We start from the raw sequence: 56,077 nt of genomic DNA, 5'->3' as shown, positions 1-56,077 counted from the left end.
TTGGCAGAATTCAAGTCGACCGAGGCAGCCCTTCTCTATAATAGCGGTTACGCTGCAAATACCGGGATACTCCAGGGCCTGTTCGGGCCGGACGATGTTCTATTTTCCGATGCCCTGAACCACGCATCGATTATTGATGGTTGTCGACTCTCGCGAGCGCGGACGGTTGTCTATCCGCATGCCGACAGCGCTTCACTTGAGTCCCTGATGAATGCTGAGGCGCCGAAACGCAAAGGGCGCTGGGTGATTGTCACCGACGGCGTCTTCAGTATGGATGGCGATATCGCCCCGCTGGCGGAGCTGGTTCGTTTGAAGCAAAAATATGATACTTTACTGATGATTGATGATGCTCACGGCAGCGGTGTGCTCGGTGCGACCGGCCGCGGGACAGCCGAGCTTTGTGGCTGCCTGAATCAGATTGATCTGCATATGGGCACTCTTGGCAAGGGGCTCGGAATTTTCGGTGCCTATCTCGCAGGGTCGCGGGTCATTATTGATACATTAATCAACACAAGCCGATCTTTTATCTTTTCTACCAGTTTGCCTCCCGCCATTCCGGCGGCGGCATTGGCCGCTCTTGATATTATAGAGAGCCCGGAAGGGGCTGGTCTAAGGCAGCAATTGGCCAGCAATTGCCAGCGGTTCAAGCAGCCATTGGTTGCCGCCGGCTGTGATCTTGCCGGCAGCGTGACCCATATTGTGCCAGTGGTAATCGGTGAGCCCGAGCCGACGATGCGTGCCGCCAAAGATCTGCTCGATCAAGACTTGTTTATTCAGGGAATCAGGCCGCCGACTGTGCCGACTGGCCAATGCCGCTTGCGCGGTACGGTGATGGCAACCCATGACCCGGATGAACTCGAATCTGCCGCAAAGACGATCATTGACGTCGTGGCAAAGGTTGCGTAATGGCTATTACTCATCTGCCGGGTGGAGGAAATATCTTTTACCGTGAGGCCGGCTCCGGGCCGGTCGTAGTTTTACTGCACGGTTGGTCGATGTCCTCGGCTGTTTTCCAGGAAGTCATGTCCGGATTGGCTGAAAATTTTCATGTCCTGGCACCTGATTTACCCGGGCATGGCGAATCGTCTCTGAACAAGACCGATTTCGATCATTCCGATCTCGCAGCTGATCTCGAATGCTGGCTCAGGGAACTCGGCATCAAGACAATCTCCCTGCTCGGCTGGTCGCTTGGCGGGCAGGTTGCGTTGACGATGTCGCTACGCCGGCAGGTTTGCATCACCAAGCTTGTCCTCGTCGCAACGACGCCCCTTTTCGTTCGAAACGGAGACTGGGCGCATGGTCTGCCGGCAACCCAGGTCCGGGCGATGGATCGGCAGATGCAGCGCCATTTTACGCAGAGCATGAGCGAATTTTTCCGATTGATGTTTGCAGACGAGGGGGTATCGCCGGAGCGTTATCGCGAGATCATCCGCTTTGCGGTCCGGGACGGATCGTTGCCACCAAGAGAAGTCGCGCGCCGCGGATTGAAAATACTCGGAGCATGTGACCTTCGACCTCAGCTGGGTGCACTCAATTTGCCGGTTCTCGTTCATTATGGTGGACTCGATCTGATCACCGATCCGGCAGCCGGTCATTATCTGGCCGAAGCGATACCGGAAGCATGCGAGTTTCACTGGGAGAAGGTCGGCCATGCTCCGTTTCTGAGTCACCCGGAAAATTCGGTCGAGCTCTGGAGCGGTTTTTTGTCATGATGCTTCCGGCGATTAATCAGCAACAGGTTCGGCAACATTTCTCCGGCCATGCATCAGAATATGATCTGTATGCACGGGTGCAAAAACGGGTGGCCAGGCGGTTGATCGAATTGATTGACGATGATTTTCTTACGGGGTCAGTGCTTGATGTCGGGACCGGGACCGGTGAGGCGGTTCGTCAATTCCGACAACAGGCGGCCGGTGGCTCGGTAGTTGTCAGTGATCTTGCCCATGACATGACCCTGACGGCCCATCGTTCCTTGCCGAATTCCCGAGCCGTTGATGCCGATGCCCGTGACTTGCCGTTTAAAAACGGGAGTTTCGATCTGCTTCTTTCTTCATCAGTCTTTCAGTGGATTGATCAGCTTCCAATGGTCTTCCGTGAATGCGCCCGGATTCTCAAGCCGGGAGGTTGTATTGCCTTTGCGATGTTTTGTGAAGGGACGCTGCAGGAACTTGGAAAGGTATTTTCCGAGGCACTGGATAATTGCAATTCAGACTGGCCGGATCATTTTCAACAATTTCCGTCGTTGGATGCAGTTGAGTCGGCCTTGTGGCAGTCGGGGTTGATTGTTGATAATTGTCATGTTGAAATCGAGACCGATTCTCATGCGTCATTCAGGAGTCTGATGCGTGGGCTGAAAAAAATCGGCGCCCAGAATGCTTCACAGAACCGGCCGGCCGGACTGTTCCCGCGAAAGGTCATGGCTGAAATGGAGCGACTTTATATCGAAAAATACAAAACAGAGCAAGGTCTGCCGGCCAGCTATGGAGTTCTTTACGGGCTCGCCAGAAAAAGATAAAAGCCCCGTCATTAGCGGGGCTTTGTAACCTGGTTCGCAGATATGTTCTAGCAGGTCTGGCCGAAGAGTGAGCCGACAATCGATTCGGCTTCCTTGTTGACGACCTTATAGAAAACCTCGACACCATCCCGCCGTCCTTCAATGACACCTTTGTTCTTGAGCAAGGCAAGGTGCTGCGAAACCGTAGCTTGCGGCAATTCGAGACATTCCCATATTTTTTTGACATTACAGCTTTCCGACAACAACCCGGCAACGATCTTCAGTCGAACCGGATGTCCGAGGACCTTGAGGATTTCCGCCTCCCTGTCAAAATTCATATTTTTATCAAAATCGGATTTTTCCATGGCCACAAGCCCTCCTGTATGGGAATCAATATGAATATATGGATTAAATATTAAGCGTCGCTTATGTCATTTGTCAAGAATAATGCTGCTTGGGCTCGACTTATCGCCATTGACGGTTTACAATCGAGCTATGTTTCTGGATTTGTTACTTTTTGTTGCCGGATTACTGTTGCTCTATTACGGTGCAGAATACCTTGTGTCTGGGAGTTCAAGGCTGGCTCTGTCATTCGGGATACGGCCTTTGATTATCGGCATGACGGTTGTGGCATTCGCAACCAGCATGCCGGAAATGATGGTTTCCCTGCTTGCCGCTTTCCGCGGGTCTGCCGATATTGCTGCCGGCAATATCGTCGGATCAAATATTGCCAATATCGGTTTGATTCTGGGTGTTGCCGCTCTGCTGACTCCGATAGCCGTCGCCAGACGAACACTCAGACGGGAATTCCCGTTCATGCTCGGGGCATCGGTCCTGCTTACCCTGCTTGCTCTGGACCTGCAACTCGGTTTTCTCGATGGGCTTCTACTGTTTGTTTTGCTCCTGGTCTTCCTGGGATACTGTGCCGTCACGGCACGTAGCCTGGATGCAGATTCTGTCATTGATGCGGCACAGATTGATTACGAAAGAAAACATCGGGTTCGTGACAGCTTTTTTATTGTTGTCGGAATCATCGGTCTTGGTGTCGGAGCTGAATTGATGGTTAACTCAGCTGTCTCGCTTGCCCGAACATTCGGCCTCTCCGAACTGGTCATCGGCATATCAATTGTTGCCCTTGGCACCAGCTTGCCTGAGTTGGCCGCTTCAATCATGAGCGCCTGGAAAGGGGAAATGGATATCAGTATCGGCAATGTTATCGGCAGTAACATTTTTAATATCTTTTTCGTTCTTGGTATCTGTCCGATGATCAAGCCGTTAACAATTGAACCCTCATTGATTCATGTTCAGCTCCCGATCATGCTGGTCTTCAGCTTTGGCCTTGTTTTTCTGGTTTATCGCAACAAAGGTCTGGGGCGGCCGCAAGGTTTATTGCTTCTGGGCGGGTATCTATTGTTTATTATCTCGCTTTTTTCCTGATGAGGTGCCGCATGCGTACAATTATTGTTCTGATCCTTTTCTGTGCATGGCCTCTTGTTCCGTTTGCGTCTGAACGAAGTCCGGAGCCTCTTTTGCACGAAAGAGTCGTTTCGCTGCTCGATAATGAACTGGTTTATGATCTCGGGTTTCTCTGGCTTGACCAGGTTGCTGTTGCGAACTTCAAATTGCAGAAAAGTTTGCAGCCCGGTATTTATATCGGTTCGCTGAGTGCGAAGACGGTTGGTATGGCTGCACCCCTGACCGGCTACCGCAAACAACAATATGTGTCGATGATGAAGCTGATGCCGGATGGTCGTTTTCGTTCGGTGCGCCATACTTCACAAAAAGAGAAGGGTGGTGTTCTGCGCGCCAAGGTTTATGAGTTTGATTATGAACGGGGCGAAGTCACCTATCTCTACTACAAGAACAATAAGCTGATCACCAGAACGATCCTGCCGCTTGATCGCGAACGCGAACCGAGCGATATTATTACTGCTTATTATAACCTGGTTTCCGGGGCTTACGGGCCTCAGGAAGTTGGTGCTCATTATGAAATTCCGGCCTATAATCGCCGCGGGCCCAGCGATATCGTTGTCGATTTCATACCTTCCGAGACAAGGCCGAAGGCAAGTTTTTTTCCGGAAGATTTATTGATCTGTCGGGTTGTTGTCGATCAGGATGTTTTTGATACGAAAGATGGCGTTATCTATATCGGTTACGACGCACAGCTGCTTCCGGCCCGCGGTATTGTTACCGATATGATCGGACTTGGCGATGTGCGTGGTATTTTGCGTTAGTTATTGTCGAGAAGTACTTTCAGCTCTTCCGGGGTCGTGACCGGTTCATGACAACCATTTTGACTGCATAACCAGGCCTTTGGCCTCTCCCCGGATGCCCGCTTGCCTGCGGTGATTGGCGCCAGATCAGTTATTTCCGGCTGACTTTCACGCTTCAGGACGATCTCGAGAAACGGCCTGTATTCGGACCGTATTGTTTTGAGCATGTCATTCGGGATACTCTCTTCTGTAGCCAGAACCAGATTGGCCGAAGGGCCCGAAAGAGCGGCGAGGGCCATGATGTAATAGGCGAATGCGCTCGGGTGTTGTTCGATCCATCCACGGTTTATTGTGATGTTCCTTGTCGCCTGGTCAAGCAAGTTTTGGCGGCCACTCAGCTGGCCGAGGCGGGCAAGTGCGAGGGCGGCCATACCATTGCCGGAGGGGAACGCACCGTCCTGAATATTCCGCCCACGGACGAGGATTGCCACCTGATCGTGGCCGGTATCAAAGAATTTTCCATCCTTATCACTGAAAAGCGTGATCATATTATCGGCCAGAGCCAAAGCCCACGACAGAAATCCATTATCGAAGCGTGCCTGATAAAGGTCGATAAGACCTGTTATTAAACAGGCATAGTCTTCGAGAAAAGCCGGGATGGCAGCTTCTCCATGCCGCCAGCGTCGGAGCAATCGGCCATTTTCGGTCAGCAGCTGTTTCTTGATCAGGCGGGCACATTGCTCGGCTGCATCAATCAGGCGAGGGGCCTCTGTAACCGTTCCGAGCCGGGCGAGCGCCGAGATGGCAAGGCCGTTCCAGGAAGTGATGATCTTGTCATCAAGGTGTGGTCTTGCTCTTTGCTCTCTGGCCAGAGTCAATTTGCTGCGGGCAAGATCGACCCGTTTCTCATCGAACCCTTCAGGCAGGTGAAAGATGTTTTGACCTTCGAAATTTCCGTCAGCCCTGATACCGAAAAGAGCTTTTACTTCCACGTATTCGTCAGGTGAGAACAGGGCTTTTACTTCACCTTCGTCCCAGAGGTAATATGTCCCCTCCGAGCCTTCCGAATCAGCATCTTCTCCACAATAAAATCCGCCTTCAGGTGAACTCAGGTTGTGCAGAATATAGTCGGCCGTATCGAGTGCCATTTCCCTGTAAAAGTTGTCGCCAGAGTACTGATATGCGTCGATACAGCTTCCGATCAACAGTGTCTGGTCATAAAGCATTTTTTCAAAATGTGGCACCAGCCAGCGTTCATCTACCGAATAACGATGGATTCCGCCACCAATCTGGTCGTAGATACCGCCGTTTCGGATCTGGCGGAGGGAGTTTGTCGCCATTTTGGCGAGATCGGGGGTCTCGAGCAGCAGAGCGAGTCGGAACAGGAGTGACAGGTTGTGTGGTGCCGGAAACTTCGGCGCGGCACCAAAGCCGCCATACAGGGCGTCATACTGGTCGCGGTACTGGCGCGCAGCGAGTCGGAAAATACCTGAATCCGGATCCTGTCTGCTATTTGGAGGCTGCTCACTTTTTTTCAGGATATCGAGAACCTGTTCTCCGGTTGCATTGATCCTGGTCTGTTGATCCGGCCAATGGTTCTCTATCTTCGTCAGCAGGTTAATCAGTCCGATCATGCCTCTCTGATCATCTTTCGGCAGATAGGTAGCGGCGAAAAAGGGAAGCAGATCAGGAGTCAGAATCAGGGTCAGGGGCCAGCCGCCGCTCCCGGTCATTGCCTGACATGCCTGCATAAAGGTCGCATCGATATCGGGACGTTCTTCGCGATCAACCTTGATTGCGATAAAAGCCCGATTGAGAATGGTCGCGACCTCAACTGATGCAAAAGATTCATCTGCCATGACATGGCACCAGTGGCAGGTAGAATAGCCGATCGAAAGAAATATCGGTTTATTCTTTTCTGCAGCCAAGGCAAGTGCCTGATCCGACCAGGGATGCCAGTCAACAGGGTTCTTTGCATGTTGCAGCAGGTAGGGGCTTTGTTCGAAGATCAGACGATTGTAATCACCGCCCCCATCTTCCGGCAGGGAGCCCACGTCATGCCCAAGGATAGTATGTTTGTCACGACTCATGCAGACCTCGCATACAAGTTTAACATAGTCATCACTGAAAGAAGCAAGATTCGAAGGTTGATGTCTTCGGGGAAAAGAAAATAAAAAGGAAAATAAAAAGACCCCGTACACGGAGGGGGGGTGCGTACGGGGTCAAAAACCTTGGACTGTTTCCAGGCCAAAGCTCACTCAAAATATAATACGGAGTCTGCTTTCAATGCAAGGAAAAATTTCCCGGTAAATAGAGATTTGGCAAAAAAAGAGACCCAATTTCAGGATCTCTTTTTTTTGCTGCTTAAATTTTTTGTGTGGTTTTATTTTGCGTGACAACCGTTGCACTTGGTCGGGCCGTTATTATCTTTATGGCAGCTTTTGCAGGCTTTGTGTGCGGCGCTTTTAAATTCAGGCGCCTTGCTGCCGTCGTGGCAGGTCCGGCACGAGCCGTTTTCAACACCATTGTGGTGACACTTGGCACAGTCCGCGACGCTGCTCTGGTGCTTGGCATGGTTGAAGGTAACCGTTCCTTTTTTGGTGTCGAACTTGACTTCCTCCGGTCCGTTGTTGGCAACAACGTTGGCGGCAACACCAATAAATGCGACCATGGTCAGTAAGATGATAAACTTTTTCATTTTCTTCCTCCTCTTCCTGGTTTTAGGGATTTATATTGCTTTCCTTTATTGGTGTCGCAAATTTATCTTATTGATCGTTGATTGTCATCAGACATAACTCTATGTATAACCCGATGTCGGGCTCAATCATTGCAATTACAGTATGTTAGAGTTCTAATGTCGAGTTTTTTTGATTGCCAATGTCTACCCGATATTAATCTGATTGCGCGCCATTGCTCTCTCTGGTAGAGTTTTCGACAGTGAGGTACAAATGCGAGATCAGGAATTAACACCCCAAATTTGCATTGACGGATCGGCGATCCGGCGGATTCGGGAAAAAAACAAGCTGACCCAATTATATGTTGCCAAGGTCGTTGGGGTAACCACCGATACGGTTTCGCGTTGGGAGAATAATCGATATCCGACTATCCGTCGTGACAACGCGCGGCTGTTGGCTGAAGCGTTGGAAGTTGACCTGGCGGAGATATTGTTGAACGGCAATGGTATTCCTGATCATGCAGATGCTTCGACAAGCAGAAGACCGCTGTTCGTAAAAATCATTTTAACGATCATCCTCTTATGTTTATCTGTCGGCGCCTATTATTATTTCATGTACGAATCACCGGCTGATTACGCTTTTTCCGCCAATCGAGTTCTCCCTTCTTACGCCGTGCCTGACGGAAAGTTCCCTGTCCGGGTCCGGCTTGAATCGACCGGCGACATCAAAGGGATGATTCTCCGTGAACAGTTTCCTGAAGGCTGGAAATTGTTGCAATCCAGTCCACCGCCTTCCAGCCTCGACAATGTCAACGGCACGGTCCGGTGGATTATCAAGCCGGACTCGAAGCCGGATACGATCAGCTATCTCCTTGATGTCCCTGCCGCTGTAGATGATTCCCGCCAATACCGGTTTGTCGGCGAAGTTATCGTTAATCCTCGCGATAGCAGTATCGCTTATGCTGTCAGCGGAGACCAGTTGACGAAGGCCGGTCCCTATCATTGGGCTGATGATAATGGCGATTCAGTTATAGATGATAGTGAAACACTAGCGGCATCCGAATCGGTTGATGAAATGGCCGCGTTACATCTCAGTTGGGAAACAATAGAAAAAATCTGGGATGCCGGAGGATACCGCTGGAAAGCGGCCGAGAGAACGTTCGTTCCGGTTCGCAAGAGATCGGAGCCATGAAACCAATTGCCTTCCAGTCGAGAATGAATCAGGGCACTGTCTTAACTGAAACGGTTTTGATGGATCTTCCCGCTCGGTAATGATTCAGCCGGGTGTCCGTCTTTCTTCTCATTCGGATACCCGAGTCCGATAATTGACGCAACCCGAACCTGCTCCGGTATTCCCAGCAGGTTTCGAACAAACGTTTCTGCGCTCTCATTCTCCTTGTGTTCACGAAGCCTTATCTGGGCCCAGCAACTGCCGAGACCGAGGCTATGTGCACTATATTGCAGGGTGATGGCCGCAATTGAACAATCCTCAATCCATACATCCGAAACCGTTTCATCGGCGCAGATGGCATAGGCCAGGGCAGCCCCGGCGAGGAACCCTGATCCTTTCATTTTTGCCTGCGCAAGCTTTTGTAGAAGATCCTTGTCGCTTACTTTGATGAACTGCCAGGGATTGCGGCCGCGGGAGGTCGGTGCCCTGAGCAGCGCCTCTTCGAGTAAAGCGATCTGCTCAGAGGGGATCGAATGATCACTGAAGAGGCGTATACTCCTTCGGTTGCGTAATAAATGAATGAAATCCGACATTTTATTCTCCTTTAGACAAGCCATTGTAGCGTCCATCCTAGCATATTCTTTTTCATGGCACATCCGTATGTTCCGTCAAGTCATGGCGCTGTCCTATTGACAAAAAATGTCCGTTATGCTGCGTAAATGGTCACTTTAAGTCGTTTTGAGACCGGATAGGAATTGTTTATGATTAATGAAGAAAGTCGGAAGCTTTTGAAATAACTGAACTCTTGCGCACAGGTGCTGTTGCATTAATAGACTGTTAATAATTTGGCATGGTGTTGGCAATATCAATAGAACAAAGTGGTTCTTTGAAAATCAAGGTCAGCGGCAACAGCACTGTCGTCAACGTTGTAAGAAGCGAGATCCCGGGTAAAAGCGTGGTGAGCAAGCCTTACACAAGGAAGCCTGAAGCGTTTTTCAGGGACAAAATTGGACAGTCTGGCGATGTGCCTGCGCCGCGGCCCTGGTTTCAGCCAAAAACACTTTTACCTCCTTTAAAGACCCGTTTGCCAGACGGGTCTCTTTTTTTGTTTAAACAATCCCCATCAGGTGAAGATGTCGATAGAGGTTGTAACAGCCCATAAGCGCAACCATAACACCGGCAAGACGCAGCATCCATGTTCGCACCTTCGTTCCGAGAAGATGTGCCGCAGAACCAAACAGAAATAGCGCCGGGATCGTCCCGATGCCGAACATCAGCATCATGATTGCCCCGCTTTTCGGGTTCGCACTCTGGGCAGCGGTGATTGCCACTGCATAAAGGAGGCCACAGGGAAGAAAGCCCATGATCAGGCCGAGAGGCAGGGCGGAAAGGCCGGGCGGCAGTTTTTTCATAAAAGATACGAGATTGGTGATTTTTGCGGCCGGGGCGGGAAACTCAAGCTTCATGAAGTCAAGATTTCTGAACGCACCTGCAGTACCGAGTCCGAGAATAATAATGAAAATATCGGATGAGATAAGCAGGGATTTGGTTGCAACCATAAACTTGTCAGTGTACGCAATCGCCGAGCCAAGCAATCCGACGACATAGCCGATCAGACTGTAGGTGATGATTCTGCCCAGGTTGTAGAGGATATGGAAAAGATATCCGCCGCGAAGGCCTTCCGGAGAGAGAGAAAGGGCTGCAATAATTCCTCCGCACATACCAATACAGTGGCCCGAACCAAGAAGCCCGGTGGTAAATGCCATACTGTAAAGCGGGTCGCTCATTTCATCTCGACCATATCAATTCCGATGGAGATCGATGTGTTGGCTCCGTTCTCCATGATCAATCCGAATGTGGCCTGCCAGGCACCAGCCATTGTGAATACAGCCGTGCCCGTGCAGGTTGATTTACTGCATTTGAGGTTAGGGTGATTGGCCGGCATCGGCATGGCCGGCATGGTGAGTGAGCAGACAGCCGAATGCAGAATTGGTCTGTGCCCGGGGTCATCGCCGAACTCGATCCGAAAAGGAATTTCGGTCATTGTTTTGAGCGCGTCGGCAGCAAATACCAGTTTCGCAAAAACCGGCTGGTCTTCGTCGGTCGTATATACTCTTTCGGCTGCCGAAATATCTACAGTCAGGATGTTAAGTACAGTTGCAACAATAACAGCCAGAATTACGCGCTGAATTCCCGTCATTATGATTCTTTCTCCTTAGAGGGTTTTGTCGATTCATCATCGTCGAGCATCCGATACTTGGGCCCTTCGACATCATCATATTCTCCTTTTTTGACGGCCCAGACGAAGAAAAGCCAAACACCGGTTCCGACAAAAAGCGACAACAGAATCAGAATGACGATTGATTGAGTCATTGGTAAATCTTAATAACGTAATGAAGAGTTGGCAACTCTTTTTTTCAATTGACGGTCGAGGCGAAGGGAGTTACCAATAACGATAATTGAACTGGTTGCCATTGCTGCTGCTGCCCAGACCGGCGCCAAAAGTCCCGATGCCGCCAGAGGTATTGCCACGAGATTGTAGGAAAAGGCCCAGAAAAGATTCTGGCGAATTGTTCGCAATGACTGGCGGGCAATTTTTATGGCACTGTTGAGGCGGCCAAGATCGGCACGGGTCAGAACTATATCTGAAGTTTCAAGCGCAATGTCAGTCCCTCCGGCCATGGCACATCCGATATCGGCCTGGGCGAGTGCCGGTGCATCATTGATCCCATCTCCAAACATGATAAGGGTATGCCCGGTCGCCTGTTGTTCCTTGATCCAGGACGCCTTTTCTTCCGGGCGCAGATCACTCAAAACAGTGTCAATTTTAAGTTGTTCGGCGACTATCCGGGCCGGTTCTTTGTGGTCTCCGGTCAATAGAACGGTCCTGAGATTGTTGTCGCGAAGAGAAGAGACCACCGTTGCCGCTTCATTTCGAAGCGGATCAAAAAAACGGAAACTTCCCATGAATACGCCGTTAACTGCAAGATGGACTTCGGTTGTTTCATTATCGTCAGTCTGGTTGACTTTTATCTGACTCTCTTTCAGGAAGAGCAGATTGCCAAGCCTGTATTCGTGGTTGTCGAGTTGTGCAACAAGGCCGCGTCCAGGAATTGTCCGGACATTTCTGGCTGGAGCGGTCGAGATCTTGTTTTGTGCGGCGTAGGTAACTATCGCCCGGGAAAGTGGATGGCTGGAACCGGCTGCTATGATCGATGCCGCCCGCAACAGCTGCGTCGGTGTGATTCCGTCTGCCGGAAACAGACCGGTTACGGCCGGGACCCCGCTGGTTAAAGTGCCGGTTTTGTCAAATGCAATGGTGTCGACCCGGCTTGTCGCTTCAAGAATGTCGCCGCCCCTGAATAGTATGCCGGACATTGCGGCCCGCCCTGTTGCAACCAGCACAGCGGTCGGAGTCGCCAGCCCGAGAGCACAGGGACAGGCTACGATAAGAACTGCCACGGCATTTAGGATTGCGTTTTCCGAATCTCCCCGGATGAAGTGCCAGTAGGCCCAGGTGCCGGCCGAAATAGAGATGACAAAAGGAACAAAAAACGTAGCGATACGATCGGCCAGCGATTGGACCGGTGCTTTCCGGTTCTGGGCTTCTTCAACCATCCGGCTCATCCGCGAAACAAAGGATTCTGCTGCAATCCGGACAACCTTCAGATTGACCGTCGAGGTCAGATTCAGACTGCCCGATGCGATATTCTCATTTTTCGAGTGAAAAACAGGAAGGGCTTCGCCGCTAATAACGGCTTCGTTAAATTCACTCGATCCTTCAATGATTTCGGAATCGACAGGAACTCTTTCACCCGGAAGAATCGAAATTATATCACCTGGTTTGAGGTCGTTACTCTGTACCGTAAGGACGTTTCCGTCCTTCAGTAGCCGGGCGGTATCAGGCGCAAGCTGGAGCAGTTTATCAATACCCGAAAGTGATCGATTACGGGCAGAATTCTCAAGCAGGCGCCCCATCAGGATCAGGGTGATAATCATGGCAGCTGTGTCAAAATAAACTTCTCCACCGGCAACCATTGAGTAGAGACTGTAGCTAAATGCCGTTAAAACACCAAGGGCGATCAACAGGTCCATGCTGGGGGCGCGGTTCAGCAGGCTGCGCAGGGCGCCGGAGAGGAATGGCCAGCCGGAATAGAATACGACCGGGATGGTCACCGCTGCAGCAAAATACTGGATCAGTTGCCTTATCCCGGGATCGATTCCCTGGAAATAACCGGCATAGAGCGCCAGCGAGTAACCCATAAGCTGCATCGACAGGAAGGCGGCAGTTCCGAAGCGGATCAGCAGAGACTTCTGTTCCCGCATAGCCGATTCCTGCATAGCATTGCGGGTGAAAGGACGCGGCAGGTAGCCGAGACGGCTGATTCCGGAAAAGATTTTTTCCGGATTGGTCAGCTTGTGATTGAAGATAACCCGGGCCCGGTGCGAACCATAGTTGACCCGAATCTGCTCTATGCCCATCTCATCCTGAACGACCTTTTCAAGCAACCAGACGCAGGTTGCGCAACGGATTCCGTCAACCAGAAAGGAAATCTCGGAAAAATTTTCATTCAGCGGAATGACATAGGGGGAAAGTGAGTTATCGCTGAATTCGCTCGTATAAACCCCTTCGGGCACGCCTTGCTCCGGCCAGTCGCGCTGTTGGTAAAATTTGTCGAGGCCCGAACCGGCTATAATCAGAAATGCACCGTAACAGCCCTGACAGCAGAAACGGACCTCTCGATCCTGATAATTACCACGGATATTGACTGCGGCAGGGATCGGAAGGCCACAATGGTGGCATTTTGCTGCAGGAATGTTCATTTTACTCCGGTTGTACTATTGCCCGATATTAAGCAGTAGCTGGCGGCTGATTCGGGCACCGGCGCGCTCAAAGTCAATTCGAACCGGGAATTCCCCTGAATAGTGCGCCGGCAGTTCCAGTATATAAGCACCCGGACTTTTTTCGGAAAGAGGGAGCGCCGTTGCCAGTTTGTTGCTGACGACAAGACGGCCGATTGCCCCGTCGATCGGGCGCCCGGTTTTGTCGGAGAGGTTAACGGTAAGGATTCTGCCGACGAGTCGGGATGAGAGTTTCCAGCCGATGACGCTGGCGGCCCGCTTCTCAACCAGTGTCGAATTGTATTTCAACACCTTGCTGTAGTAATCCCGGTCGGTAATATCGGTGCCGCCGGTTGATGCCTGCCTGGCCGACCAGCCCAGAAAAACGATAAAGATGCCAATAAGTCCGGCAAGCAACAGCGGGATGATTGATTTGTTCTTTTTACTTGTTTGATTCATTGATATCTGCCTTGATCAGGGCGGATGCACTGGCAACAATATTGCCCTGACTGTCTTCGAGATAAAATACAACTTCCTGGCTGTCATTGATATGAGGACTGACCAGAACAAAGTCGATGCGACGATTACCGCCGGCCTCGACCTTGATGTTTTCGGTCTGCCCCCTTACGCTTAAACTTGAAGATTCAGACCAGTTACCGGGCCGGAGCCGGTACCGATTCACCTGTTGTTCACGGTTGTTGATCCAGGCATTGAAGAATGTCGCTGTTGTGCCATTGGCGAGGCGTCGGGGCGCTACCTGGTGCGAGTGAGATAACTTCAGGGTCGCATCGGCCCGATTCGCCATGGCGATTCCCAGGATGACCAGCAGGCAAAGGGTCGAGATGGTGACCAGCAGCATGCGCGGATTGAGCAGGGCTTTCACTCCTCTGTTTTCAGTTCCGAAGCTGTAACAGATCAGACCAGGTTCCTTACGTCGCTTCATGACCTGTCGGCAAGCATCAAGGCAACGGCCGCAGTTGATACATTCCACCTGGAACCCGTTGCGGATATCGATTTCCATCGGACAGGCCCGCACACATGAACCGCACTCGATACACCGTTCATTTTCTGATTCCGGGATATGCAGGGTCAATGTCCCGGGGTCGACCAGCGCGGTCTGGATACGGCCATAGGGGCAGAACTCACTGCACATCAATCGCCTGATGAATGCAAGGTCGATATAGATCGTGATAAAGATAATCATCAGGGTCGCCCAGGCGGCACTATGCAGGCTGCCGCTGACCAGAGCAGAAAAAAACTGGCGCGGTTCAATAAAGTACCAGAGCAGATTGGCGGCAATTGCAAACGCCAGAACGACATAGATGATATGAATTATTGCCCGACGCCAGGCCGGGCCCTGCAACCGGTTTTTGCTGATATTCAGACCCAGTTTGCGGGCCAGCCATTCAGAAATATCGTTCAATGTCGTCTGCGGACAGGCCCAGCCGCACCAGACCCGGCCGAAGGCGAGGGTGATCAACAGGAACCCGAGCACCAGGACAAGGCAGACGATGAGCAGCAAATAGAGTTCTTCGATGCGCAGGACTGCGCCGAAAAAATAGAAACTCAACTCAGGTATGTCAATCCGCAGAAGTGACTTTCCGTCGATCTTAAACCATGGGAGAAGGACAACCAAGAGGCTCAGGATCCATTGAAAAGACCTGCGTCGGGGGCCGATGCAGGAAAGACTTTGAGCCGACATTTGTGATTGTGGCATGGTCTGCTTTCCAGGCGGGGCGAGAGATCTCACCCCGCCTGATAACAGGTAATCAGAGCTGCAGGAGGAAGGTCACCAGTGTGTCAATCTGTGCCTGGGACAGAGAGTCGGCAAAGCCGGGCATCTTGCCACCCCGTCCCGCACTGATCGATTCGCTTATTGCTTCGCGGGTTTTCCCGTAGACGTATTCATCTGTAGTCAGATCGCTACCGAAGCCGCCCTGGGCTTTTGCTCCATGGCATGCCGCACAGTGATCGGCAAATAATTTCTCGGCTTCCGATGCTTCGCTGGAGGCCGGCGGAATGGTGTTTTTCGGCGCGTTTGCCACCGGATCTGAAGACGCATAGGCGGCTTCGTGCGCCTGCATTTTCTGCTGGAATTCCTGATTGGAACTCCAGCCGCTGAAAAGGTAGTAGCCGCAAAAGATGACTCCCCAGATGATCAGTCCATAAAAGAGCACATTGAAATAGGTTGGTGGTGAATTGACCCTGTTTTCGGTGATGCCATCAAAATCGTGCGTATCGTGTTTATGTTCGTGATTTTCGAGCATGACGCCCTCCCTTGATTATTCGTCGTCGAGCATTCGGTGCTTGGGATCTTCGTACTTCCTGCGATTTTTCGACCGATAGGTGCGAAAGACAATCGCAGCGAAAACCACCAGCATTCCGAAGGTAATTCCCAGATAGAGAAGAGAGCCGAGGTCCATCAGTAATGATCCTCTTCGTAGATGTAATATTTCACGAAGTTGGTCAATTTCCAGACCTTGTCGGTCCCCAGGCTGGCAAAGGAGGGCATGCCGCCTTCCGGGATGCCGTTGTAGATCAAGCTGAAGAGCTCCGCATCCTCGTACGCAGCACCGACCAGTTCCGGTCCGATATCCCCTTCGTGATGTCGCCCATGGCAGGCGGCACAATTGGTCAGGTAGAGATCTTCCCAGGCTTCCATGGTTTTGTGGTCTGCTCCGGCATAGGGGTTGGTCAGTTCTCCGATGATTTCGACCTGGGCGGTTTTTCTCCAGGGAATGCCGGTGCCGAGTTTCTGCATGTAGGCAACAATCGCATCCATCTCGGTTTTGCCTGTCAGGGATTTTATCTCTTCCTCGCTATACGGGAAGTCGAGGGCATTCATCTTCCGCCGGATCATATCAGGATCGACCATGTTTTCGCTGAGCCAGCCGTAATCCGGCATATTGGTTTTCGGGACCATTGACCGGGGCGATTCCATGTGTTTGTAATGCCAAGCATCCGGGTATTTGCCGCCGAGACGGGCCAGATCGGGTCCGGTCCGTTTTGAGCCCCAGAGGAAGGGGCGGTCGTGGACAAATTCACCCGATTTTGAATATTCGCCGTAACGGATAACCTCGGCAACCAGCGGTCGTACTGTTTGCGAATGACAGTTGTTGCAGCCTTCGCGGATATAGATATCGCGACCTTCCTGTTCGAGGGCGCTGTACGGAGTGACCGTTTCAATCCGGTCATGCTCGGTGTTGACCCAGGCGAAGGGCAGGACCATGGTGACGATCGTGCCGATAAGGATTGTGACAGTGGCCAGAATCAGAAATATTACCGGTTTCTTTTCCCACATGATCAGGCCCTCCCTTCAGCTGTAGCAGGTTCGGCCATGGAGACTTCTCCGCTTTTTGCTGTCTTGAACAGATTGTAGATGAAGATAATGACACCGATCATGAAGATAATGCCGCCGATACTGCGGGCCCACCAGTAGGGGTACATTTCGACCATGGTCTCCATGAACGTATAAGTCAGGCTGCCGTCGTCGTTCATCGCATTCCACATGCCGGCCTGGAGGACACCGGCGACCCAGAGCGGGATCGTCCAGAGCAGCTGACCGATCAGGATCAGCCAGAAATGGAGGTTGGCCAGTGGAATGCTATAAAGTTCGCGACCATAGATACGGGGCACCAAAAAGTAGATGCCGGCAAAAGCGATCATCGACACCCAGCCCATGGTTCCCATGTGGATGTGGGCCGGAACCCAGTCGGTGTAGTGGATAAAGGCGGAAAAAGTCCGGATCGACTGCATTGGCCCTTGCAGGGTTTGCAGACCGTAGAAGGTAATGCCGAGGATCAGAAACTTGACCAGATAGTTTTCGCGCATCTGGTGCCACTGGCCGTTCATGGAGAGGTAGCCATTGATCACCGAACCCCACGACGGGGCAATCAGCATAACCGAAAACGCCATCGCCAGCGTCTGAATCCAGTCGGGAACCGGAGTCCAGAGCAGGTGATGGGCTCCGGTCCAGAGGTACATGAAAACCAGACTCCAGAAAGCGATGATCGACAGGCGGTGGCTGTATATCGGTACGCCGGTCGATTTTGGCAGGAAATAGTAGAACATCGCCAGCGGCGGCGCGGTAAAGGCCATGGCGACGGCGTTATGGCCGAACCACCAATGGACGTTGGCGTCATTGGTGCCGGCATAGGCAGAATAAGATTTGAACAGGGATACCGGAATTGCCGCGGAATTTACCAGATAGAGGATTGCCACACCGATCAGCGACGCCATGATATACCAGAGCGAAATATACATCTGCTCCTCGCGGCGTTTCATGATGGTCATGATGATGTTGACGGCAAAGACCACCCAGAGAATGACGACCATGACATCAAGTGGCCATTCCAGCTCATGATACTCCTTGGAGGTGGTGTAGCCCATCAGGAGAGTGATCGCAGCGGCAATAATCGTCGCGTTGAACAACCAGAGCTGAAAGGTCGCCAGTTTGTCGTTCCACAGCCCGGTTTTACAGAGGCGCTGCGTGATATACAGGAACATCGCAAAAATAGAGCCGACTCCCCAGCCGTAAAGTCCGGCATTGGTGTGCAGCGGCCGCAAGCGGCCGAAGGTGAGATAGGGGGGGAAGTTAAGATCCGGGTAAATCATCTGGAAAGAGGCGATGACCCCGACCAGGATTGCGACCAGCCCCCACAGTATACTCCAGTTAACGAAGCTCCTGACGATGGCGTAGTTGTATTCCGGTTTGTCCATGCAGTTCCTCCTTTTTAAACATCGGTAAAGGAAATAATTTTCTAATCTTAGGTAAGGTCTATCTAAAGGTCAAGCACCGATGATTGATTTTAAATATCACTAAAACGGTCATAAAATAATCTGATCCAGGGTGTTTGTCAATAATTTAGATAGCGGATGCAACCGGAGTTGTGTTGACCAATCGCATCGACTTGTCTATGATGCCGTTAAATATCGAATATTCAATATGTTATGAAAGCGACTCTCGGCAAAAAACTTTTTTTTTATACGGCCGTACTGCTCATTGCTGTTCTGCTCGGAACCTTTTTCTTTCTGGTCAGGAGCCAGTCCAGGCAGTGGGAGGAACACCTGCGCTTGCGAAGTATCTCGTTTGCCCGTTTCGCGACCCCTGAGCTATTGAAACAATTCAGGGGCGCTTTCACCGGACAGGATGAGAAAAACCTCGAATACGTTTATGATTTTCTCGGTTTCAACCGTGACCTGATCCGTTTTTCACTCTATTCACCGAGCGGCCGGGAGCTTTTTTCTTCACCACAGTTTCCCGACTATATTGATCTGCCGCTCGAAAAGATCGAGATGCCAGATCTGGCGCGCCGGGTTGGAGTCCCGCGAACAACGGCCGTTACCCGATCATTTGATAATGGAGACCGGTTTCTCGATTTGATTGTTCCCGCTTTCGGTCCAACCGGAGAACAGGTTCTGTCGGTACGGTATCTCATCTCCTATGATTCGGTTGATCAACGACAGACCGAGATGCGCCAACAATTTTTCCGGATCGGGCTGTTTGCCTTATGCGCATCACTTTTTCTGGCCGCGGTCGTGGCCAGGCGGGTGGCCCGACCGGTCCAGGAGCTGAACCAGGCAGTGCGGGCAATCGGCCGGGGCGAACTTGCGATACGAATGAGTGTTTCCGGCAGTGATGAACTTTCGGCACTGGCAGCCTCATTCAACGAAATGTCGGAAAATCTCGACAGCAGTCGCAGTGCCCTGACCGAAAAGAACAACGCGTTACAAAAGGCCAACGACGAGCTGCAGCAGGTTCAGGCCCAATTGCTTCGTTCGGAACGGCTGGCAGCGATTGGACAACTGGCAGCCGGAATATCGCATGAAATAGACAATCCGATCGGAATTATCCTTGGTTATGCCGAACTGCTTCTTGAGGATTGCAGCCCGGATGATCCGAGAAAAGACGATTTGCGGGCAATTATAGATGAGTGCAGGCGTTGTCGGCGGATTACCGGTGGATTACTCAGCTTTGCCCGGAGCGGGCAGGGGCATCTGGAACCGGTTGATCTTGACAGTCTCTGCCGGGAAACAATTGTTTCGCTCTCTCCACAACGGCTCTTCAAGGAGATTGTCATTGATTATGAACGTCCGGAAGTACCACTCATCGTTGAAGGAGATGCCGATCAGCTCCGGCAAATTCTGATTAATCTGTTGCTGAATGCAGGCCAGGCGATGCAGGGAAGAGGAAAGCTGGTTATCCGGCTTGTTCAAGAGCCGGGTGGTGCGGTCATCAGTGTTTCCGATAGCGGACCGGGGGTTCCTTTGGATCAGAGTGAAAAAATTTTCGAGCCGTTCTATTCAACCAAAGATCGGGACGAGGGGACCGGGCTTGGTCTTTCTCTCTGCCGTAAACTGGCCGAGGATCATGGCGGAGACCTGATTCTCGATACAACATATCGCGACGGTGCCCGGATTCGGCTCGAATTACCGGTCATGCAGCGATAAAAATACTTTGACAAGGTTCCAGACTATTCTTTAGGATGAGCGCAGTTTAACTCTTCGATGAACTGAATGGATTTTGAGTTTTTTATATGGATCAAGTCTTAACACTATTAAAGGACGATCTCGTCCGGGTTGAAGAACAGTTCAAGGAAGATCTTGCTTCCGATGTTGAACTGATTCGAAAAGTCGGAGAGTACGTTCTTGGCAGCGGCGGGAAAAGGATGCGGCCAATGCTCCTGCTGCTCTGTTCCCGCCTCGCCGGCTATACTGGCGACCGGCATGTCGCATTGGCCAGCGTTGTTGAGTTTATCCACACAGCGACCTTGCTGCATGATGATGTCGTCGATAGTGCTGTGCTGCGCCGCGGACAGGAGTCGGCCAATTCAGTCTGGGGCAACGAAGCCTCGGTCCTGGTTGGTGATTTTCTTTTTGCCAAGTCGTTTTCGATCATGGTCCGACAAGGCAGCCTCGAAATCCTGAAAACCCTTTCCGACGCGACAACATCAATGGCCGAAGGTGAGGTTCAACAACTGATCAATACCTGCGATCTCGAGATGGATGAAGATCGGTATCTTGATGTTGTTCGCAACAAGACCGCGATTCTGATCGCCGCAGCCTGTCGCGTCGGTGCAATCCTCGGATCGTCAACGGCCGATCAGGAAGAGGCGCTGGCCGGGTTCGGCATGGAAGTCGGAATTGCTTTTCAGTTGATGGATGATGCCCTCGATTATGTTGCCGATGAAACCGAGTTCGGTAAAGCCCAGGGGCACGACCTGGAAGAGGGCAAGATGACCCTGCCGCTTATCCATGCGCTGAAGCGCTGTACCGGCGAAGAGCGTTCCCGGGTCGAATCGATTATCGCAGAAGAACAACTTTCCGATGAAAGCCTTGCCGCGGTCCTTGAACTGATTCAACGCTATGACGGCATCGGCTACACTCGACAGCGAGCCGAATCAATGATCGCATCGGCCAAGTCGAAACTCCATCTTTTCCCGTCTTCGATCGAGCGTGATGCTCTGGAGACGGTTGCCGATTACGTGGTCAGCCGCCGCAAATAAGGTTATTTTGCTAATTGACGTTGTCCGCTCCCGTCATTTCAAGACTTTTATGCCATTGACACTGTTCTTGCCACTCTGAAATTTCCATTATTTATTCAGGTCTTTACCCATTTCGCCCCTTCTGCTTCAATTGGCAGGGAAATTGCTCTTATTTCTACAATGTCCGTGATTTATTTATTGTTAAATTTCCTGTGCGGCAGCATCGTTTGGCACAGGTCGATCACTCGAGGTGGGCGGCTATGAATACAGAAGAACTCGTTCATAAGTGTATCCTTCCGGTCGGCGCAGAGGAATACGAAGTTCTGGTCTATAGCAGACCGGACGGACTGCACGTCGCCAAAACAGTTCTCGCTGACGACGATGTGATCATTAACGACGGTCCGACCCTCGATTCCGCCCTGGAAAAACACCGGAACCTCCTGCCGTTGGCAATCAATTCACGGAAACTTTTTGTAGACGGCCGCAAGCGCAGTTGAGACCCCTTTGTTCCGGATGTAATTCGCCTTTCTCCTCGACCGTTCTTCCTGATATACTCCGCCCATGATTCGCCTCTCTCTCCGCATGAAGGTTCTTCTCGCTTTCTGGGCCCTGTCGCTGGTTCCGCTTGTCCTGTTGTCGTTAAATTCCGACCAGAGCCTCCGTACAATCGAAAAACTTTTGCGCGAAAATGCGACCCGGGCCCTTGATACCCAGGCCGCAAAATCGCTTGAATTAAGGGCGCGGATGGTCGCCGACGAGGTTACCGGCTTTCTCCGGGAAGTCGAAAGTGATCTTGGCGCGCTGGCTCTTCTGCCGGTTAATAATTCTGATTACCGAAAATTCCACGACGCACATAAGCGCATGGTCTGGTACCTCGGAGGGGACAATGAGAATCCCGTTGAAACCCGTGAAGAAGTTCCTCTCTACCGTGAATTGACATATATCGATGCGTCAGGACAGGAGCTCGTCAGGATTGTCGATGGAGAAATCTCGCAAGATTTGCGTGATGTTTCGAAGCCGGAGAATACAACCTATCTTTTTGAAGATTATTTTGAACAAGCCAGGAATCTGCCGCCCGGAGAGGTCTATGTTTCGCATCTGACCGGCTGGCACGTTAATAAACTGCAGCAACTTGCCGGAGCCGAAAACCCGGAGTCGGCGATTGAAGGAGCAAAGTACGAAGGCGTTGTCCGCTTTGTACTGCCGGTTTACAGTGATTCGGGTGAGCTGCAGGGGATGGTCGTCCTTTCACTCGACCATCGCCATCTTATGGAGTTTACCCAGCATATTACCCCGACCGAACAAAGCTACGTTGTTTTTCCCTCCTACGACAGCGGCAACTATGCATTCATGTTTGACGACGAAGGTTGGATGCTGACCCATCCCAAGTACTGGGATATTCGCGGCCTCGACAAAGAGGGGCGGCTGGTTCCCCCTTATACCGAAAAATCGACCCGGGAGCAGATCGATTCAGGGCTGATTCCGTTCAACCTTTTTTATGCCGATTTTATCCATGAAAATTATCCAAACGTCGCCGAGGCGGTTATCAAAGGGCGTTCGGGGGTCGTTGATGTTACCAATGTTGGCGGCTCCGAGAAAATCATGGCGTATGCGCCGATTTACTATGACAGCGGAAGCTACAGGCTGAGTGGTGTTTTTGGCGGGATAACCATCGGTGCCGAGGTGAATCAGTTTCATAAGGCCGCAACCGAGACATCCGAACTGATACGGCGTGAGATTTCCGGGTTTGTCCGGAGCTCGATGGTGATGATCGGCATGGTTGTCTTCCTGGTTCTCCTGGTTGCCATGGAACTTTCCCGGGGGGTTGTCGGCCCTTTGCAGAATCTGATCGAAGGGACCAAGAAAATGGCGCGTGGACGGCAGGTTGGTGAAGTTGTTGTGTCGTCTCGCGACGAGGTTGGCGAGCTTGCCAAATCCTTCAACGTTATGGCGCGCGAGTTGAATGAACGCCGGGCCCGTCTTTTAACGTCGCTGCAGGATCTGCGGCGTTCGCGCCGCGAAATCATACAGGAGCGGAATTTCAAGGAAGCAATCTTCGAGCACGTCGAAACCGGCATTCTGACCCTCGATTCAAACGGGATTCTGACTTCACTGAACGGGCCGGCAGCGAGAATCCTCGATGTTCCGACGGAAGTCAGTACCAATCCTCTGGACGTCGCCCTGGCATTGTGGCCCGAATTTGTCGAGGCTTTCAACTCAGGACTCGAAATTGCCGGGACCGATGCCTGGAGTCAGTATGTCGAAGTCAAGCGGGGTGAAAAAGAGATGACGTTCCGTCTGGCCATTCTGCCTCTCGGCGGCGAGTCGATTGACCGGCTTTTGACCATTGAGGATCTGACGGAACGGGTCGAAATGCGGCGGCGGATGGAGCGGGTCGACCGTCTTGCTTCTCTTGGCCGATTGTCGGCCTCGATTGCTCATGAAATTCGCAATCCTCTGACCGGGGTCAATCTGATGCTCGATGAATTGCATGATCGGATGATCGGGCGGGAAAATGATCAGGCGATCATCGTCAGGGCGTTGCAGGAGATCGAGCGCCTCGAAGGCCTGGTCAATGAGCTCCTCCATTTTGCGGCTCTGCCGAAAGCCGAGTTGAAGCCGGGGTCGGTCACAGCGGTTCTTGAAGATACCCTGTTTCTTGTCGGTAGTCAGTGCCGAAAGGCAAAGGTTGAGCTCGACCTCGGGATCGATAAAAATCTCCCCGTATTTCCGCTCGACAAGGATAAGCTGAAGCAGGCGTTCCTGAATCTTATTACCAACGCGATCGAAGCGATGCCTGACGGTGGAACCCTTGAAATCACTGCCGGGAAAATACCGGAAGGAGTCAGGGTCGTTTTTTCCGATACCGGCAAGGGCATCCCGCCGGAGGCTATGAAAGATATTTTTGAACCATTCTACACATCCAAAGGGGAGGGGTCCGGTCTCGGGCTTGCCATTACCCATAATATTATTTCTGATCATGGTGGGCGGATTGAGGTTGTAAGCCATCCGGGTCAAGGCACCCGTTTCATACTGTTCTTTCCTGTCGCAGATTACGGCTGATTCCAGCCATTTAGTTGTATTCTGACATTATATCCACAAAGAATGTAATGAATATAGGTTAAAATCAGCCTTTTTTTTTGTTGAAGGAGGGCTGGCCGAGGGTTATGTTATGCTAGCTGTGGCGATTGGCCGCCACTTATATTCTGTTTTGGACGGATTGATATGGAAAAAATTCTGATTGTTGATGACGAGGCTTTCATTCGTGAGAATCTTGAGCGGATTCTAAGCGAAGACGGTTATCGCCCGTATTCGAGCGAAAATCCACAACAAGCTATCGCCCAGGTTGCTGAAGAGGAAGTCGACCTCGTTTTGCTCGACCTCAATCTCGGCGATAAGAGCGGCCTCGATGTGCTCCGGGAAATGCGTGAAGTCGATCCCGATGTGCTGGTTATTATTATCACCGGTTACGGCACCGTTGAGAGCGCGGTCGAAGCACTCAAGATGGGTGCTTATGACTACATCAAGAAGCCGTTCAAAGCCGACGCCATTCGGCTGATTGTCAAGCTGGCACTTGAAACCCAGAGCCTGCGCCGCGAGCTGCGGCATCTCCGGCGTGAATCAAAGGAACGGACATTACTCGGTGATACCGAGATGGTTGGTTCAAGTCCGGCCCTGCTGCAGGTCTATCGCCAGGTCAGAGAGGTTGCCAAACACGAATCGGCGACCGTTCTGATTACCGGCGAGAGCGGCACCGGTAAGGAACTGGTCGCCAGGGCCGTTCATAATATGTCGCCGCGCAAAGATAAGCCCTTTATCGAAATCAATTGCGGTTCCTTGCCGTTCAACCTGCTCGAATCGGAGCTGTTCGGTCATGAACGGGGTGCCTTTACCGATGCCAAAAACCGGAAGATCGGACTGTTTGAAGAAGCGAATGGCGGGACGATCTTTCTTGATGAAATCGGTGAAATGGATCTGAACCTTCAGGTCAAACTGCTCCGGGTTCTTGAAGACCGGAAGATCCGCCGGCTCGGCGGAACCCGGAATATCGATATCGATGTCCGGGTGATTGCGGCAACCAATCGTGATATGAAAGACGCGATTGATGATAAGACTTTTCGCGAAGACCTTTACTACCGTCTGAATGTCTTCCCGATCCACATCCCGCCTCTGCGAGATCGACGTGAAGATATCCCGCCTCTGCTCGATTATTTTCTCAAGAAGTTCAACCGTGAATTCAATAAAAAAATCAATGAAGTTTCCAGGGATGCCCTCGATCTTCTGTTGCGCTACTCATGGCCCGGCAATGTCCGGGAATTGCGGAATATGGTTGAGCGGATTTGTATTATGCAGAGTGAGGATGTTATCCGGCCGGAATTTTTACCTAACGAAATATGGGGTGACGAACCGAGCAAGGAATCACCGTTCAGTTTCGACATACCTCCTGAAGGTATCTTGCTCGAAGAGATGATCGGTGAGGTCGAAAAGGAACTGATTGCCAAGGCGATTGCGATAACCGGTGGAAACGTTGCCAAGACAGCCCGTATCCTCAACGTTCCGCGTGGGACATTACGCTACAAGCTCGAGAAGTATGAATTGGATTAATCGCCATGGATGATTGTCAGCGCCAGGTGGCGAATGTTTGTAGAAGCGGCTGAAATCGGCCGCTTTTGTTTTGCCCTGCGCCAGCATCCCTTTGCGCTGTGAACTGTTTTTGTACGTAAAATCAGCAAGTTGCCTTATTTTATCAAAGTTGGCACCGGGATTGCTCTATCATCGCGCCATAACTCATATTGCCCGACCCGGTTCCCCGACCGGGTCGATTTTGCCCCGTTCCTCCACCCTCCTCCGGAACGGGGTGTTTTTTTCTCCCGGCATAATACCTGCTGAAAACACGATATTTCACCGGTAAATTAACCGCTTGAACCTCTATCCTGTGCCCTTTATCCTTTATTCTGCTAAAGATCAATGGTAAGAATATGCCTCATTAATTCTGGTTACCGTTGAAAGCCTGTTTTGTTCGGAGAGATGTATGATTCTGCGCAAGCGGATCGAAATTGAAGGTGTCGTCCAGGGGGTCGGTTTCCGGCCCTTTGTTTACAAGATGGCGCAACATTGGGGGATTTCCGGGTTTGTTCTGAATAACAGGCGTGGTGTCACCATCGAAGCGGAGGGCCCTTTTGAAAAGCTGGCCGGGTTTCTCTGGTCGGTCCGGTCCGATATCCCGCCGCTCGCTTCGATTTCGCGGTTTGACGTTTCCGACATTGCAGCGGCCGGAGACCAGTCCTTTGCCATTCTCGTGAGCGACGATGCTCCCGGCTCCACCGAAGCGCAAATATCTCCCGACACCTTTGTTTGCGACGACTGCCTGAGCGAACTTTTTGATTCTGCCGACCGGCGCTACCGTTACCCTTTCATCAACTGCACCAATTGTGGTCCCCGATACAGCATTGTCACCGGTATCCCTTATGATCGTCCCCAGACAACCATGATCGATTTCAAGATGTGTCAGGCTTGTCAGGAGGAATACGATGACCCGCAATCCCGGAGGTTTCATGCTCAGCCGAATGCTTGTCCGGTGTGCGGTCCGCAGGTGCGCCTGCTCGATGCTGCCGGCGGTGAGATCGAAACGGCAGATCCGGTTGCCGCCGCAATCGCTGCCTTGAAAAAGGGACAGATCGTTGCCGTTAAAGGGATTGGCGGGTACCATCTTGCCGTCGATACTGAAAACAATGCGGCCATAGATGAGCTGCGTAGACGCAAAGAGCGCGATGAAAAACCGTTTGCGTTGATGTCCTGTTCTATCGACGAGATTCTCACCTATACGCTTGCCGATCCGGACGAAGTGAAACTGCTGGCCGGTGTCGAGCGGCCGATTGTCCTTTTACGGAAAAAAGAGAACAGCGGCATTGGCGAAAGTGTTTCACCCCGAAACAATTATTTCGGGGTGATGCTCCCTTATGCGCCACTCCATTATCTGCTGCTTCAGGGTCAGTTCAGGGCCCTGGTCATGACCAGCGGCAATGTTTCGGATGAACCGATTGCTTTCGAAGACATTGATGCCCGCAACCGCCTTGCCGGTATCGCCGATTGTTTCCTGACCCATAATCGGCGGATTCAGACACGCTCCGATGACTCGATAGTCCGTATTGTTTCGGGAAAGACCATGATGTTGCGTCGTTCCAGGGGGTATGTTCCGCGGTCGCTGGCTTTAAGCGATAAGATGCCGCCGGTTCTGGCGACCGGCGCCGAACTGAAAAACACGTTTTGTCTGACCCGGGGCGACAGGGCGTATCTGGGCCAGCATATCGGTGATCTGAAGAACGTTGACGTTTATGAATCTTTTTGCCGCTCGATCGGTCATCTTGAAGAGATTCTCGAGGTTACACCGGTGGCGGTTGCCCACGATCTCCATCCCGATTTTTACTCGACCCGATACGCCGAGGAACTAGCCGGAATCGAGCGGGTGCCGGTTCAGCACCACCATGCTCATCTCGCCAGTTGTCTTGCTGAAAATAGCTTTGATGGCGACGCGATCGGCGTCATTTTTGACGGTCTCGGTCTTGGCATTGACGGCAAGATCTGGGGTGGTGAGTTTCTTGTCGGCGGTTATCGCAGTTTCAAGCGGATGGGTCATTTTTCCCACATTGCAATGCCGGGCGGCGATTCAGCGGTCCGTGAACCATACCGGATGGCTTTGAGTTACCTGTTCCGGGTGTATGGCGACAAGTTGCCCGATCTTCCGCTGGTCAAGGCCATATCGAAAAAAGAATTGCAGCTGTTTCAGCAGATGATTGAAAAAGGGTTGAACTCACCATTGACCTCGAGTTGTGGTCGTCTGTTTGATGCCGTTTCCGCACTGGTCGGTTTGCGCGGCGAAGTCAGTTATGAAGGGCAGGCTGCTCTTGAGCTCGAACAGGTTTCCGACCCGATGGCCGACGGATGCTACCCCTTCAACCTGGTCAAGGACGCCGGCGGATTCTGCCTTGACTACGATGCAATGATCACGGCGATCGTTGATGATGTGCTCAATGGTGAAACAACCGCTGATATCGGCGGCCGTTTTCATAATACGATAACCAATGTCGTGCTTTCGGCGACGCGCCATATCTGGAATATCACCGGCCTGGAAACGGTCGCACTTTCCGGCGGCGTGTTCCAGAACATTTTACTGACGGAGAAGGTTGTGCAGTCACTTCAGGATGACGGCTTTACCGTACTGAGTCATTCCCGGGTGCCGCCGAATGATGGCGGGCTGGCCCTGGGGCAGGCGGTGATTGCCGCTCACCAGGTTGGATTATACTCATGACTGAACCGCTTTACGGATTACCTGAACTCGGCTGGAGTCATTTTTTCCAGCAACAGCTCTCCATCGAAGAACTCGAACTTTATTCACCAGCCCGTATATTCGCCACCCACGGACAGTTGATCGATATCATCGGAGTAGATGGCCGCGATCAGGTCTCTCTGCCGGGAACCTGGAAGCATCTTGAGCCGGAGGACCTGCCGACAATTGGTGACTGGTTGCTGATTGAGTCGGAGACGCATCAACCTGTTTCATTACTGCAAAGAAAATCGTTGTTTCGGCGCATGGCGTCCGGTCGGGACGCCAGGGTTCAGTTGCTGGCGGCCAATGTCGATACGCTGTTTATTGTGACCTCTTGCAACCGGGACTTTAATCTTTCAAGACTTGAGCGCTATCTCGCGCTGGCTCTCGATGCCGGTGTTGAGCCGGTGCTGGTTTTAACAAAAGTTGATTTAATCGATTCGGTTGATGCCTTCCGGCAGGAAGCTGAATCCCTGAGACCCGGACTCGTTGTCGAACTGGTCAATTCCCGCGATCATGACTCGGTGGAAAATCTGCGCACCTGGTGTAGTGTCGGGCAAACTGTCGCCCTGGTCGGTTCATCCGGCGTCGGTAAATCGACGATCATCAATTCCCTTTGCGGTGAACAGCGCCAGGCAACCGGTGAGATCCGGGATGCCGACGCCAGGGGCCGGCATACGACAACGTCGCGCTCACTCCATTTTCTTCCCGATGGCGGCCTGCTTCTCGATAGCCCCGGGATGCGTGAGCTGCAGTTGAGTGAATGTGTCGAAGGCATTGCCGAGGTGTTTGATGAGGTCGAAGCGGTCGCCCGGCTATGCAAATTCCGTGATTGCCAGCACGAAGGCGAGAAGGGCTGTGCCATCGAAACTGCGCTCGAAAACGAAGAACTCGATCCGCGCCGGGTCGAAAACTATCTCAAACTGCAGGCTGAGCAGAAACGGATGAGTGAAACGCTAGTCGAAAAACGGCGGAAGGATAAAGCGTTTGGCAAAATGGTCAAAACGGCGATGTCGGTGAAGAAGAAAGGAAAGGGGGATTAGTTGTTGTCCCCGACTTGATCGAGAATCCATTTTTTATTTGTCAGGGTTTGTAGGAAACACCGAAAACCGAGAGTTTTGAACTCCTGATTATAAATAGGAGGATAAATAAGAAAGACCTCTGTTTGACCGATTAATATATTTTCTGTACAGTGATTTCTATTGTTTATGTAGGTTTATAAGAATCTGTAGCCGGAGGGGGCTGTTGGATTGATTGAAGCCACTCCGTATGCAGGGTGGTTTTTTATTGTTTAGTAGGAGGTATTGATGGGCATAGCCTATCTTGTCATGTTTGTTGTCTACATTTTCGTTTCCATAGTTATTATCGTTGCGGTTAAAAAGATATTCAAACGTCGTTGGTTAACTTGGCTGACAGTAGCTATCGTCCTGCTCTTTCCAACTTATGACATCATCATCCAGTTGTCTCTGCTGAAATACTACGAGCTTACTCGACAACCCCTACAGCAGATTAGCCGCACGGTCGATGCTCCCGGCAGTCTTTATTGGGAGGATAACGTTTGGCCAGGATATTCTGAAAACTATCGGTTGTGGATGATTGATCATCTGCTCGATGGCGAACATCTCGACACTCTCGCCATGAATGGGCCGGATGGGAAGATATATCTATATCGTTATGGGAAAGGCGATATTCCTGAAATTTTTAATGAGTCAAGTGCGCTTCCTAAACTCAATTACCACGTAAGTCTTGATCCCGTTTCGTTATGGTTTTGGCAGAAACCTTTTGTTTGGGCAGACAGAATAGAAATATCCGATATGCACACAAATGAATTGATTGCATTCTCGGAGAGATATATGGGGTATTCGCCACGAATATTAGTGATTAAGGCAGTTGGTGGCGAACCATTTGAAGGTGGAGGCTTTTCAGGTGATCGGTTTGTGTATGATTTAGATAACAAGACATTGTTCAAGACAAAAAACATTGATATTGCACCTGAATTAAAGCGCAGCTATTTCTCTAGGGATGGGGTGAAGTTGAGGATTAATCGTTACATTGATAGACGAAAGTAACTATTCTCGTAAATCACCATTATTAGAACGTTTTGCGTTCATTGGATTGCGGCATATTTAGGATAGATTAAAGGTAGGGTATGAGCCTTTTAGACCAAGCGTGGGAACAAAGAGAAAATGATGTTTACGTCAATCTTTTCGGAGATATCGGAGAAGGTATTTACACTCTACAATTTGAACTTTTTCAAAATCAATTTGGGTGTGAAGAAGTAGACCCACGTTGGCTTCATAGCGGTGTTTTTAAGTCCCCACCGAATGGAAACAGACAAACGTGGATTTATGTTTCCTCTGGCATGTCAAATCCTTGGGAGTCTGAAACAAGGGAAGAATACTCTGGACTAGGCACTGAGATTTTACTAGAAACAGAATGTGATGAGTCTTGGGCAATACCGCTTGTGCAGTCTCTAATTGCCTATAATATTTTGCTTTCTGTTGGTAAGTTTGGTGACAAGCCTCTACTTGATTATGGAGCAAGAATTCCACAACCAATAGCCCCCAACATCACCCATTTAATAATTGGGAAGCCTACTGAATATCCAGAAAGTATCGATTTGGTATCTGGTGAATTCGATTTTCTACAAGTTTGTGGGATCACAGAAGGAGAGTATGGATACGCAAAAGATCATGGGTCATTTGAGCTTTGTGAATTACTTCTAGAGAAAGGCATTTATCCAATTACTGACCCACGAAGAGAAGGTATGGTTTCAGGTTGATGTTTCTCATAAGTCACGAATTGCAGAAAGCAGATCGACTTCTTATTGATAGAGATATTTAGGACGATAAATCCCAACTCAATGAATCATGAAACAATTGACAGAGTAGAACTTCTTAATACCGGAGAGCTGATTTTAGGGCTAGTTGGAAAAGGTAATACTACCTACCAATATGTCTATAGAGAAGCGGCTGGTGTGTATTGGGACGAAAAGTATTTAGGATTTAAGTCTACTCCATTGAGAGAGTGGACGTGCTCTGATTGGTACAATCACATAGTTACTATCGTACGATCTGGTCTTGGTGTGGAGCTATCTCTCGCCGGGAAAGTGGACTGGGTGAATATTCCATCAAGCGAAATTGAAAAAATCAAATCGCAGTGTTAATCCGAAGCATTATTTTCTTATAAGTCACCATTGCCAGGATGAGGTCGAATTTCTTAAATTGCAGGGTATTTAGGAATGGTCGAATTGATGGCGATTCAGCTCTTCATTAGAAATAGTAGGATAAATAAGAAAGTCCTCTATTTGACCGTTCGACATATTTAAAGTAAATTGAATTTTATTATTTATGTAGGTTTGTAAGAATCTGTAGCCGGAGGGGGCTGTTGGATTGATTGAAACCACTCTGAAAACAGGGTGGTTTTTTATTGTTTAGTAGGAGGTATTGATGGGCATAGCCTATCTTGTCATGTTTGTTGTCTACATTGTCGTTTCGATAGTTATTGTCGTGACGATAAAAAAGATATTCAAACGTCGTTGGTTGACTTGGCTGACAGTCGCTATCGTCCTGCTCTTTCCCACTTATGACATCATCATTCAGTTATCTCTGCTGAAATACTACGAACTTACTCGCCAACCTCTACAGCAGATTGTTCGGACTGTTGATGCCCCCGGCAGTGTTTATTGGGAGGACAACGTTTGGCCCGGATATGATGAAAAATATAGATTATGGATGATTGATCACCTACTAGATGGTGAACATCTCGATACTCTCGCAATGAACGGGCCTGATGGAAAGATTTACCTCTATCGTTACGGGAAAGGTGACACTCCTGACGTTTTTAACAAAGCTGTTTCAATCCCCAAACCAAAATACCAAGTTAAGCTCGAACCTGTTTCATTATGGTTTTGGCAAAAGCCTTTTATCTGGGCCGATAGAATAGAAATAACTGACATGGTCTCAAATGAATTAATTGCATTTTCAGAAAGATATAGAGGATATTCACCTCAAATGGCTGTAATCCTACCTAGAGGAGGAATGCCTTTTGAAGGTGGCGATGTAATTTGAGATGATTTCGTCTATGGTTTCGATGATAAGGTTTTGTTCAAAAGTGCAGGTTTAATTGGAGCAGCTGATCGATACAGAGGTGAGTTTGCTAAAAGTAGAGTTAATAGCATAATTCATGATCGCTTAAAAAATAGAAAAGAATAATTTTGCAGTCTCAAAAGGCACGAGTGCCAGAATGGTTTTGCTGTTATTAAATTGCGGGGTATTTAGGATGAAATCAGTAGGGCAAATATGATCGGCTATTTGATCTTTTTAGGCATTCCTGCTTTGGTATTTGTGGCATTAACCGCTGCTGAAAAATACACTCCGCTGAAGAGGCTTCTAATTGCTTTTTTAACCTTCCTTGTTCTGATAATTGTATTTGTGATCATTATTATTATCGGTGGTGACAAGCCGATATAAATTTCTCATAAGTCACACATTACAAGATGGCTCTGGCAATTCTTAGATTGCAGTGTTTATAGGAATAGTCAGATTTGAGGGCAATTTAGCACTTCATTAGAAATAGGAGGATTAATAAGAAAGTCCTCTGTTTGACCGTTCGATATATTTCAAGTACATTAAGTTTTATTATTTATGTAGGTTTGTAGGAATATGGTACTCGGAGGGGGCTGTTGGATTGATTGAAGCCACTCTGTGCGCAGGGTGGTTTCTTGTTTAGGGCCAGCCTTAGAAGCGATAGAAAAGATTAAACTAAATAAAATAATGTAGTAAATGTAAGAAAAAAGCAAGAAACACTTGATAGTATTAGGGCACATAGGGTTCTAGCGTTTGTTGTGGACAGATTAACTCATTCTAGGAGGGGACAAAATGTTCAGGTTGATTCAAGTAATCTTTATACTTCTGGTTTTTTTGTGTGGGTTGCAGGGGGCTGTCTTTGCCGAGGTTGTACCTTTTAAAGGGAACGCCAATGCCCTGATTCTGTTCAGTAATGAATGGACTGCATATACTCACGGGTATGTTAATGAGCCCTACTATAATAACAGCAGGGATTATTACGGTTATTTTGACCCCAATAAGTATTACGAGTACCAGAAAAACGCCGGGTTCGCTCCTGTAGGCGCGACGAGTAATCATTACGTTCCCCAGGTTGAAACGATGGCTGGCGATTTCTGGAGTGGAAATTTTCTGAATTGGGCCACTATGTCCAATGCCGACTTGGTGCGAAAAACATTCACCGGCGGCAAACGGAGCAAAGACACAAGCAAGCAGACCCGCCTTCAACGCGCTGATATATCAAGCCGACCTTGGAGAGTCAGATATACCGGAGCGGATTTGAGTAGACTTGTCCCACTCGTCTACGCTGACCCTTCATATGTGTTTCATAATGCTGGAACAACACTTTTCGTGACAACAGCTTCGGGCAACGTGATTTCGGATCATTTTGAGTTTGAAGTTGAAGTGTGTGTTAGCTCCATGCTTGAAAATAATTGCCGTATTTACGGAGATCACTTCAAACCTGACGGGCTGCTGCAACTGAACAGCGAAGGTAACTTTGGTTTAATGAGCTATTCCGCTTCCCAAGCAACAGAGGGTGGAATTCTCCGTGTGCCGATTGGTCCGATTGTAAAAGAATTTTCCAGTAAGTCTGGAACCTTCACGCCGCAAAAGGGTATCATCAATTTCATCAACAATTTTGACCATAAAGGTTGGAGTCCTTTGGCGGAAATGTATTATGAGGCTCTGCGTTATCTGAAAGGAAATGAGGCAGGGCAGTCGGTATATTGTGGTGAAGGTCTTGTTTCCGAAGGGAAATTTCCAGTTTATGGCTGCGATTCACGTAAACCGTGGGTTGACCCGTTTACCTCCTCTCTTCAACATACAAGTATTATTATCGTTTCAGACGAGTACCCCAGTAAAGATTTAAATTCTGTTCCCGGCTCATACTTCAACCCGACCTATGTTGATCAGCCGATGAGTTTTGGAATGAACGCACCCTACAATCCAGATGTCGCTGGTCTGACAAGACTTGTGGGAGATGCGGAAGGTGTTACGGGAACTCAGCAAATGGTCGCAGTTGGAAATTACCGATGTCGTATGGAGACTGTAACAGACCTTGCCTCTGTCTCTGGTATTTGTCCATCCGAACCTCAGTCAGAAGGGACATTTAATATTGCGGGTTTGGCCTATGAGGCATTCACCGGGGATTTACGCCCGGATTTTGAATATCGTCAAATTGTTCAAACTTTTGTTTTGGCATACCGGGGGTCACAGTCTACATTTAATAGCCCAACTGAGCTCCCTATGAGTCCCTTAATGCTTGCAGCCAAGTATGGATCCTTTGGCGATTTGAACGGAAATGGTTTGCCTGATTTACAGGAAGAATGGGCCGATGAAAATAGAATGGATGTGAATGGAAATTATCTGCCATTTAGATTCTTTTACGCTGAACACGGCGGCGAACTAATCAATTCATTTTGGCATGTATTCTTGCCCATTTATAAATAGATAAAACTGATAAAGATTAGCCCCGGGGGATTTGCGACCTGGGGCTTTTTTTAACAACTACTGACAGGCTGATTTCGACCCTACTGAATTGCGAGACAAATAAGACGGTATGAAAAGGTGGGAATTATATAAAGGCGATGAAAAGATTGCTGACATTAATATGTCGGGTGTAGATCAGCCGTGGTTCATTGGAGAACTGTCTGCACTCGGTTCTTTTGAGCAATATAGACCCCTGTTCGTAAGACTCAATCAGTTTATCAAGAAGGGTGAATTTTCTTCTAAAGATTCTGAAGTGGCTGCCGAGGAAATTGCTGTTTTAGGGTTGTCGCTGAAAGATGTTGCTGAGAATAAAGTTTATTCTGAGATGATGATAAACATCGATGGCGATGACGTTTGGTGGAGAGTTTAAATTTCCTATAAGTCACGACTGCTGAGAAGAAAAACGGCTTCTTATTGATAGAGACATTTAGGACGACAAAATGATGGTCACCTGGATCAACTTCGGGTGGCAATTTCTTAAATGTCAGGGATTCTGGGAACTTGACGTTTTCCACCTATTCCAGGTCCGACAACAATGCAGCAGGATATTCAAGAAGTATCGACCGTTGACCTATCTTGAGTTAGAGCATATATTGGTTTTTCTTCATAAAGGGTGATATCTTAGATTCTGAGTGGAATCATGGACGTTGACCACAGGCCAACTGATATGACTGCAGATGGCTTCTTTTTTTGATCTGTCTATAAATGGGAAGGCTTACGGAGAGGGCTATATGGACCAAAGGTATAAACTGTTATTACCGGTTCTGTGGGTGCTTATTTTGATTTTAGTCACTGCCTCTGCGGTATCTGCCGCGACCGTAAAAATAGGAGGAACCGGCTTTGGACTGGAAATGATACGCATCCTGGGAGATGCCTACAGGAAGAATCATCCTGAGGTAGTTTTTGTCGTTCCCCCCAGTTTGGGAAGCAGTGGCGGCATTAAGGCCCTCATGGCTGGAGCCCTCGACATTGCAATCAGCAGTCGCCCTTTGAAAGAGAATGAAAAAGCGCAGTCCTTACAGGACGTGGCTTTTTTAAAAACCCCCTTTGTTTTAGCTGCCGATCCTCAGGTTGACAAGAAATTCTTATCCATTAATGAGTTAGAGAAGATTTATCGCGGAGAAATTAAGTCGTGGCCGGACGGTTCCCGTCTCCGCTTAATACTCCGTCCAAAAAGTGAATCGGACACAAAAATGATCATAGGGCTGTCTCCTGAGATGGGAGCCGCCGTTGCTGCTGCACATAAGAAGGAGGGTCTAATTCTTGCGATTAACGACCAAGATAATGCTTTGGCCCTTACGACCACTCCAGGGGCATTAGGATTTGCCTCCCTTTGTCAAATTTTGACCGAACGACTGAATCTTAATGTTTTGGTATTTAACAATTTGACCCCCACTATAGACGCCTTGGCTGATGGTTCTTATCCTTTAAGCAAAACATTGTATCTGGTGACCACGGAAAAACCCTCTCCCCTGGCTCTAAATTTTCTTGCTTTCATCGTTTCGGATCAAGCGAAAGAGATAATAACCAGTTATGGAAGTCTTCCGCTGACGATGAGTCAGCCGTCGTTTCTAAATGAAAAATAGATCTTCTACAATAAATATAATCAAGCGATTAAGTCTTGCTTTCTCACTGGCTATAGCGTGTATTCCCCCTTTGACTTATGGGATGTTTTCTTATCAATACCTTCAAGGTTCCTTAGTCACTGAGGCGGAGATAAATAGCCGTTTAGTCACCGAGATCATCAATAGCAACCCTGACCTATGGGAGTATGAGACTCTACGTCTGGAGGGGATATTGTCAAGACGCCCTGGCAGCGGGGAAAAAGAAATCCGCCAGGTTGTGGATCTTCAGGGGAAGATAATTGCGGAAAGTAAAGATACTTTGTCGCCACCCCTGATAATGAGGTCTCACTTGATCATGGATTCAGGAGTCGAAGTTGGCAGAATAGAGATCATTCGTTCCCTGAAGCAATTCCTTCTGAATCTCGGAATATTTTGCGCAGTCGGATTGGCCTTGGGATTGGGGATTATGGCCCTGATCAGTTTACCAATCCGATCTCTTCAGCAAGCAGAAAAGGAGCTTTTGCAGAGCTATAAGTTACAAGAAGAAACAAGCAGACTAGGCAGAGTCGGTGGATGGGAGATTAATATCGAAACCGGAGAAGGTCATATGACCAATGAAGTTTATCGAATCCATGAACTCAGTCCGGATGACAAAATGAACCTTGCCGACGGTATTAATTTTTATTCTGAATCATCAAGGCCAGTTATCGAAAAGGCGATTCAAAGAGCTATCGAAGAGAATGAATCCTATGATCTTGAACTTGAGATAATTACAGCAAAAGGCAACTCTCGGAATGTTCGTGCTATCGGTATACCTGATCTGGAGAATCAGAGACTTTATGGTTTTTTTCAAGACATAACAGAGAAAAAGAAGTTTCAAGAAACTCAACTCCGCTCAAGTCAACTTGCCGCTTTGGGGGAAGTTGCCGCCGGGGTTGCTCATGAAATCAATAATCCTATCAACGGTATCATTAACTATGCTCAGTTGTTAATCAATAGAAACGATGAAAATGACAGATCAAACCAAATCCTTGAAAGAATCATGAAGGAAGGAAACAGAATTGCAAATATCGTTCATAACCTGCTGAATTTTGCTCGCAAAGATAGAGATGAGGTTACTTCTTTTAACTTAATGGACATTATTGTCGAACCACTCAATTTAAACGCACAGTTTTTCAAAAAAGATGGGATTCACACTGAGGTTGAAATACCAGAAGACCTGCCAGAAATCTCTGGTAACAAAATGAAACTTGAGCAAGTTGTCTTAAATCTGCTGAGCAACGCACGTAATGCCTTGAATAACAAGTTCCCCGAACCATCTAACGAAAAGTTTTTGGTCATTGATGCAAAATCAACCAGCAATCAAAATGGTGGAAGCGTTCAGTTAAGAATCAAAGACTCAGGCTGTGGAATCCCAAAAGAGGATTTGGACAAGATCTTCAACCCGTTTTTCACAACCAAGGAAGCAGGCGTTGGAACGGGACTTGGCTTGAGTGTTTCGCACGATATTCTGGAAAATCATGGCGCAACGATTTCTATTGATAGCCAAGTCAATAAATTTACGCAGGCAATAATCACCTTTCCGGTAAAAGCTAAGTAAATCGAAAACGGTACTGATTAATAGACTTATATCTGAGGGACCGTTTTTATAAATCACGACATTTAAGAAAAACACTCGAAATAAATTACAGTTTCCTATATATCCTCTCGCAACTCATTCTCAGATTACCTAAGGATTTATAATAAGGTTCATGGATCTGTTACTGCAAATCTGGGGCGGTGGCCTCTACCTCCTTAATAAAATATTCTTTGCCACCGCTGAAGGCCGGGTTGAGTCAACCAAGAGAAATCTGCGGATCATCGGTTGGGTCGTTTACATCCTCGGCGTGCCCGCCTGGGTGATCATCCTCGTCGGTAAGCACGACTGGATCGCCGCATCCATTGAAGCCGGTGGCGTGCCGGCGATGCTATTTGGTCTCTACAATGTTTATCGCAATCCGGAAATCCCCAACCGGGCTTTTGATAGGTTCGCTACATTTTGTACATACGCGTTTCTGGTGCTGGGTGTCGGTTACAGTCTTTACGATTACGGCGGGGTTGCGACCCTCTCGCAGGTGCTTGAAATCGGCGTGATGGCCGGGTTCCTGGTCGGCAGTATCCTGTTGGCCAAGAAAAATCTTAATGGCTGGCTATTTTTTATGTTGATGAACGTCAGCATGTCGTCACTGATGTTCCTGCAGCACAAGCCACTGTTGGCAACCCAACAGCTCGTGTCTCTCGGTTTTGTTATTTACGGGTTTACGGTTGCTTTTCGCAATGCGAAGCAGGGAGTGGTTTGACGCTTGACGTTTCAAGCAGCGAGGTAGGCGATGAATGGCCAGGCAACCAGGATGATCGTCACCAATGCCAGGACGACAAGAAAGGCGATGAAGATTATCATCAGGATTTTTGGCAGCATTTTATTCTGACCTCCATTTAGATCATTCTTTCAATCTAATTTTAATCAGGAAATCACTCAGTTTCTCTTTCTGGCCTTCAATTTTTGCCCAACGCCTGATCTCTTCCAAGTCAATATTATTGTTGTTTGCAACATCCAGGGCTTGTTCCAGGCATTGTCGGTCATCCCAGTGGAAGTAAGCAGCCAGCCGGTCCTTGATGCAGTCAGTTGCTGAGAGAATGTTGAGGGTGCCGGTGTCGTAGGTGCGTTGGATGATCGCAGCAGGGGGTTCACTGCCAACGGCAAGCGGCCCGGACGGGAACTCCAGGAAGAATTCGGTTTCCGGATGGCGGAAATAACGGTTGTGTTCACTGAATCCGATTTTTGCCAGCACCCGTTTCAATTTGCGTCTTCCTGCTGCCATCTGTTCGATGAAGTCAAGGTCGTATGAAACGAATTTGCCGTTGGTGTGGATCGAAACGCACGCTCCGCCGGTCAAAGTGACAATGATGCCATTTGCTTCAAGGTGTGAACTGATGTAAGCAGCTAACTCCCCTATACTCATTTCCCTGATAGCCGTCACAATGGTTTGCCTTTACGTCTTGGGCGGCTTCTTTCGGGGAAGAGGCGATCCTTTTCAGCTTCTGGATAAAACTCCAGAGCTTTTTCCAGAAGGGCTTTTAACTCATTCAGAAGAGGGTAGCGTGGATTAAAGCTGTAGAGGCGGGTGCGGCCGACCATTCGGCTGTAGACCACGCCGCCCTGTTCCAGTTTCTCCAGCTGGTTTTGGATGGCGCGTAAATCGGTGCCAAATAGTTCGGCAATTTCTCGTGGATATCCTTCTGTCCGGGCTTCAAGGAAGATTAAAGCTTTTTCCCGGTTTGCTGTTCCAAATAGTGGCTCGAGCATAATATCACCATGACTAAAAAAATGAATCATATGACGTAATTATTTAGTCATAATGATAATGCTGGTAAGTTTGTCAGTCAACCTGTTTTTTTTACTCCACGTTGACATGCCGAATCCCCTCCGGGCGCCAGGCCGGTGAGATGACCCGCGCGCCGCGCTCGCTTTTCAGCACGCTGCCATGCGCTATGGTGAAATTGCCGTAGCGGTCGTTGACCGCGTCCATCGCCTCGGCGATCATCTCCTTGCGGTGCTCGTCCGGGAAGAGGGTGTACTGGCGTACGTGATGACGCAGGCTGCTCAGGCGGACGCCGAGCAGGCGGATCGGCTTGTCGAGCGGGAATTTCTCGAGGATGTTCAGCACGGCGTGATAGATTTCGTCGCTCCGGTTGGTATACCCTTCGCCGGTTGCGCGGATGCTCTGGGTTTCGAAGTCGTTGTCGCGCACCGTCAGGGTGATGGTCCGGCCGGTGACCCCATAGCGGCGGGCGCGGCGGCCGACCATCTCCGACAGGCGCAACAGGTAGCGGCAGACCTCGTCGCGGCTGTCGATATCGTGCGGCAGGGTCATGCTGTGGCCGACCGACTTGACCTCGTCCTTCTCCGACGAGGGGATGACCGGTGAATTGTCGATGCCGCGGCCCATGTCGTGCATCTTTTCACCGTTGATACCGAACCGTTTCTTCAGCACGTGGCGCGGAAAGCGGCCGAGTTCGCCGCAGGTCGCGATGCCGAGGGTGAAGAGGTGCTTCTGCGTTCGTTTGCCGATGCCGCAGAGTTCGCCGACCGGCATCCTCTCCAGAATTGCAGCGACCTGATCGGGCGGAATAACGGTCAGCCCGTCCGGTTTCTGCATCTCCGAGGCGAGTTTGGCCAGTAGTTTGTTCGGGGCGATGCCGACCGAACAGGTGATGCCATAGCGGTGCAGAATGCGGGCCTTGATCTGCATGGCAATCCGTTCGACCGAGCCGAAGATCTTGAGGCTGCCACTCAGGTCGAGGAACGACTCGTCGACCGAGAAGACCTCGACCAGCGGTGTGTAGTCGCGAAATATCTCGTTGATGCCGGTCGAGGTGTCGGTGTATTTGCGGTTGTTGCCGACCACCAGCTTAATCTGCGGGCAGCGCTGCTTCGCCTCGTAGATGGTCATCCCGGTTTTGACACCGAAGGCGCGGGCCTCGTAGGAGCAGGTCGTGATGATGGTGCGGGCGCCGGAACCGATAATGCCGATCGGCTTGCCGCGCAATGCCGGGTTCGACTGCTGTTCGACGGCGGCGAAAAAGGCGTTCATGTCACAATGGAGGATCGTCCGGTACTTCATCCGTGACCGACCTCGAGAGCGGCGAGCAGCCAGAGCTGGTTAGCGGTGTTGTAGACCAGTTCGTACAGGTCGGTCCCGTCGCTGACCGCGAAGTGCAACGAGGTGGTATCGCCCGTACTCTCCTGCCAGCGGTAGGTGATCTCGCGAACGGTATACTTTTTCTGTTTCCAGTCGAACCAGACCGGTTTGATCTGATTGCCGGGGCCGAAGACGGCCCCGACCCGGACCGGGGCGTTGATGTTGTTCATATTGAAAAACCTGTAAAACGTCAATCTGGGCCACGAAGACACAACGACACGAAGAAGAACAAATACGTTGAATCTTTTTAACGGAGAGACGCAGAGGTGGAGAGAAATTCAAAAACGCTTTTGGGTTAAGGTTAAAAGGCCTCAAACTCTTGGTTTTCTTTGCGTCTCTCCGGCTCTCAGTTAAAATCGATTTTGGCTTTCTTCGTGTCCAATCGCATTTAAAACTGTCTGAACAGCCCGACCAACTTGCCGACGATGCGGGTCTCGCCATCTCCCGGTGTCACGATGATCGGCTGCATCGTCGTGTTTTCCGGCTGCAGGCGGATGTGGCCATTGCCGCGATAGAAGCGCTTCAGCGTCGCCTCGTCATCGACCAGGACGGCAATGATGTCGCCGTCGGAGGCTGTCTGCTGCGGTCGGATCTGTACCAGGTCGCCGTTGAGGATGCCGGCCTCGATCATCGAATCCCCTTTGACCTGCAACAGGAAATCACCGCTGCGTCCGCCGGTCCGGTCGACCGTGAAATAACCGTCGATCTCCTCGACCGCCGGTTGCAGGGCGCCGGCGGCAATCCGGCCGGCAATCGGCAAAGCCAGGCCATTTCCCTTCTGTCCGACGATCCGGATGCCGCGCGAACTGCCGGCCTCTTTTTCGATGAAGCCTTTTTTCTCGAGGGCCTGCAGATGCTTGAGCACGCCGAGCGTGCCGCTCACATTGAGGTGTGCGGCAATCTCCCGCAGGGTCGGCGGATAGCCCTGCTGTTGTAAATGGTCGCTGACGTAATCAAGGACCTGCTGTTGGCGGCGGGTGACCGGTTCCATATATGATCTCCATTGGTTGTCATTTGATAACCTATCATCGCAGGAAGGATGAGTCAAGATGATAGCTGGAGGTTATCCTGTCATTCCCGATTGGAATCGGGAATGACAACACTTTTTGAGGGCAGTGTCCCCCCCTGAAGACAGAAGACAAGAAGAACCGCGCGGTCGCGGCCGCACACTCCGCCATACTCTTTTATTGAGCCATAAAAGAGTATGCAGAAAACGGCTCCCGTGCCGGGGGCTTTTTGTGCAACTGGGTTTGTTTTTGTTCAACTTTGCTGCCAGGGAGTTTGCCTTGAGGCAAACACTGTCTCTCTCCGTGGCGGTTGCGGTCGGGCTGCGGTTCAGTGATCGCGCTGGCGGAAGCGACCTCAAGAGCTCCGGGGGTGAGTCAAAATCATTAATGGTCTCCCAAACGGAGTCTAAAAGTTGATGGGGACACTACCCGCAGTTGAGGGAAGTTTCCCCTGAGAAAACTTTTCCTGGACAAACGTGAATAAGTAAGGAGCCTGCCGGACGATACCGGCAAACTTGTTCTTGCCATTCCTGGTTCATTGCGGTATCTGATGCAGCATGACGAATTCCGCCACGGCACCGACCGGTCAATTCCCGGTCGATGCCTCCCTGCCACAACTTTTGACCGCTCTGAAAGATCATCCGGTCGTTATCCTCGAAGCGCCGCCGGGTGCCGGTAAAACAACCCGGGTGCCGCCGGCCCTGCTTGAATTTCCCGAATTGAATGACCAGAGAATCCTGATGCTTGAACCGCGGCGCATCGCGGCGGTCGGGGCGGCTGACTTCATGGCCCGGCAACGGGGAGAAAAGGTCGGGGCGACGGTCGGCTACACCATCCGCTATGAGCGTAAATTCTCCTCCGCGACCCGGATCGAGGTGGTGACCGAGGGTGTCCTGACCCGCCGCCTGCAGTCCGATCCGGAGCTGGCCGGGGTCGGTATTGTCATCTTCGATGAATTTCATGAACGCAACCTGCACAGCGACCTCGCCCTGGCGCTCTGTCTCGATGCGCAGCAGGGGCTGCGTCCCGATCTGAAGATTATCATCATGTCGGCGACCCTGGAAAGTGACGCGCTGGCAACGAAACTCGGCGGGGCGCCGGTGATCCGGAGCGCCGGACGGATGTTTCCGGTCGAAACCGTCTTTGCGCAACAGGATATTGAACCCCGGGCGATTGTCGCTGCTGTCGTCGCCGCGACCGGGCAGATGCTTGAAAAAACGGACGGCGACGTTCTGGTCTTTATGCCGGGTGCCTATGAAATTGACCGCGTCGTTGAACACTTGCGCCACATGTATCAGGATATCGATCCCTGCCCGCTCTACGGCGGGCTGGCGCTGGCCGATCAGCGACGGGCGATCGAGCCTGGAGACAGACGCAAGGTGGTGGTCGCGACCAACGTCGCCGAGACCAGTCTGACCATCGAAGGGGTCAGGGCGGTGGTCGACAGCGGCCTCGAAAAACGGCCCCGTTTCGATGCCGCGCGGGGCCTGACCATGCTCGAAACAGTAAGGATTTCGCAGGCGAGCGCCCGGCAACGGAGCGGCCGCGCCGGCCGTCTCGGTCCCGGCTATTGCTGCCGGCTCTGGTCGGAAGGGACGGACGGGGCGCTGTTGCCGCAGGCGCCGCCGGAAATTGCCGTTGCCGACCTGGCGCCGCTCGCCCTCGACCTCGCCAGCTGGGGGGTGACTGACCCTGACAGCCTGACCTGGATCGACCCGCCACCGACCGGGCATCTGAAGGCCGCCCGATTGCTGCTGCGGCAGCTCGGCGCCCTCGATGGGAAGCAGCAGCTGACCGACCTCGGGCGCCAGGTCGCAGTGTTGCCGACGCATCCGCGCCTGGCCCGCCTGCTGGTCGCGGCGCAAAGAGCAGATTGCCCGGCGCTCGGGGCCGACCTGGCGGCGCTCCTGGATGAAGGGCTCGGGCGTGGAAAACTGGGCGACCCGTTGAAAGATCTGCAGCAAGTCGGCGGCAACAAAGCCCCGGCCGCTGTCAACCGGGCATCGCGATTCTGGCGGAAGTGGTCAGGTTGCGGTCCGCAGCCGGCAGCTGTGGACAGCCGACTGGTCGCCAGGCTGCTGGCGCTCGCCTGGCCCGATCATATCGCCCGCCGGCGCGCCGGCAGCCAGGATCAGTACCTGCTCGCCAACGGCATGGCGGCCCGGCTCGATGCTTCCTCGCCCCTGCGTGGGCAGGACTTTCTCGTCGCGGTTGATCTGCATGGCCGTTCACGCTCCGAGGTGCGTATCGCGGCGGCCGTCGGCCTTGATCCGGCCGTCTTCGAAGAGCTGTTCGGTGCCGACATCGCCTGGCAGAAAGAGGTCGAATGGGACGAGGTGCAGCAGCGGGTCGTCGCCCGCGAACTCCGGCGGCATGGTGCCATCGTTCTGCAATCCCGACCGGCCCCGGCCGAACCGGAGGATGTCAAAAAGGCTCTGCTCGGCTGGATCGCCAGAAAGGGTCTGGCGGTTCTGCCCTGGAACAAAGAGACTGAACGGTTGCGCGACCGGCTCCTTTTCTTCGCCCGGCAGCTCGATGATGATCTGCTTGACTTCGGCGACGAGGCCCTGCTCAGTGGCCTGGAACAGTGGCTCGGTCCTTATCTCGACAGCGTCCGGACCGTGGCCCAGCTGAAACAGGTCGATCTTGCCCAGGCGCTGCTGGCGCGTCTAGACTGGGCGCAGCGGCAACAGCTTGCGGCGCTGGCGCCGGAGCGGCTCCAGGTGCCGGGCGGCTCGAACGTGCGCATCGATTACTCCGGCGAGCAGCCGGTACTGGCGGTCAAGCTGCAGGAACTGTTCGGCCTGGCCGAATCACCGTGCATCGCCGGCGGCAAGGTGCCGGTCCGGATCCACATGCTGTCACCGGCCGGTCGGCCGCTGCAAGTGACCAGTGACCTGAAGAGTTTCTGGGAGAACGGCTACCCGGAGGTGAGAAAAGAGATGAAAGGGCGCTATCCGAAGCACCCCTGGCCGGAGGATCCGTGGAGCGCCGAGCCGACGCGACGGACCAGGCGGCGGAAGAAGTGAACAGGTTCAGGGCTCCTGGCGGCTTTGCCGGAAAAAACTGACCAGAAACTCGCCATCTTTCGGTGAAAGGTCGTAGGTGAAGATTGCCTGCTGCACCAGTGGCTGCAGCGGCTGATCGGCATTCTCCTCGAGCTTGGCGGAGACCCATTTGACCGCCTTGCGCAGGTCGTCTCCATCCGGGATCAGGTTGCTCATGATCTATTCTCCTCCTCTCGGGCTTCTGCCCGGTTCTCCATTGTAGCAGATTGCCGTCGTTGTCGATTCGATGCATCCTATGAAAAGCCGTCAACCATGTTTTTGTCAAGCATGAAAAGTTGCACTCGGAGCTGCAGAACCTATACTTGAGAAAGAAATGACAAAACAAATAGGAGATTCGACCATGATCAAGGCATATGCAGCTTCGGAAGCAGGCGGAGAATTGCAACCGTTTGAATACGATCCCGGTGACATCGGCCCGCACGAGGTCGAGATCGATGTCGAATACTGTGGTATCTGCCACAGCGATTTAAGCATGCTCGACAACGAGTGGGGGATGAGCCAATATCCCCTGATTCCCGGCCATGAGGTCGTCGGCACGGTGGCGGCGACCGGCAGTGCCGTCACCGCCTTGCAGCCCGGCCAGAAGGCCGGTCTCGGCTGGCATGCCGGCTATTGCATGACCTGTTCGACCTGCATGAGCGGCGATCACAACATGTGTTCCGATGCGCAGGGGACGATTATCGGCCATCACGGCGGCTTCGCCGACAAGATCCGCGCCCAGGCGGCGAGCGTCGTGCCGCTGCCGGACGGGATCGATCTCGAAAGCGCCGGTCCGCTGTTCTGCGGTGGCGTCACCGTGTTCAATCCGCTGCTGCAGTTTGACGTACAGGCGACCGACAAGGTCGGCGTTATCGGTATCGGCGGCCTCGGCCACATGGCGATCCTTTTCGCCAGCGCCTGGGGTTGCGAAGTGACCGCTTTTACCTCGAGTCAGGCGAAACAGAAAGAGGCGAAGGAAATGGGCGCCGACCATGTTGTCGATTCCCGCGATAAGGATGCGGTCGCCGCCATCGCCGGGCAGCTCGATCTGATTATCTCGACGGTCAACGTCAAGCTCGACTGGAATACCTATCTTTCGACCTTGAAGCCGCGCGGCCGGCTGCATTTCGTCGGCGCCACTCTCGACCCGCTCGACGTCGGCGTGTTCTCCCTGATTCCGGCGCAGCGTTCGATCTCCGGCTCACCGGTCGGCAGCCCGGTCACCATCGCCAAAATGCTTGAATTCGCCGCCCGGAACCAGATCAGGCCGGTGGTTGAAACCTACCGGTTCGACCAGGTCAACGAGGCGATCGAACGGCTGCGCAGCGGCAAGGCGCGCTACCGGGTCGTGCTGACGAAATAGAACGTACGGAAAAAAGGTGCAACGGACAGCTTCAAAAGGGGACAGGCTGCTTATCTTGATATGCAGCCTGTCTTTTTTTGTTTTCGGGCGGTAATGCTGTAGTATTGTAGGCGTTATTCGGGGTTGCAGGTGTCGACCCCGGAAAAGCCTGAAAGGATAATTCGATTCGATGAACGACAAACCGAAAGATATTGGCAGCGATATCGACCGTATGGAGCGCCGCTCGTTCCTGATCGCCATGGCAATGGTGAGCGTTGCCTTCCTCTACCTGTTGGCTCCGTTCTTCGGGGCGATCTTCTGGGCCTGCGTCATCGGCCTGCTGTTCAGTCCGTTGCAGCGCTGGTTGCTGCAGCGCTGGGGCGAACGGCGCAACCTGGCGGCCCTGGTCACCCTGGCCGCGTGCCTGACCATCGCGGTGCTTCCGGCGCTGTTTATCACCACCTCGATCGTCCAGCAGGGGGCCAGCCTCTATCAACGCCTGCAGTCCGGCGAGATTGACCTCGGCCAGGCGGTCGAGCGGGTGCGGCAGGGCTTTCCGCTGGTGCAGCAGCTGCTCGACCGCTTCAATATCGACTTCGCCACCCTCAAATCGGCGCTCTCCTCGGGGGCCGTCGCCACCAGCCGCTTCCTCGCCAGCAACGCCGTCGAGTTCGGCCAGAATACGGCGCAGTGGTTCGTCAGCTTCGGCCTGATGCTCTACGTCGCCTTTTTCATGCTGCGCGACGGTGCCGCCCTGGTGCGCCTGCTCGGACGCGCCCTGCCATTGGGCGATGCCCGCGAGGAACTGCTGTTCGCCAAGTTCGCCGAGGTGACCCGTGCCACCGTCAAGGGCAATCTGGTCGTCGCCGCGGTGCAGGGCTCCCTGGGCGGCATCACGTTCTTTTTCCTCGGACTTCCGGCGCCGCTTCTGTGGGGGGTGGTGATGACCGTATTGTCGTTGATCCCGATGGTCGGCGCCGGCCTGGTCTGGGCGCCGGTGGCGCTCTACCTGTTTGCCGTCGGCAGCTGGATCAAGGGGTTGGTGCTGGTCGGTGTCGGTGTCGGCGTCATCGGCCTTGCCGACAACGTCTTGCGGCCGCTGCTGGTCGGACGCGACACCAAGCTCCCTGACTACCTGGTGCTGCTCTCGACCCTCGGCGGTTTCGCCCTGTTCGGCATCAACGGCTTCGTCGTCGGTCCGCTGCTCGCCGCCCTGTTCATCGCCTTCTGGCAGATCTTCATGCGCGAGTTCAACGTGACGGCAGACGATACAGGAGAGGAGGGGGCGGAGGCGCAGACCGGGGAATAAGGTCTGCTGCGCCGTTGCATGAGTTCAAGCCAGGGTCGTTTCCGGCCGACTGCCGGCAGCTCTGCCCGAATAAACATAAAACGATCCGACCCGAGTTTTGTTTGATCCGGAGGAATGCTGTTGAAATACCCGCCGCTGGCGACTGACGCTAACCCGCCCCCGAAACATTTTTTCGATGTTTTCCGCTACAGCCGGCGCGCCCTCGAGCTGGTCTGGTCGACCAGCCGCCGCCTGGCGCTGGTCTTCGCCGTGCTCACCCTGGTCGCCGGAGTGCTGCCGGCGGCCGTCGCCTGGATCGGTCAGATGATCGTCGACGGCGTCGTTGCCGCTATCGGGCAGCAGCAACAGACCGGCAGCGCCGACACCACCTACGTGCTGTTGTTCGTCGCGGCCGAGGCCGGGGTGGTGGCGCTGATCGCCGGGGCCCAGCGCGGTATCGCCACCTGCCAGGCCCTGCTGCGGGCGCTGATGGGCCAGCGCATCAACCTGATGATCCTCGAGAAGGCGCTGACCCTGAAGCTGGCCCACTTCGAGGACTCGGAGTTCTACGACAAGCTGACCCGGGCCCGGCGCGAGGCGTCGACCCGACCCTTGAGCCTGGTCACCCGGACCTTCGGCCTGGTACAGAATGGCATCTCGCTGCTCAGCTACGGTGTGCTGCTGGTGCAGTTCTCCCCCTGGACCGTGCTGATCCTGATCGGCGGCGGTATCCCGGAGTTCCTCGCCGAAGCGAAATTCTCCGGCGACAAGTTCCGCCTGTTCCGCTGGCGCTCGCCGGAAACGCGGATGCAGATGTACCTCGAGACGGTGCTGGCGCGCGAGGATTACGCCAAGGAGGTCAAGCTGTTCCGTCTCGGGCCGAAGCTGCTCGAGCGCTACCGGGCCATCTTCGCCCGGCTGTTCGCCGAAGATCGACGGCTGACCCTGCGTCGCGACAGCTGGGGCTTCGTCCTCGGGCTGCTCGGCACCGTCGCCTTCTACGGCGCCTACGGCTGGATCGCCCTGGCGGCGATCGGCGGCAGCATCAGCCTCGGGCAGATGACCATGTACCTGCTGCTGTTCAAACAGGGGCAATCGGCGGTCTCGGCCAGCCTGTCGGCGATCAGCGGCATGTACGAAGACAACCTTTACCTCTCCAACCTCTACGAGTACCTCGAGCAGCCGGTGCCGGCAAGTCCGGGGTCGCTGCAAAAGGGCCCGGAGCCGGGCGACGGCGTGCGCTTCGAGCGCGTCAGCTTCACTTATCCCGACAACGACGAACCGGCCCTGCGCGAGATCAGCCTGCATCTTAAGCCGGGGACCAGCCTGGCGCTGGTCGGCGAGAACGGCTCCGGCAAAACCACCCTGATCAAGCTGCTGACCCGGCTCTATCAACCCGATTCCGGGCTCATCCTGCTCGACGGCCTCGATCTTCAGCAGTGGGACGCCGCTGCCCTGCGGGCGCGGATCGGCGTCATCTTCCAGGATTTCGGCCGCTACCAGTTCCTGGTTGGTGAAAATATCGGCGCCGGCGACATCAACCATTTCGAAGACCGGGAGCGCTGGCAGGAGGCGGCGGAGAAGGGGATGGCGAAGGAGTTCATCGACAAGCTGCCGCAGCAGTACGACACCCAGCTCGGCAAGTGGTTCAAAGGGGGGCGCGAGCTCTCCGGCGGGCAGTGGCAGAAGATCGCCCTGGCCCGCGCCTTTATGCGCTCCGGAGCTGACCTGCTGGTCCTCGACGAGCCGACCGCGACCATGGACGCCGCCGCCGAGGCGACCGTGTTCGAGCATGTGCGTGATCTGAGCCGCGGCAAGATGGCGGTGCTGATCTCGCACCGCTTCTCTACCGTCCGCATGGCCGATGAGATCATCGTTATCAGCAAGGGCCGGATCGTCGAGCAGGGGAGCCACGCCGAATTGATGCAGCTCGGTGGCCAGTACGCCTACCTGTTTTCCTTGCAGGCCGAGGGTTATCGGTAACGAAAGGATGGTTTATCGGCCCGCCGGCAAACCTGTCCCGACCCCGACCGTATTTTCCCTCTCCAATCGATCTAGAATTCGAAACTTTCGCCCGGGTTCAGGACCTCCACCCTGGTATCTGTCTCCGCCTCGACCCGGTCTTTCCAGCCCTGGGCGTCCTGGTTGAGCAGGTCGAAGGTATTGTAATGGATCGGGATGACGACCTTCGGCCGCAGCATCTTCACCGCCTTCAGCGCATCATCGGGTCCCATGGTGTAGTTGTCGCCGATCGGAATAGCCGCCACATCGAGCCCTTCATCGCCGATCAGCTGCATATCACCGAACAGCCCGGTGTCCTGCGCCGTATAGAACTTCTTGCCGTCGTTGGTGCTCAACAGGAAGCCGCAGGGATTGCCGCCGTAAGAACCATCCGGCAGCATTGAGCCGTGCAGAGCGAGGGTCAGCTTGAGATAGCCGAAGGGATGCTGGAAGCCACCTCCGAGGTGCTGGCCGTGGACGTTCTCCAGCCCCTGCTGGCCGAGCCAGGTGGCGATCTCGTGGTTGCTGATAACCAGCGCGCCGGTCCATTTGGCAATGTCGATGGTGTCGCCGACGTGGTCGTCGTGACCGTGGCTGACCAGGATGAAGTCGGGAGAGACCTTGTCTGCCGTGGTCGAGGCGGCCGGGTTGCCGCTGAAGAAGGGGTCGATCACCAGCTGGTGACCGCCGGTCTCAAGGCCGAGGGTCGCGTGTCCGTACCAGGTCAGTTTGTTCATCATTTTTCTCCTCTCTTGGGTTGACGGGTTTTCGATCTGTTTAGATCAATATCCTTTATAACAGTTGGAGCGGGTTCGCAAGTGACGATCTGGTCGGATCAATTGTTCCTGTGATCTTTCAGTTTGTTGCCGGAGTACAGCCGGCACAGCAGTAAATTAAAGCAGAAACGAAAAATGATATAAATTACCGTAAATGATAGGAGGTCTTTACATGCGCAATAGCGGGGTGTAGTATTGGCGTATAGCAATGCACAGGAATGAAAACAGTTGATCAGGCACGGATAAAGGCGGCTCATGTTGCAAATTGTTGAAAAAACACTTAACCTCGATTTTCCGCGGCGGCAGCATCTGCATGTCCTGTCCTGCCAGCTGCCGAATTATCTCGAACGGCACAAGCTGCTCTATCGGTTGGCCGATAAGGATCAGAACTGGCAGAACGTCCGCTCGGTGATCGAATTGGCGATCGGCGGGAAGGGGAGTCTCAAGAAAGCCAATTTCATCTTTTTCCCGGAAGCGATCCTGCCGCATGAGCACCTGACAGAAGCCCTGCATCTCCTTGATCAGCTGCGTCCCGATACGGTTGCGGTCCTCGGTCTCGGCCCGGTCGACCTGGCCTGCTACAAGGCGCTGCTCGAAGACTTTGCCGATGACAACAGTGAAGTCCTGAACTCGGTCATCGAGGATCTCGACAGCGGCGATTTGGAGAACCTGCCGGTCAACGCCTGCATAACCGTGGTCAAGGAGCACGATGGCCGCCAGCGGGTCTTCTTCGAGGCGAAAAGCCATCCGTTTGTCGGTGAGGAGAATCTCGACAGCGATCATTATCTTTACAGTGGCAAAATCTTCCCGTTTTTCCGCTGCCAACCGAGTTGCTTCAACTTCATGGCCCTGATCTGCATCGATTACATTTACCGAGATATCTATCAGTCGAATATCAACGTCATCATCGAAAAAGCCAACCAGCTCTTCTTCGAAACTCGCCAGAAGCTCGATCTGCTGGTCGTCATCGAATGTAACCCGAAACCGGAGCACCGGGCCTTCGGTGATGTTGCCAGCGGATTTTACGGCGAGTACCTGGCGCGGGCGCCGGGCGTCAACGATACCGTGACCGTCTTTTGCAACACCTCGACGGAGACCGTCAGTCCCGATGAGCCGGCCGGCACCCGCTTCGGTCATTCGTCGGTGTTGATTCACAAGAACCACAAGCTGAAGCAAGTCCGCATGTCGGAATACTCGACCGACGATTTCGACGGCCGGCCCCTGGGGCGATTACGCTTCGGTGCAGCGACCCGGCTGCACTATTTCAGCCTTCCGTTCTTCCATGAAATCGACCCGCGTACGACCCGGACCCCGATCAAGGTTCACGCCATTTTTGAACCTGACGACGATGGTTGGAAGCGCATCCACAGTGAGAATATGATCGAGGATCCGGACCCACAGTCGCTGACCATCTGCAAACGATAGCCGGGAACCACCTGCGGTCGCTGTTGCGATTGCAGCTCGCCGTAGCAGGTGTTTCTTGACAGTCTCGAATCATAACCGTATGGTGTGACTTGTATTTTGGAGGGGGATGCCATGCGATTCAATCGTTTTACCCGCAATAATTAATCGATAACCAAACCGCCCGATCGGCTAAATGCCGATGGGCGGTTTTTTTGTTTTGAATTGAGCTATTAAGGTTGGATAAATGAGTCGAGCAGGCCTCAGTAAATCACTCATCCTCAAGGGTATCCAGTGCCCAAAGGCGCTGTACCTCCAGAAGAATTCGCCCGATTTCGACATCCCGGAGGATCCGGCGCGGGAGGCGAAGTTTCGTGAGGGAACGAAGGTTGGCATTCTGGCGCAATCGCTGTTTCCCGGCGGCACCGAGGTGCCGTATGAGGGGTTGTCGGTGGCCGAGCAGGTGGCACAGACACAGGCGCTGATCGAGGCCGGCGTCGATGTCATCTACGAGGCCTCGTTCGTCTACGACGGCATCTTCGTCAAGGTCGATATCCTGGTGCGCGACGGCGACGCCTGGCAGATTCATGAAGTGAAAATGTCGACCTCGGTTAAGGAGGTCAACCTCAATGATGTGGCGATCCAGTTTTACGTGCTCGGCCAGTCGGGGCTGCTGATCTCCGGAGCGTACCTGGTGTATATCAACAACCAGTACGTGCGCCTGGGGGAGATCGACGTCAAGCAACTGTTTGCCGGTGAGGATGTGCTGGAAGAGACGGTCATGCGTCAGGCCGGCCTGCCGGAGCTGATCGACGAGCTGCGTACCGCCTTGCTCGGTGATGAGCCGCAGATCGATATCGGCCCGCACTGCAGCGATCCCTATGAATGTGACTTTATCCCGTATTGCTGGCAGCATATCCCCGAGAACTCGATCTTCGATCTCAAGGGGCGTGGCATCAAGAAGTTTGATTACTATGAGCGGGGTGTTATCCGCTTCGAGGATATCCCGCTTGCCGAACTCAACAAGGCGCAGCGCCAGCAGGTCGCGGCGACCTTGAATCAGGAAGATTCGGTCGACCCGGATGCGGTGGCGGCCTTTCTCGACACCCTCTGGTATCCGCTTTACCACCTCGATTTCGAAACCTTCAATTCGGCGGTGCCGCTGTACGACGGCACCCGGCCGTACCAGCAGGTGCCATTCCAGTATTCGATCCACGTGCAAACCGAAGCCGGCGCCGAGCCTCAACACTTCGAGTACCTGGCCGAGCCGAACGTCGATCCACGCCGCGAGCTGGTCGAGCAGCTGCTCGCCGTGATTCCGGCCGATGCTTGCATCCTCACCTACAACCAGACCTTCGAGAAGGGGGTGCTGCGCGAGCTGGCGCTGCTCTATCCCGACCTGGCAGTGGAGATCGAGGCGCGGCTGGAGAACGTGCGCGACCTGATGGTGCCGTTCCGTCGGCGGGATGTTTACCGCTGGCAGATGCGCGGTTCCTATTCGATCAAGGAGGTGCTGCCGGCGATGGTGCCTGAGCTCTCCTATGCCGGGATGGAGATTGCCGATGGCATGGCGGCGATGCAGGCGTATCATGATATGTGTGCGTTGGAGCCGGGGGCGGAGCTGGGTCGGTTGCGGGCGGCGATGTTGGCGTATTGCGAGATGGACACGCTGGCGATGGTGAGAATATTGGATGAAGTTTTGAGAGTGAAAATCACGAATTCTATTCGTCATTAGAATTCATATGGGGTGTGTGAATATGGAATTTGCGTCTGATATTGAAAACATCGATCTTGAATCTATTATCAGTGTGTTAACCGGGAAGTTCGACAACATTGAATCAGTTTATCTTTTCGGTTCAAGAAGATTTGAATCCGGAAGCACTCGCTCTGATATCGATATTTTGATAACTACAAATAAGCGCATAAAGCCCTACATGCTAAGGGATTTCTCAATGAAGTTTTGTCCAGCCCTTGATATTTTTATTCTGGAGGACGGTAAGGCGGTAAGTGTAACGAACGAAAGTTTCATCGGTGCTGAAAGTAACGAATCAATTATTCAAATGCTAAATGCAGTTATGCTGTTTGATAGAGATATTGGGAAGTCTGATTTTTTAAAAAGTATGACAGCGCTTGAATTAGATAGCCGAGTGGACCACAAACCTACAACGTTGCCAAATTCAAGTATTGACTCAAACCAAATTCATGCTCTTCGTAAATGTTTTGAAATGGCAAATAGAGATGGATTGCCAACTAAGCCATTTATTGGAAAGGACTTTGAAGAAGCACGAGATTTTATTGTTTCAATATTGAAAGATTTAGTGCCCGCAGCACAATCTGTATCAGGTCATGGCCAGGCAAGACGAGGGTGGACCAGTAATTTGAATAGCGAATATGATTTTCAGAATTTGTTTTGGATGACTGTTAAACCATGGCTTCCAAACCTAGCTAGGGAGGAGGTCGCTATTATCTATGATGGGCAAGAAAAGCATTCCGATTTTAGTCTTTTTGAGAGTCAGATCATTATAGAGATGAAATATATTAAAAATGATGGTGATAAAAGAGGAATTGTAAAAACCCTAGAGGGTTTGTGTAGTTTTTACCAGCAACATCCTAGAGTGAAAGCTCTAATTTTTTGTATTTATGTTGAAAAAGATGTTGAGCTAGATGATCGAAGGTGGGAAGTGGATTATTCATATAATGAACATAGTCCTAGTGTGAATGCTGTTGTAGTTAGAAATCTGTAGGGAGTAGTTATTTGAGTAATAAAGTTGTCAATAATAATTAGAATTGGAGGGGTATCATGAACAGTGAAAAATACACTTTAATCAGAAATGCCATAATTAACAAACAACAAGTTGTAGCTACATACAATGGTTGTCTTCGTGAAATGTGTCCGCATGCCATTGGTAAGAAGAATGGAAGAGAGCAAGCACTGTTTTACCAGTTTGGAGGTGAGAGTAGTAGTGGAGTGATTGTTCCAGGTGCACCTCAGAATTGGCGATGCATTCCTATTGGAGGTTTGGAGAATATAACCGTTCGAGATGGTGAATGGCACACCGCGGATAATCATTCAAAATCCCAAACCTGTGTAGATGATATTGATGTTGAAGTTGTTATCTAGATGACGTTGTATTTTTATTACTATTTATAATGTTTGAGGTAGGGAAAGTATGAGGATTTCCAAGCTAGCTATTAAGAATATCGCTTCTTTCTCGGATTTTTCGTCTGATGTGGAACTGAAAAAAACAACTTTGCTTTTTGGTACTAATGGGTCTGGAAAGTCCACTATTGCATCTTTGCTGCAACTAATTGAAAGGACTAACTCGGCTATTGATCAAGAAGAGGCAATTAAGGAATTAAAAGCATATATATCAGACAAGGCATCCAAAGAGGATATTACTGGGGAATCAAAAGTCAGTATTAGATTTAACGAAAACTGGGAAAGTGTAAAATATTTAAAAGCCACAAATACACTGAGTTTAGTACGAAGTAGAAACCCCCGTCCTCTGGACGGGGTCAGAGACCTTTGGCTTTGCCAAAAGGGCTCATGGCAATCCATATTCAGGTGTTGTTCCCGCAACGACCTGAACAGAAAGGAAAGCCATGAGCCGTTTTCGGAAGTTAACACATGCCATATGGCACTGCCAGTATCATATAGTTTGGGTGCCAAAGTATCGTTTTCGCATATTGGAAGGGGAATTGGCCCAGGAAGTTCGAGCGTGTATTCGGATATTCAGTGAGCAAAGCCACTGCGAGATTGTTGAGCTGAATATTCAGAAGGACCATGTTCACCTGATCATCATGGTTCCGCCGAAAGTCTCCGTTTCGGAATTGATGGGGCGCCTAAAAGAACGTTCAGCGATACGCATATTGAAGAATCATCCCAATTTGCGAAAGAGACGCTACTGGGGCAATCATTTTTGGGCGCCTGGTTATTGTGTGGATACGGTTGGTTTGGATGCAGAGATGATCAGACGCTACGTGCGGTATCAAGAGCAGCATGAGAAGAAAGTGGAACAACAGCAACTCAAATTCTAATTGTTGTGGACGTGGGAACAACGCTCCGGTGACCCTCTTTGGGGGTCACCGGCACCGCCCCCTCTGGGGGCGCCTTTAAAGCCCCGTCCTCTGGGCGGGGTTTTTTAC

Annotated in this window: 52 protein-coding genes and 1 pseudogene; 32 read left to right on the top strand and 21 right to left on the bottom strand. The window is 51.8% G+C overall.

Going from position 1 to position 56,077, the window contains the following annotated elements; translation table 11 throughout:
• The 3 genes from C0623_07155 to C0623_07145 all read left to right on the top strand — a co-directional run.
• A partial coding sequence (locus C0623_07155) for an 8-amino-7-oxononanoate synthase (protein ID PLY00632.1) occupies positions 1 to 906 on the top strand: 906 nt, incomplete at its 5' end.
• Positions 906 to 1,712, top strand: coding sequence for an O-methylpimelyl-ACP methylesterase (locus C0623_07150; protein PLY00631.1), 807 nt, complete (start codon positions 906 to 908; stop codon positions 1,710 to 1,712). The genes C0623_07155 and C0623_07150, both read left to right, overlap by 1 nt.
• Positions 1,622 to 2,515, top strand: coding sequence for a malonyl-[acyl-carrier protein] O-methyltransferase BioC (locus C0623_07145; GenBank protein PLY00630.1), 894 nt, complete (start codon positions 1,622 to 1,624; stop codon positions 2,513 to 2,515). The genes C0623_07150 and C0623_07145 overlap by 91 nt, the downstream gene beginning before the upstream one ends.
• 47 nt (positions 2,516 to 2,562) lie before the next feature.
• On the opposite strand, the gene C0623_07140 is transcribed toward C0623_07145, so the two are convergent.
• Positions 2,563 to 2,859: an ArsR family transcriptional regulator gene (locus C0623_07140; protein ID PLY00629.1), complete on the bottom strand. Its 297-nt coding sequence runs from the start codon at positions 2,857 to 2,859 to the stop codon at positions 2,563 to 2,565.
• An 82-nt stretch (positions 2,860 to 2,941) separates the two neighbouring features.
• Here C0623_07140 and C0623_07135 point away from each other — a divergent pair, with 82 nt between their 5' ends.
• Positions 2,942 to 3,931 carry a cation transporter gene (locus C0623_07135; GenBank protein ID PLY00628.1) on the top strand — a complete coding sequence of 330 codons (990 nt, stop codon included), beginning with the start codon at positions 2,942 to 2,944 and terminating at the stop codon, positions 3,929 to 3,931.
• 11 nt (positions 3,932 to 3,942) lie between these two features.
• Positions 3,943 to 4,728, top strand: a complete 786-nt coding sequence (locus C0623_07130) for a hypothetical protein (protein PLY00627.1) — start codon at positions 3,943 to 3,945, stop codon at positions 4,726 to 4,728.
• On the opposite strand, the gene C0623_07125 is transcribed toward C0623_07130, so the two are convergent.
• A complete protein-coding gene (locus C0623_07125) occupies positions 4,725 to 6,797 on the bottom strand; it encodes a hypothetical protein (GenBank protein ID PLY00626.1) in 2,073 nt (690 codons plus the stop codon). The genes C0623_07130 and C0623_07125 overlap by 4 nt on opposite strands.
• Before the next feature lie 120 nt (positions 6,798 to 6,917).
• Between C0623_07125 and C0623_07120 the strand changes: the two genes are divergently transcribed.
• A complete protein-coding gene (locus C0623_07120) occupies positions 6,918 to 7,103 on the top strand; it encodes a hypothetical protein (protein PLY00625.1) in 186 nt (61 codons plus the stop codon).
• Here the strand turns inward: C0623_07120 and C0623_07115 are convergent.
• Entirely contained in the window at positions 7,091 to 7,405 is a 315-nt protein-coding gene (locus tag C0623_07115) for a hypothetical protein (GenBank protein ID PLY00624.1), read from the bottom strand. The two genes, C0623_07120 and C0623_07115, sit on opposite strands and share 13 nt — an antisense overlap.
• Positions 7,406 to 7,655: 250 nt before the next feature.
• Between C0623_07115 and C0623_07110 the strand changes: the two genes are divergently transcribed.
• Positions 7,656 to 8,573 carry an XRE family transcriptional regulator gene (locus C0623_07110; protein ID PLY00623.1) on the top strand — a complete coding sequence of 306 codons (918 nt, stop codon included), beginning with the start codon at positions 7,656 to 7,658 and terminating at the stop codon, positions 8,571 to 8,573.
• A 41-nt stretch (positions 8,574 to 8,614) separates the two neighbouring features.
• Here C0623_07110 and C0623_07105 read toward each other — a convergent pair whose 3' ends face one another.
• The 11 genes and pseudogenes from C0623_07105 to C0623_07055 form a co-directional block, all read right to left on the bottom strand.
• Positions 8,615 to 9,145, bottom strand: coding sequence for an NAD(P)H-dependent dehydrogenase/reductase (locus tag C0623_07105; GenBank protein ID PLY00622.1), 531 nt, complete (start codon positions 9,143 to 9,145; stop codon positions 8,615 to 8,617).
• A gap of 516 nt (positions 9,146 to 9,661) precedes the next feature.
• Positions 9,662 to 10,339: a sulfite exporter TauE/SafE family protein gene (locus C0623_07100; protein PLY00621.1), complete on the bottom strand. Its 678-nt coding sequence runs from the start codon at positions 10,337 to 10,339 to the stop codon at positions 9,662 to 9,664.
• Entirely contained in the window at positions 10,336 to 10,752 is a 417-nt protein-coding gene (locus C0623_07095; GenBank protein PLY00620.1) for a hypothetical protein, read from the bottom strand. The genes C0623_07100 and C0623_07095 overlap by 4 nt, the downstream gene beginning before the upstream one ends.
• Positions 10,752 to 10,925 (bottom strand): cbb3-type cytochrome oxidase assembly protein CcoS, encoded by a 174-nt coding sequence (ccoS, locus tag C0623_07090; GenBank protein ID PLY00619.1) that lies wholly within the window; start codon positions 10,923 to 10,925, stop codon positions 10,752 to 10,754. The genes C0623_07095 and ccoS overlap by 1 nt, the downstream gene beginning before the upstream one ends.
• A 9-nt stretch (positions 10,926 to 10,934) precedes the next feature.
• Entirely contained in the window at positions 10,935 to 13,376 is a 2,442-nt protein-coding gene (locus C0623_07085; GenBank protein ID PLY00618.1) for a copper-translocating P-type ATPase, read from the bottom strand.
• Between the two features lie 15 nt (positions 13,377 to 13,391).
• Positions 13,392 to 13,853: a hypothetical protein gene (locus C0623_07080; GenBank protein ID PLY00617.1), complete on the bottom strand. Its 462-nt coding sequence runs from the start codon at positions 13,851 to 13,853 to the stop codon at positions 13,392 to 13,394.
• Positions 13,837 to 15,111 (bottom strand): FeS-binding protein, encoded by a 1,275-nt coding sequence (locus C0623_07075; protein ID PLY00616.1) that lies wholly within the window; start codon positions 15,109 to 15,111, stop codon positions 13,837 to 13,839. Before C0623_07075 ends, C0623_07080 begins: the two co-directional genes overlap by 17 nt.
• A 352-nt stretch (positions 15,112 to 15,463) precedes the next feature.
• Positions 15,464 to 15,661 (bottom strand): annotated as a pseudogene (locus tag C0623_07070) (hypothetical protein).
• Between the two features lie 15 nt (positions 15,662 to 15,676).
• Entirely contained in the window at positions 15,677 to 15,817 is a 141-nt protein-coding gene (locus C0623_07065) for a CcoQ/FixQ family Cbb3-type cytochrome c oxidase assembly chaperone (GenBank protein ID PLY00615.1), read from the bottom strand.
• The gene (gene ccoO / locus C0623_07060) at positions 15,817 to 16,695 is read right to left on the bottom strand and encodes a cytochrome-c oxidase, cbb3-type subunit II (protein PLY00614.1); all 879 of its coding nucleotides are present in this window, start codon (positions 16,693 to 16,695) and stop codon (positions 15,817 to 15,819) included. Before ccoO ends, C0623_07065 begins: the two co-directional genes overlap by 1 nt.
• A 2-nt stretch (positions 16,696 to 16,697) precedes the next feature.
• Positions 16,698 to 18,113 carry a cytochrome C oxidase Cbb3 gene (locus C0623_07055; protein PLY00613.1) on the bottom strand — a complete coding sequence of 472 codons (1,416 nt, stop codon included), beginning with the start codon at positions 18,111 to 18,113 and terminating at the stop codon, positions 16,698 to 16,700.
• Between the two features lie 231 nt (positions 18,114 to 18,344).
• On the opposite strand from C0623_07055, the gene C0623_07050 reads away from it, so the two are divergent.
• The 15 genes from C0623_07050 (at position 18,345) to C0623_06980 (ending at position 38,666) form a co-directional block, all read left to right on the top strand.
• Positions 18,345 to 19,844, top strand: a complete 1,500-nt coding sequence (locus C0623_07050; protein PLY00612.1) for a hypothetical protein — start codon at positions 18,345 to 18,347, stop codon at positions 19,842 to 19,844.
• A gap of 86 nt (positions 19,845 to 19,930) precedes the next feature.
• On the top strand, positions 19,931 to 20,899 hold the full coding sequence (locus C0623_07045) for an octaprenyl diphosphate synthase (GenBank protein PLY00611.1): 969 nt from the start codon (positions 19,931 to 19,933) through the stop codon (positions 20,897 to 20,899).
• 239 nt (positions 20,900 to 21,138) lie between these two features.
• On the top strand, positions 21,139 to 21,375 hold the full coding sequence (locus C0623_07040; GenBank protein PLY00610.1) for a hypothetical protein: 237 nt from the start codon (positions 21,139 to 21,141) through the stop codon (positions 21,373 to 21,375).
• 64 nt (positions 21,376 to 21,439) lie between these two features.
• A complete protein-coding gene (locus C0623_07035; GenBank protein PLY00609.1) occupies positions 21,440 to 23,941 on the top strand; it encodes a histidine kinase in 2,502 nt (833 codons plus the stop codon).
• Positions 23,942 to 24,103: 162 nt separating this feature from the next.
• A complete protein-coding gene (locus tag C0623_07030) occupies positions 24,104 to 25,483 on the top strand; it encodes a Fis family transcriptional regulator (protein PLY00608.1) in 1,380 nt (459 codons plus the stop codon).
• Between the two features lie 427 nt (positions 25,484 to 25,910).
• A complete protein-coding gene (gene hypF, locus C0623_07025; GenBank protein ID PLY00607.1) occupies positions 25,911 to 28,187 on the top strand; it encodes a carbamoyltransferase HypF in 2,277 nt (758 codons plus the stop codon).
• Positions 28,184 to 29,248: a ribosome small subunit-dependent GTPase A gene (gene rsgA, locus C0623_07020; protein ID PLY00606.1), complete on the top strand. Its 1,065-nt coding sequence runs from the start codon at positions 28,184 to 28,186 to the stop codon at positions 29,246 to 29,248. The genes hypF and rsgA overlap by 4 nt, the downstream gene beginning before the upstream one ends.
• Positions 29,249 to 29,512: 264 nt before the next feature.
• The gene (locus C0623_07015) at positions 29,513 to 30,274 is read left to right on the top strand and encodes a hypothetical protein (GenBank protein ID PLY00605.1); all 762 of its coding nucleotides are present in this window, start codon (positions 29,513 to 29,515) and stop codon (positions 30,272 to 30,274) included.
• Between the two features lie 80 nt (positions 30,275 to 30,354).
• Complete coding sequence (locus tag C0623_07010) at positions 30,355 to 30,987, top strand: hypothetical protein (GenBank protein ID PLY00604.1); 633 nt, start codon at positions 30,355 to 30,357, stop codon at positions 30,985 to 30,987.
• A gap of 667 nt (positions 30,988 to 31,654) precedes the next feature.
• On the top strand, positions 31,655 to 32,275 hold the full coding sequence (locus tag C0623_07005; protein PLY00603.1) for a hypothetical protein: 621 nt from the start codon (positions 31,655 to 31,657) through the stop codon (positions 32,273 to 32,275).
• 810 nt (positions 32,276 to 33,085) lie between these two features.
• Entirely contained in the window at positions 33,086 to 34,723 is a 1,638-nt protein-coding gene (locus C0623_07000; protein ID PLY00602.1) for a hypothetical protein, read from the top strand.
• A 109-nt stretch (positions 34,724 to 34,832) separates the two neighbouring features.
• On the top strand, positions 34,833 to 35,132 hold the full coding sequence (locus C0623_06995) for a hypothetical protein (protein ID PLY00601.1): 300 nt from the start codon (positions 34,833 to 34,835) through the stop codon (positions 35,130 to 35,132).
• 307 nt (positions 35,133 to 35,439) lie between these two features.
• Positions 35,440 to 36,348, top strand: coding sequence for an ABC transporter substrate-binding protein (locus C0623_06990; protein ID PLY00600.1), 909 nt, complete (start codon positions 35,440 to 35,442; stop codon positions 36,346 to 36,348).
• Positions 36,338 to 37,927, top strand: a complete 1,590-nt coding sequence (locus C0623_06985) for a hypothetical protein (GenBank protein ID PLY00599.1) — start codon at positions 36,338 to 36,340, stop codon at positions 37,925 to 37,927. The genes C0623_06990 and C0623_06985 overlap by 11 nt, the downstream gene beginning before the upstream one ends.
• Positions 37,928 to 38,078: 151 nt before the next feature.
• Positions 38,079 to 38,666, top strand: a complete 588-nt coding sequence (locus C0623_06980) for a hypothetical protein (protein ID PLY00598.1) — start codon at positions 38,079 to 38,081, stop codon at positions 38,664 to 38,666.
• 141 nt (positions 38,667 to 38,807) lie between these two features.
• On the opposite strand, the gene C0623_06975 is transcribed toward C0623_06980, so the two are convergent.
• From C0623_06975 to C0623_06955, 5 genes are all read right to left on the bottom strand, one after another.
• Positions 38,808 to 39,347, bottom strand: coding sequence for a hypothetical protein (locus C0623_06975; GenBank protein ID PLY00597.1), 540 nt, complete (start codon positions 39,345 to 39,347; stop codon positions 38,808 to 38,810).
• The gene (locus C0623_06970; protein PLY00596.1) at positions 39,344 to 39,673 is read right to left on the bottom strand and encodes an ArsR family transcriptional regulator; all 330 of its coding nucleotides are present in this window, start codon (positions 39,671 to 39,673) and stop codon (positions 39,344 to 39,346) included. Before C0623_06970 ends, C0623_06975 begins: the two co-directional genes overlap by 4 nt.
• 91 nt (positions 39,674 to 39,764) lie before the next feature.
• Positions 39,765 to 40,991 (bottom strand): DNA polymerase IV, encoded by a 1,227-nt coding sequence (locus C0623_06965; GenBank protein ID PLY00595.1) that lies wholly within the window; start codon positions 40,989 to 40,991, stop codon positions 39,765 to 39,767.
• Entirely contained in the window at positions 40,988 to 41,239 is a 252-nt protein-coding gene (locus tag C0623_06960; protein PLY00594.1) for a hypothetical protein, read from the bottom strand. Before C0623_06960 ends, C0623_06965 begins: the two co-directional genes overlap by 4 nt.
• Before the next feature lie 218 nt (positions 41,240 to 41,457).
• Entirely contained in the window at positions 41,458 to 42,060 is a 603-nt protein-coding gene (locus tag C0623_06955; GenBank protein PLY00593.1) for a LexA family transcriptional regulator, read from the bottom strand.
• 573 nt (positions 42,061 to 42,633) lie between these two features.
• Between C0623_06955 and hrpB the strand changes: the two genes are divergently transcribed.
• A complete protein-coding gene (hrpB, locus tag C0623_06950) occupies positions 42,634 to 45,105 on the top strand; it encodes an ATP-dependent helicase HrpB (GenBank protein PLY00592.1) in 2,472 nt (823 codons plus the stop codon).
• Positions 45,106 to 45,111: 6 nt separating this feature from the next.
• On the opposite strand, the gene C0623_06945 is transcribed toward hrpB, so the two are convergent.
• Positions 45,112 to 45,300: a hypothetical protein gene (locus C0623_06945; GenBank protein PLY00591.1), complete on the bottom strand. Its 189-nt coding sequence runs from the start codon at positions 45,298 to 45,300 to the stop codon at positions 45,112 to 45,114.
• Positions 45,301 to 45,484: 184 nt separating this feature from the next.
• On the opposite strand from C0623_06945, the gene C0623_06940 reads away from it, so the two are divergent.
• The 3 genes from C0623_06940 to C0623_06930 all read left to right on the top strand — a co-directional run bounded on the left by C0623_06940 (position 45,485) and on the right by C0623_06930 (position 49,736).
• Positions 45,485 to 46,486 carry an alcohol dehydrogenase gene (locus tag C0623_06940; protein ID PLY00590.1) on the top strand — a complete coding sequence of 334 codons (1,002 nt, stop codon included), beginning with the start codon at positions 45,485 to 45,487 and terminating at the stop codon, positions 46,484 to 46,486.
• 169 nt (positions 46,487 to 46,655) lie between these two features.
• Complete coding sequence (locus C0623_06935; protein PLY00589.1) at positions 46,656 to 47,774, top strand: AI-2E family transporter; 1,119 nt, start codon at positions 46,656 to 46,658, stop codon at positions 47,772 to 47,774.
• Between the two features lie 114 nt (positions 47,775 to 47,888).
• A complete protein-coding gene (locus tag C0623_06930) occupies positions 47,889 to 49,736 on the top strand; it encodes an ABC transporter permease (protein ID PLY00588.1) in 1,848 nt (615 codons plus the stop codon).
• A gap of 71 nt (positions 49,737 to 49,807) precedes the next feature.
• Here C0623_06930 and C0623_06925 read toward each other — a convergent pair whose 3' ends face one another.
• A complete protein-coding gene (locus C0623_06925) occupies positions 49,808 to 50,494 on the bottom strand; it encodes a metal-dependent hydrolase (GenBank protein ID PLY00587.1) in 687 nt (228 codons plus the stop codon).
• Positions 50,495 to 50,785: 291 nt separating this feature from the next.
• On the opposite strand from C0623_06925, the gene C0623_06920 reads away from it, so the two are divergent.
• The 6 genes from C0623_06920 (at position 50,786) to C0623_06895 (ending at position 55,969) form a co-directional block, all read left to right on the top strand.
• On the top strand, positions 50,786 to 51,955 hold the full coding sequence (locus tag C0623_06920; protein PLY00586.1) for a hypothetical protein: 1,170 nt from the start codon (positions 50,786 to 50,788) through the stop codon (positions 51,953 to 51,955).
• A gap of 223 nt (positions 51,956 to 52,178) precedes the next feature.
• On the top strand, positions 52,179 to 53,666 hold the full coding sequence (locus C0623_06915; GenBank protein ID PLY00585.1) for a DUF2779 domain-containing protein: 1,488 nt from the start codon (positions 52,179 to 52,181) through the stop codon (positions 53,664 to 53,666).
• Between the two features lie 22 nt (positions 53,667 to 53,688).
• Entirely contained in the window at positions 53,689 to 54,675 is a 987-nt protein-coding gene (locus tag C0623_06910; protein PLY00584.1) for a hypothetical protein, read from the top strand.
• Positions 54,676 to 54,731: 56 nt separating this feature from the next.
• Positions 54,732 to 55,052: a hypothetical protein gene (locus C0623_06905; protein ID PLY00583.1), complete on the top strand. Its 321-nt coding sequence runs from the start codon at positions 54,732 to 54,734 to the stop codon at positions 55,050 to 55,052.
• A 49-nt stretch (positions 55,053 to 55,101) separates the two neighbouring features.
• Positions 55,102 to 55,671, top strand: a complete 570-nt coding sequence (locus tag C0623_06900; protein ID PLY00582.1) for a hypothetical protein — start codon at positions 55,102 to 55,104, stop codon at positions 55,669 to 55,671.
• A complete protein-coding gene (locus tag C0623_06895) occupies positions 55,535 to 55,969 on the top strand; it encodes an IS200/IS605 family transposase (GenBank protein ID PLY00581.1) in 435 nt (144 codons plus the stop codon). Before C0623_06900 ends, C0623_06895 begins: the two co-directional genes overlap by 137 nt.
• Positions 55,970 to 56,077 lie beyond the last annotated feature (108 nt).

This window comes from Desulfuromonas sp. (assembly GCA_002869615.1).
GTDB lineage: Bacteria > Desulfobacterota > Desulfuromonadia > Desulfuromonadales > UBA2294 > BM707.
The sequence above is the reverse complement of the archived record's forward strand: the minus strand, read 5'-3'. Positions and strand labels throughout refer to the sequence as shown.

Coding starts and splice junctions, on each gene's coding strand:
- C0623_07105 (PLY00622.1), bottom strand. CDS start 9,145: ATGTCGGATTTCATTCATTTATTACGCAACCGAAGGAGTATACGCCTC.
- C0623_07010 (PLY00604.1), top strand. CDS start 30,355: ATGAGCCTTTTAGACCAAGCGTGGGAACAAAGAGAAAATGATGTTTAC.
- C0623_06995 (PLY00601.1), top strand. CDS start 34,833: ATGAAAAGGTGGGAATTATATAAAGGCGATGAAAAGATTGCTGACATT.
- C0623_07055 (PLY00613.1), bottom strand. CDS start 18,113: ATGGACAAACCGGAATACAACTACGCCATCGTCAGGAGCTTCGTTAAC.
- C0623_07000 (PLY00602.1), top strand. CDS start 33,086: ATGTTCAGGTTGATTCAAGTAATCTTTATACTTCTGGTTTTTTTGTGT.
- C0623_07080 (PLY00617.1), bottom strand. CDS start 13,853: ATGAATCAAACAAGTAAAAAGAACAAATCAATCATCCCGCTGTTGCTT.
- C0623_06955 (PLY00593.1), bottom strand. CDS start 42,060: ATGGAACCGGTCACCCGCCGCCAACAGCAGGTCCTTGATTACGTCAGC.
- C0623_07115 (PLY00624.1), bottom strand. CDS start 7,405: ATGAAAAAGTTTATCATCTTACTGACCATGGTCGCATTTATTGGTGTT.
- C0623_07045 (PLY00611.1), top strand. CDS start 19,931: ATGGATCAAGTCTTAACACTATTAAAGGACGATCTCGTCCGGGTTGAA.
- C0623_07035 (PLY00609.1), top strand. CDS start 21,440: ATGATTCGCCTCTCTCTCCGCATGAAGGTTCTTCTCGCTTTCTGGGCC.
- C0623_06960 (PLY00594.1), bottom strand. CDS start 41,239: ATGAACAACATCAACGCCCCGGTCCGGGTCGGGGCCGTCTTCGGCCCC.
- C0623_06905 (PLY00583.1), top strand. CDS start 54,732: ATGAACAGTGAAAAATACACTTTAATCAGAAATGCCATAATTAACAAA.
- hypF (PLY00607.1), top strand. CDS start 25,911: ATGATTCTGCGCAAGCGGATCGAAATTGAAGGTGTCGTCCAGGGGGTC.
- C0623_06895 (PLY00581.1), top strand. CDS start 55,535: ATGAGCCGTTTTCGGAAGTTAACACATGCCATATGGCACTGCCAGTAT.
- C0623_06900 (PLY00582.1), top strand. CDS start 55,102: ATGAGGATTTCCAAGCTAGCTATTAAGAATATCGCTTCTTTCTCGGAT.
- C0623_07085 (PLY00618.1), bottom strand. CDS start 13,376: ATGAACATTCCTGCAGCAAAATGCCACCATTGTGGCCTTCCGATCCCT.
- C0623_06935 (PLY00589.1), top strand. CDS start 46,656: ATGAACGACAAACCGAAAGATATTGGCAGCGATATCGACCGTATGGAG.
- C0623_06985 (PLY00599.1), top strand. CDS start 36,338: ATGAAAAATAGATCTTCTACAATAAATATAATCAAGCGATTAAGTCTT.
- C0623_07075 (PLY00616.1), bottom strand. CDS start 15,111: ATGCCACAATCACAAATGTCGGCTCAAAGTCTTTCCTGCATCGGCCCC.
- C0623_07005 (PLY00603.1), top strand. CDS start 31,655: ATGGGCATAGCCTATCTTGTCATGTTTGTTGTCTACATTGTCGTTTCG.
- C0623_07095 (PLY00620.1), bottom strand. CDS start 10,752: ATGACGGGAATTCAGCGCGTAATTCTGGCTGTTATTGTTGCAACTGTA.
- ccoO (PLY00614.1), bottom strand. CDS start 16,695: ATGTGGGAAAAGAAACCGGTAATATTTCTGATTCTGGCCACTGTCACA.
- C0623_07065 (PLY00615.1), bottom strand. CDS start 15,817: ATGGACCTCGGCTCTCTTCTCTATCTGGGAATTACCTTCGGAATGCTG.
- C0623_07145 (PLY00630.1), top strand. CDS start 1,622: ATGCGAGTTTCACTGGGAGAAGGTCGGCCATGCTCCGTTTCTGAGTCA.
- rsgA (PLY00606.1), top strand. CDS start 28,184: ATGACTGAACCGCTTTACGGATTACCTGAACTCGGCTGGAGTCATTTT.
- C0623_07135 (PLY00628.1), top strand. CDS start 2,942: ATGCTGCTTGGGCTCGACTTATCGCCATTGACGGTTTACAATCGAGCT.
- C0623_07100 (PLY00621.1), bottom strand. CDS start 10,339: ATGAGCGACCCGCTTTACAGTATGGCATTTACCACCGGGCTTCTTGGT.
- C0623_07110 (PLY00623.1), top strand. CDS start 7,656: ATGCGAGATCAGGAATTAACACCCCAAATTTGCATTGACGGATCGGCG.
- C0623_07040 (PLY00610.1), top strand. CDS start 21,139: ATGAATACAGAAGAACTCGTTCATAAGTGTATCCTTCCGGTCGGCGCA.
- C0623_07140 (PLY00629.1), bottom strand. CDS start 2,859: ATGGAAAAATCCGATTTTGATAAAAATATGAATTTTGACAGGGAGGCG.
- C0623_06970 (PLY00596.1), bottom strand. CDS start 39,673: ATGCTCGAGCCACTATTTGGAACAGCAAACCGGGAAAAAGCTTTAATC.
- C0623_06980 (PLY00598.1), top strand. CDS start 38,079: ATGGATCTGTTACTGCAAATCTGGGGCGGTGGCCTCTACCTCCTTAAT.
- C0623_06910 (PLY00584.1), top strand. CDS start 53,689: ATGGAATTTGCGTCTGATATTGAAAACATCGATCTTGAATCTATTATC.
- C0623_07030 (PLY00608.1), top strand. CDS start 24,104: ATGGAAAAAATTCTGATTGTTGATGACGAGGCTTTCATTCGTGAGAAT.
- C0623_07050 (PLY00612.1), top strand. CDS start 18,345: ATGAAAGCGACTCTCGGCAAAAAACTTTTTTTTTATACGGCCGTACTG.
- C0623_06940 (PLY00590.1), top strand. CDS start 45,485: ATGATCAAGGCATATGCAGCTTCGGAAGCAGGCGGAGAATTGCAACCG.
- C0623_07015 (PLY00605.1), top strand. CDS start 29,513: ATGGGCATAGCCTATCTTGTCATGTTTGTTGTCTACATTTTCGTTTCC.
- C0623_06925 (PLY00587.1), bottom strand. CDS start 50,494: ATGATGAACAAACTGACCTGGTACGGACACGCGACCCTCGGCCTTGAG.
- C0623_06990 (PLY00600.1), top strand. CDS start 35,440: ATGGCTTCTTTTTTTGATCTGTCTATAAATGGGAAGGCTTACGGAGAG.
- hrpB (PLY00592.1), top strand. CDS start 42,634: ATGACGAATTCCGCCACGGCACCGACCGGTCAATTCCCGGTCGATGCC.
- C0623_06965 (PLY00595.1), bottom strand. CDS start 40,991: ATGAAGTACCGGACGATCCTCCATTGTGACATGAACGCCTTTTTCGCC.
- C0623_06930 (PLY00588.1), top strand. CDS start 47,889: ATGCTGTTGAAATACCCGCCGCTGGCGACTGACGCTAACCCGCCCCCG.
- C0623_07125 (PLY00626.1), bottom strand. CDS start 6,797: ATGAGTCGTGACAAACATACTATCCTTGGGCATGACGTGGGCTCCCTG.
- C0623_07130 (PLY00627.1), top strand. CDS start 3,943: ATGCGTACAATTATTGTTCTGATCCTTTTCTGTGCATGGCCTCTTGTT.
- ccoS (PLY00619.1), bottom strand. CDS start 10,925: ATGACTCAATCAATCGTCATTCTGATTCTGTTGTCGCTTTTTGTCGGA.
- C0623_06915 (PLY00585.1), top strand. CDS start 52,179: ATGAGTCGAGCAGGCCTCAGTAAATCACTCATCCTCAAGGGTATCCAG.
- C0623_07150 (PLY00631.1), top strand. CDS start 906: ATGGCTATTACTCATCTGCCGGGTGGAGGAAATATCTTTTACCGTGAG.
- C0623_06945 (PLY00591.1), bottom strand. CDS start 45,300: ATGAGCAACCTGATCCCGGATGGAGACGACCTGCGCAAGGCGGTCAAA.
- C0623_06920 (PLY00586.1), top strand. CDS start 50,786: ATGTTGCAAATTGTTGAAAAAACACTTAACCTCGATTTTCCGCGGCGG.